This is a genomic window from Aestuariivivens sediminis (assembly GCF_022662105.1).
Lineage (GTDB): Bacteria > Bacteroidota > Bacteroidia > Flavobacteriales > Flavobacteriaceae > Aestuariivivens > Aestuariivivens sediminis.
Genome location: NZ_JAKMCP010000003.1, coordinates 634,388 through 692,058 on the forward strand (window position 1 = coordinate 634,388; position 57,671 = coordinate 692,058).

Annotated in this window: 57 protein-coding genes and 5 tRNA genes (2 of these 62 running past the window's edge); 13 read left to right on the forward strand and 49 right to left on the reverse strand. The window is 36.0% G+C overall.

The window, feature by feature from the left end; translation table 11 throughout:
- From yidC to bshC, 7 genes are all read right to left on the reverse strand, one after another.
- Positions 1-945: the beginning of a membrane protein insertase YidC gene (gene yidC, locus MR054_RS10825; RefSeq protein ID WP_242157873.1), read on the reverse strand. 945 nt of this gene lie to the left of the window's left edge; the window shows 945 of its 1,890 coding nt (coding positions 1-945); the start codon lies at positions 943-945; the stop codon falls past the left edge of the window.
- 112 nt (positions 946-1,057) lie between these two features.
- The gene (locus MR054_RS10830; RefSeq protein ID WP_242085348.1) at positions 1,058-2,698 is read right to left on the reverse strand and encodes a CTP synthase; all 1,641 of its coding nucleotides are present in this window, start codon (positions 2,696-2,698) and stop codon (positions 1,058-1,060) included.
- Positions 2,699-2,808: 110 nt separating this feature from the next.
- Positions 2,809-3,036 (reverse strand): DUF3820 family protein, encoded by a 228-nt coding sequence (locus MR054_RS10835; RefSeq protein WP_242157874.1) that lies wholly within the window; start codon positions 3,034-3,036, stop codon positions 2,809-2,811.
- Between the two features lie 589 nt (positions 3,037-3,625).
- Complete coding sequence (locus tag MR054_RS10840) at positions 3,626-5,548, reverse strand: LysM peptidoglycan-binding domain-containing protein (protein ID WP_242157875.1); 1,923 nt, start codon at positions 5,546-5,548, stop codon at positions 3,626-3,628.
- A gap of 236 nt (positions 5,549-5,784) precedes the next feature.
- Positions 5,785-7,320 (reverse strand): glutamine-hydrolyzing GMP synthase, encoded by a 1,536-nt coding sequence (gene guaA / locus MR054_RS10845; RefSeq protein ID WP_242085351.1) that lies wholly within the window; start codon positions 7,318-7,320, stop codon positions 5,785-5,787.
- 60 nt (positions 7,321-7,380) lie between these two features.
- On the reverse strand, positions 7,381-8,751 hold the full coding sequence (locus tag MR054_RS10850) for a pyridoxal phosphate-dependent decarboxylase family protein (protein WP_242157876.1): 1,371 nt from the start codon (positions 8,749-8,751) through the stop codon (positions 7,381-7,383).
- A gap of 2 nt (positions 8,752-8,753) precedes the next feature.
- Positions 8,754-10,361: a bacillithiol biosynthesis cysteine-adding enzyme BshC gene (gene bshC, locus MR054_RS10855; RefSeq protein WP_242157877.1), complete on the reverse strand. Its 1,608-nt coding sequence runs from the start codon at positions 10,359-10,361 to the stop codon at positions 8,754-8,756.
- Positions 10,362-10,514: 153 nt separating this feature from the next.
- Here bshC and MR054_RS10860 point away from each other — a divergent pair, with 153 nt between their 5' ends.
- The gene (locus MR054_RS10860) at positions 10,515-11,774 is read left to right on the forward strand and encodes a carboxypeptidase-like regulatory domain-containing protein (protein WP_242157879.1); all 1,260 of its coding nucleotides are present in this window, start codon (positions 10,515-10,517) and stop codon (positions 11,772-11,774) included.
- Here the strand turns inward: MR054_RS10860 and rimO are convergent.
- From rimO to recR, 16 genes are all read right to left on the reverse strand, one after another.
- On the reverse strand, positions 11,771-13,078 hold the full coding sequence (gene rimO / locus MR054_RS10865) for a 30S ribosomal protein S12 methylthiotransferase RimO (RefSeq protein WP_242157881.1): 1,308 nt from the start codon (positions 13,076-13,078) through the stop codon (positions 11,771-11,773). The genes MR054_RS10860 and rimO overlap by 4 nt on opposite strands.
- Positions 13,079-13,476: 398 nt before the next feature.
- Entirely contained in the window at positions 13,477-13,641 is a 165-nt protein-coding gene (locus MR054_RS10870) for a hypothetical protein (RefSeq protein ID WP_242157883.1), read from the reverse strand.
- Positions 13,642-13,776: 135 nt separating this feature from the next.
- Complete coding sequence (locus tag MR054_RS10875; protein WP_242085357.1) at positions 13,777-14,205, reverse strand: SRPBCC family protein; 429 nt, start codon at positions 14,203-14,205, stop codon at positions 13,777-13,779.
- Between the two features lie 65 nt (positions 14,206-14,270).
- Positions 14,271-15,224 (reverse strand): signal recognition particle-docking protein FtsY, encoded by a 954-nt coding sequence (ftsY, locus tag MR054_RS10880; protein WP_242085358.1) that lies wholly within the window; start codon positions 15,222-15,224, stop codon positions 14,271-14,273.
- 109 nt (positions 15,225-15,333) lie between these two features.
- Positions 15,334-15,486, reverse strand: coding sequence for a DUF4295 domain-containing protein (locus MR054_RS10885; RefSeq protein ID WP_242085359.1), 153 nt, complete (start codon positions 15,484-15,486; stop codon positions 15,334-15,336).
- A gap of 6 nt (positions 15,487-15,492) precedes the next feature.
- The gene (rpmG, locus tag MR054_RS10890; RefSeq protein ID WP_007648529.1) at positions 15,493-15,675 is read right to left on the reverse strand and encodes a 50S ribosomal protein L33; all 183 of its coding nucleotides are present in this window, start codon (positions 15,673-15,675) and stop codon (positions 15,493-15,495) included.
- A gap of 27 nt (positions 15,676-15,702) precedes the next feature.
- Complete coding sequence (gene rpmB / locus MR054_RS10895) at positions 15,703-15,939, reverse strand: 50S ribosomal protein L28 (RefSeq protein ID WP_242085360.1); 237 nt, start codon at positions 15,937-15,939, stop codon at positions 15,703-15,705.
- An 83-nt stretch (positions 15,940-16,022) separates the two neighbouring features.
- The gene (locus MR054_RS10900) at positions 16,023-17,273 is read right to left on the reverse strand and encodes a competence/damage-inducible protein A (protein ID WP_242157885.1); all 1,251 of its coding nucleotides are present in this window, start codon (positions 17,271-17,273) and stop codon (positions 16,023-16,025) included.
- Entirely contained in the window at positions 17,273-17,614 is a 342-nt protein-coding gene (locus MR054_RS10905) for an Hpt domain-containing protein (protein ID WP_242157887.1), read from the reverse strand. Before MR054_RS10905 ends, MR054_RS10900 begins: the two co-directional genes overlap by 1 nt.
- Position 17,615: 1 nt before the next feature.
- Positions 17,616-18,227 (reverse strand): fumarylacetoacetate hydrolase family protein, encoded by a 612-nt coding sequence (locus tag MR054_RS10910; protein WP_242085363.1) that lies wholly within the window; start codon positions 18,225-18,227, stop codon positions 17,616-17,618.
- 9 nt (positions 18,228-18,236) lie between these two features.
- Positions 18,237-19,004, reverse strand: coding sequence for a 3'-5' exonuclease (locus MR054_RS10915; RefSeq protein WP_242157888.1), 768 nt, complete (start codon positions 19,002-19,004; stop codon positions 18,237-18,239).
- 93 nt (positions 19,005-19,097) lie between these two features.
- Positions 19,098-20,417 (reverse strand): dihydrolipoamide acetyltransferase family protein, encoded by a 1,320-nt coding sequence (locus MR054_RS10920; protein WP_242157889.1) that lies wholly within the window; start codon positions 20,415-20,417, stop codon positions 19,098-19,100.
- A gap of 108 nt (positions 20,418-20,525) precedes the next feature.
- Positions 20,526-21,149, reverse strand: a complete 624-nt coding sequence (locus tag MR054_RS10925; protein ID WP_242157890.1) for a haloacid dehalogenase-like hydrolase — start codon at positions 21,147-21,149, stop codon at positions 20,526-20,528.
- A complete protein-coding gene (locus MR054_RS10930) occupies positions 21,142-21,729 on the reverse strand; it encodes a phosphoribosyltransferase (protein ID WP_242085367.1) in 588 nt (195 codons plus the stop codon). The genes MR054_RS10925 and MR054_RS10930 overlap by 8 nt, the downstream gene beginning before the upstream one ends.
- On the reverse strand, positions 21,726-22,532 hold the full coding sequence (locus MR054_RS10935; RefSeq protein WP_242157891.1) for a glycosyltransferase: 807 nt from the start codon (positions 22,530-22,532) through the stop codon (positions 21,726-21,728). Before MR054_RS10935 ends, MR054_RS10930 begins: the two co-directional genes overlap by 4 nt.
- 14 nt (positions 22,533-22,546) lie before the next feature.
- Positions 22,547-23,167: a recombination mediator RecR gene (gene recR / locus MR054_RS10940; RefSeq protein ID WP_242085369.1), complete on the reverse strand. Its 621-nt coding sequence runs from the start codon at positions 23,165-23,167 to the stop codon at positions 22,547-22,549.
- Between the two features lie 120 nt (positions 23,168-23,287).
- On the opposite strand from recR, the gene MR054_RS10945 reads away from it, so the two are divergent.
- Positions 23,288-24,736, forward strand: coding sequence for a sodium:solute symporter (locus MR054_RS10945; protein ID WP_242085522.1), 1,449 nt, complete (start codon positions 23,288-23,290; stop codon positions 24,734-24,736).
- Here the strand turns inward: MR054_RS10945 and MR054_RS10950 are convergent.
- A complete protein-coding gene (locus MR054_RS10950) occupies positions 24,707-25,069 on the reverse strand; it encodes a CoA-binding protein (RefSeq protein ID WP_242157892.1) in 363 nt (120 codons plus the stop codon). The two genes, MR054_RS10945 and MR054_RS10950, sit on opposite strands and share 30 nt — an antisense overlap.
- Positions 25,070-25,165: 96 nt before the next feature.
- On the opposite strand from MR054_RS10950, the gene MR054_RS10955 reads away from it, so the two are divergent.
- Positions 25,166-27,658: a TonB-dependent receptor gene (locus tag MR054_RS10955; protein ID WP_242157893.1), complete on the forward strand. Its 2,493-nt coding sequence runs from the start codon at positions 25,166-25,168 to the stop codon at positions 27,656-27,658.
- A 395-nt stretch (positions 27,659-28,053) separates the two neighbouring features.
- Here the strand turns inward: MR054_RS10955 and MR054_RS10960 are convergent, their stop codons facing one another.
- Positions 28,054-29,061, reverse strand: a complete 1,008-nt coding sequence (locus tag MR054_RS10960) for a 3-oxoacyl-ACP synthase III family protein (protein WP_242157894.1) — start codon at positions 29,059-29,061, stop codon at positions 28,054-28,056.
- Between the two features lie 226 nt (positions 29,062-29,287).
- On the opposite strand from MR054_RS10960, the gene htpG reads away from it, so the two are divergent.
- The 3 genes from htpG to MR054_RS10975 all read left to right on the forward strand — a co-directional run bounded on the left by htpG (position 29,288) and on the right by MR054_RS10975 (position 32,474).
- On the forward strand, positions 29,288-31,198 hold the full coding sequence (gene htpG / locus MR054_RS10965) for a molecular chaperone HtpG (RefSeq protein ID WP_242157896.1): 1,911 nt from the start codon (positions 29,288-29,290) through the stop codon (positions 31,196-31,198).
- A 140-nt stretch (positions 31,199-31,338) separates the two neighbouring features.
- Entirely contained in the window at positions 31,339-31,974 is a 636-nt protein-coding gene (locus tag MR054_RS10970) for an MOSC domain-containing protein (protein WP_242157897.1), read from the forward strand.
- On the forward strand, positions 31,971-32,474 hold the full coding sequence (locus tag MR054_RS10975; RefSeq protein ID WP_242157898.1) for a cupin domain-containing protein: 504 nt from the start codon (positions 31,971-31,973) through the stop codon (positions 32,472-32,474). The genes MR054_RS10970 and MR054_RS10975 overlap by 4 nt, the downstream gene beginning before the upstream one ends.
- Before the next feature lies 1 nt (position 32,475).
- On the opposite strand, the gene MR054_RS10980 is transcribed toward MR054_RS10975, so the two are convergent.
- Together MR054_RS10980 and MR054_RS10985 are read right to left on the reverse strand one after the other, a co-directional pair.
- Positions 32,476-32,874 (reverse strand): hypothetical protein, encoded by a 399-nt coding sequence (locus MR054_RS10980; RefSeq protein WP_242085376.1) that lies wholly within the window; start codon positions 32,872-32,874, stop codon positions 32,476-32,478.
- Positions 32,864-33,445, reverse strand: coding sequence for an RNA polymerase sigma factor (locus tag MR054_RS10985; protein ID WP_242157899.1), 582 nt, complete (start codon positions 33,443-33,445; stop codon positions 32,864-32,866). The genes MR054_RS10980 and MR054_RS10985 overlap by 11 nt, the downstream gene beginning before the upstream one ends.
- 137 nt (positions 33,446-33,582) lie before the next feature.
- On the opposite strand from MR054_RS10985, the gene MR054_RS10990 reads away from it, so the two are divergent.
- Positions 33,583-33,927, forward strand: a complete 345-nt coding sequence (locus MR054_RS10990; protein ID WP_242085523.1) for a DUF6249 domain-containing protein — start codon at positions 33,583-33,585, stop codon at positions 33,925-33,927.
- Between the two features lie 58 nt (positions 33,928-33,985).
- Here the strand turns inward: MR054_RS10990 and MR054_RS10995 are convergent, their stop codons facing one another.
- Positions 33,986-34,651 (reverse strand): M15 family metallopeptidase, encoded by a 666-nt coding sequence (locus MR054_RS10995; RefSeq protein ID WP_242157900.1) that lies wholly within the window; start codon positions 34,649-34,651, stop codon positions 33,986-33,988.
- Positions 34,652-35,075: 424 nt separating this feature from the next.
- On the opposite strand from MR054_RS10995, the gene MR054_RS11000 reads away from it, so the two are divergent.
- The 4 genes from MR054_RS11000 (at position 35,076) to MR054_RS11015 (ending at position 37,957) form a co-directional block, all read left to right on the forward strand.
- A complete protein-coding gene (locus MR054_RS11000) occupies positions 35,076-36,008 on the forward strand; it encodes an alpha/beta hydrolase family protein (RefSeq protein WP_242157901.1) in 933 nt (310 codons plus the stop codon).
- A gap of 117 nt (positions 36,009-36,125) precedes the next feature.
- Positions 36,126-36,428: a hypothetical protein gene (locus tag MR054_RS11005; RefSeq protein ID WP_242157902.1), complete on the forward strand. Its 303-nt coding sequence runs from the start codon at positions 36,126-36,128 to the stop codon at positions 36,426-36,428.
- A gap of 12 nt (positions 36,429-36,440) precedes the next feature.
- Entirely contained in the window at positions 36,441-36,845 is a 405-nt protein-coding gene (locus MR054_RS11010; RefSeq protein ID WP_242157904.1) for a hypothetical protein, read from the forward strand.
- Between the two features lie 410 nt (positions 36,846-37,255).
- On the forward strand, positions 37,256-37,957 hold the full coding sequence (locus tag MR054_RS11015; protein WP_242157905.1) for a DUF4369 domain-containing protein: 702 nt from the start codon (positions 37,256-37,258) through the stop codon (positions 37,955-37,957).
- Positions 37,958-38,085: 128 nt separating this feature from the next.
- Here MR054_RS11015 and MR054_RS11020 read toward each other — a convergent pair whose 3' ends face one another.
- Genes MR054_RS11020 through idi form a run of 4 tightly spaced genes read right to left on the reverse strand, consistent with a single transcriptional unit; the run spans position 38,086 to position 40,295 of the window.
- A complete protein-coding gene (locus MR054_RS11020) occupies positions 38,086-38,355 on the reverse strand; it encodes a hypothetical protein (RefSeq protein WP_242085382.1) in 270 nt (89 codons plus the stop codon).
- Between the two features lie 28 nt (positions 38,356-38,383).
- Positions 38,384-39,355, reverse strand: a complete 972-nt coding sequence (locus tag MR054_RS11025) for a type I phosphomannose isomerase catalytic subunit (protein ID WP_242157906.1) — start codon at positions 39,353-39,355, stop codon at positions 38,384-38,386.
- An 8-nt stretch (positions 39,356-39,363) separates the two neighbouring features.
- Positions 39,364-39,774 (reverse strand): 6-pyruvoyl trahydropterin synthase family protein, encoded by a 411-nt coding sequence (locus MR054_RS11030; protein ID WP_242085384.1) that lies wholly within the window; start codon positions 39,772-39,774, stop codon positions 39,364-39,366.
- Entirely contained in the window at positions 39,771-40,295 is a 525-nt protein-coding gene (gene idi / locus MR054_RS11035) for an isopentenyl-diphosphate Delta-isomerase (RefSeq protein WP_242085385.1), read from the reverse strand. The genes MR054_RS11030 and idi overlap by 4 nt, the downstream gene beginning before the upstream one ends.
- 116 nt (positions 40,296-40,411) lie before the next feature.
- On the opposite strand from idi, the gene MR054_RS11040 reads away from it, so the two are divergent.
- Both MR054_RS11040 and MR054_RS11045 read left to right on the forward strand, forming a co-directional pair.
- Positions 40,412-42,001, forward strand: coding sequence for a peptide chain release factor 3 (locus tag MR054_RS11040; RefSeq protein ID WP_242158002.1), 1,590 nt, complete (start codon positions 40,412-40,414; stop codon positions 41,999-42,001).
- Positions 42,002-42,120: 119 nt separating this feature from the next.
- Entirely contained in the window at positions 42,121-42,354 is a 234-nt protein-coding gene (locus tag MR054_RS11045; protein WP_242157907.1) for a (4Fe-4S)-binding protein, read from the forward strand.
- A 284-nt stretch (positions 42,355-42,638) separates the two neighbouring features.
- Here MR054_RS11045 and MR054_RS11050 read toward each other — a convergent pair whose 3' ends face one another.
- The 17 genes from MR054_RS11050 to MR054_RS11130 all read right to left on the reverse strand — a co-directional run.
- The gene (locus MR054_RS11050) at positions 42,639-42,956 is read right to left on the reverse strand and encodes a DUF3467 domain-containing protein (protein WP_242085387.1); all 318 of its coding nucleotides are present in this window, start codon (positions 42,954-42,956) and stop codon (positions 42,639-42,641) included.
- Between the two features lie 134 nt (positions 42,957-43,090).
- Positions 43,091-47,392 (reverse strand): DNA-directed RNA polymerase subunit beta', encoded by a 4,302-nt coding sequence (rpoC, locus tag MR054_RS11055; protein WP_242157908.1) that lies wholly within the window; start codon positions 47,390-47,392, stop codon positions 43,091-43,093.
- Positions 47,393-47,466: 74 nt separating this feature from the next.
- Entirely contained in the window at positions 47,467-51,279 is a 3,813-nt protein-coding gene (gene rpoB, locus MR054_RS11060) for a DNA-directed RNA polymerase subunit beta (RefSeq protein WP_242085389.1), read from the reverse strand.
- A 192-nt stretch (positions 51,280-51,471) separates the two neighbouring features.
- Complete coding sequence (gene rplL / locus MR054_RS11065) at positions 51,472-51,849, reverse strand: 50S ribosomal protein L7/L12 (RefSeq protein WP_242085390.1); 378 nt, start codon at positions 51,847-51,849, stop codon at positions 51,472-51,474.
- Positions 51,850-51,914: 65 nt separating this feature from the next.
- Positions 51,915-52,436, reverse strand: coding sequence for a 50S ribosomal protein L10 (gene rplJ, locus MR054_RS11070; protein WP_242085391.1), 522 nt, complete (start codon positions 52,434-52,436; stop codon positions 51,915-51,917).
- A 12-nt stretch (positions 52,437-52,448) separates the two neighbouring features.
- Positions 52,449-53,138 carry a 50S ribosomal protein L1 gene (gene rplA, locus MR054_RS11075; protein ID WP_242085392.1) on the reverse strand — a complete coding sequence of 230 codons (690 nt, stop codon included), beginning with the start codon at positions 53,136-53,138 and terminating at the stop codon, positions 52,449-52,451.
- A 19-nt stretch (positions 53,139-53,157) separates the two neighbouring features.
- A complete protein-coding gene (gene rplK, locus MR054_RS11080; RefSeq protein ID WP_242085393.1) occupies positions 53,158-53,595 on the reverse strand; it encodes a 50S ribosomal protein L11 in 438 nt (145 codons plus the stop codon).
- 75 nt (positions 53,596-53,670) lie between these two features.
- The gene (gene nusG, locus MR054_RS11085) at positions 53,671-54,225 is read right to left on the reverse strand and encodes a transcription termination/antitermination protein NusG (protein WP_242085394.1); all 555 of its coding nucleotides are present in this window, start codon (positions 54,223-54,225) and stop codon (positions 53,671-53,673) included.
- Positions 54,226-54,234: 9 nt separating this feature from the next.
- On the reverse strand, positions 54,235-54,432 hold the full coding sequence (secE, locus tag MR054_RS11090; protein WP_242085395.1) for a preprotein translocase subunit SecE: 198 nt from the start codon (positions 54,430-54,432) through the stop codon (positions 54,235-54,237).
- 157 nt (positions 54,433-54,589) lie between these two features.
- Positions 54,590-54,662: transfer RNA gene (locus MR054_RS11095), tRNA-Trp, on the reverse strand.
- A 66-nt stretch (positions 54,663-54,728) separates the two neighbouring features.
- The gene (gene tuf, locus MR054_RS11100) at positions 54,729-55,916 is read right to left on the reverse strand and encodes an elongation factor Tu (RefSeq protein WP_242085396.1); all 1,188 of its coding nucleotides are present in this window, start codon (positions 55,914-55,916) and stop codon (positions 54,729-54,731) included.
- A 65-nt stretch (positions 55,917-55,981) separates the two neighbouring features.
- Positions 55,982-56,053 (reverse strand) — tRNA-Thr (locus MR054_RS11105).
- A 71-nt stretch (positions 56,054-56,124) separates the two neighbouring features.
- A tRNA-Gly gene (locus tag MR054_RS11110) sits at positions 56,125-56,197 on the reverse strand.
- A 78-nt stretch (positions 56,198-56,275) separates the two neighbouring features.
- Positions 56,276-56,360: transfer RNA gene (locus MR054_RS11115), tRNA-Tyr, on the reverse strand.
- A gap of 81 nt (positions 56,361-56,441) precedes the next feature.
- A tRNA-Thr gene (locus tag MR054_RS11120) sits at positions 56,442-56,515 on the reverse strand.
- Positions 56,516-56,615: 100 nt separating this feature from the next.
- The gene (hpf, locus tag MR054_RS11125) at positions 56,616-56,918 is read right to left on the reverse strand and encodes a ribosome hibernation-promoting factor, HPF/YfiA family (RefSeq protein ID WP_242085397.1); all 303 of its coding nucleotides are present in this window, start codon (positions 56,916-56,918) and stop codon (positions 56,616-56,618) included.
- Between the two features lie 31 nt (positions 56,919-56,949).
- A protein-coding gene (locus tag MR054_RS11130; protein WP_242157909.1) for a tyrosine-type recombinase/integrase crosses the window boundary here: on the reverse strand, positions 56,950-57,671 show its 3' portion. 178 nt of this gene lie beyond the right edge of the window; 722 of the gene's 900 nt are visible here — the last part of the coding sequence; the start codon falls outside the window, past its right edge; the stop codon is at positions 56,950-56,952.

The following is a 57,671-nucleotide window of genomic DNA, read 5'->3' on the forward strand; positions in this document are numbered from 1 at the left end:
GATACGTGCTGCAAAATTTTTAGTATAAAGGGTATCAACATCTTCATCCTGCACTAAATTTTCAGCTTTAATGCGTACGGTTTTGAATGGGCGATTGGTAAGCAATACCGACGAAAAGAAGTGCTGTTTATAACCAATCCAACTTACATCTTGGATATTCTCATCGGTATCACTCGCTCCGGTATAGTCATCTTTTCCCCCTTCATATTCGTAATGGATATCTGTATACCTATTTTCATAGGATATGCTCTTAGCATGACGATAGCCTTTGAGGTCCCAATCCAGTACAATATCCTGCGAACCGTTGACAACATCGTTCAATCCCTGAGAGCGTACCGTAAAACCAATCATATAACTATTTGGTTGGATGTTATAACGGTATTCCAAGAATTTAGTTTCGGAAACCTTAAGCTTCATGGAAACAATCGTATGATCCTCATTTTTTGATATTGTAGGTTCAAAATATAAATCCTTGGTGTTTAAAATTCTACTATCCGTAGTCCCAAAATTTATATTGAAATTGGCATTATTTTCTTTAATTAAATAAATGGACTTATCGTTATAATCGACAAACTCCTTTAATTTCACTTCAGAAAGATACCCCCCTTTATTACTAAATTTTAAGGCCAAAAGCTCATTTTCTATACTGGTCTCAGCATCCGATGAATTCATAGCTGAGTAAGCAAACGCACCCCATTTATTTTGCATGTTTACCAATTGCAATGAATCTGTAGTCTCCCCTAAGGGTAATTCCGTGCTGGTTATATGTACTTGCTGATCCGGTTCTTCAGTTTGTTGCGTTGCTTTAACCTGTTCTTGCTTCGCTTCTTCTTGAGCTTCAAGTTCTTCTGGCCTTGGTTGATTTTGCCAAAGCATATACATTAAAATTCCAAAAATAAGGACAAACCCTATTATAGAATTAATGTCTAATTTCTTTTCTTCCATATGTTTCTGAATCAATAAAAATGATCCCCGGTATCGATACCTCCCAGCCACCAAGACGTTGCTCAACTACCTTTTAGGGAATGCAATTAGCTTAGCAATAAGCTAACCAAACTTAATTTTGTGCCATACTGACACCTTTACGTTTTATCTTGTGTTTTAATGCCGCCTTTATAAATGCTACAAATAAAGGGTGAGGCTTCGCTACCGTACTTTTATATTCCGGATGGTACTGTACTCCAATAAACCAAGGGTGTTCAGGTATTTCTATAATTTCAACTAAGCCCGTTTCCGGATTCAATCCAGTAGCAATCATACCTGCCGCTTCAATTTGCGCCCTATACTGACTATTAAATTCGTATCGGTGTCTATGACGTTCCTTTATGGTGTCTTCCTTATAGATATTGTAAACCTTACTTCCCTTTTTTAAATTACAAGACCATGCTCCCAGCCTCATAGTTCCACCTTTATCTGTAATAGATTTTTGTTCTTCCATTAAATCGATAACCGGATTTGGAGAATTGGGGTTCATTTCAGTTGAATCGGCATCCGAAATTCCTAAAACATTACGGGAAAATTCGATAACAGCCATTTGCATGCCCAAACATATTCCAAAGAATGGAATTTGGTGTTCTCTAACATATTTTACAGCATCTATTTTACCTTCAATACCGCGCTCTCCAAACCCCGGTGCCACTAATATACCATCCAGATGTGATAATTTTAATTTTATATTATCTGTGTTTAAATACTCGGAATGTATGGCCTCCACATTTACTTTCACCTCATTTTCTGCACCTGCATGAATAAAAGATTCCAAAATAGATTTATAAGAGTCCTGCAATTCAACATATTTTCCAATCAAACCAATATTAACTTCGGTCTTGGGATTTTTATGTCGTGTTAAAAATTCGTTCCAACGCTTAAAATCAGGTTTTTTACTTTCCAAACCTAACTTTCTGAGCACCACCTTATCCAGGCCTTCCTCCAGCATTAAATTAGGGACATCATATATTGTCGAGGCATCAATAGATTGAATCACGGCATCTTCCTTAACATTACAAAATAATGCCAGTTTCCTGCGCAATTCTACAGGTAAATCATGTTCTGTTCTACAAACCAGAACATCTGCCTGGATTCCACTTTCCATGAGGGTTTTTACACTGTGTTGTGTCGGCTTGGTCTTTAACTCTCCGGCAGCCGATAAATAAGGCACCAGCGTTAAATGGATAACGATACCATTTTTATGACCTAAATCCCATCGCAATTGACGAACGGCCTCGATGTATGGTAAAGATTCAATATCGCCTACAGTTCCACCAATTTCCGTAATAACAATATCATAATCGCCCGAATTACCTAATATTTGTATGCGTTCTTTAATCTCATCCGTGATATGGGGAACCACCTGAACTGTCTTTCCTAAAAATTCACCTTGACGCTCTTTTTGTATGACACTTTGGTATATGCGCCCCGTAGTGACATTATTGGCCTGACTTGTTGAAGTATTTAAAAAACGCTCGTAATGTCCCAAATCCAAATCGGTTTCTGCACCATCTTCCGTTACATAACATTCTCCATGTTCATAAGGATTCAATGTTCCTGGATCAACATTGATATAGGGATCAAATTTTTGAATGGTAACACGATACCCTTGGGCTTGTAATAATTTCGCTAAAGATGCTGCTATTATTCCTTTTCCTAAAGACGAGGATACCCCTCCTGTTACGAAAATGTATTTTGTAGTACTTGTCATGATGCGCTTATAAACGCAAGCAAATTTACAAAATTAAAACAGTTATAACAGAATAAGTTTTTAGTAATTTATCGCACTTTATCAACAACAATAAACAAAACTATCTGATACTATTTCCGGTATTGACTTTGAATAGTTCTCACCAAATTGTCCAGTCCGTTTAACTTTAGTTCATAGACCTCTTTTAACATATCACCCAGTTTTCCTTTTGGAAACCCTGTATTGTGAAACCAAATCACATAATATTCCGGTAAATCTATTAAGTAACGGCCTTTGTATTTATCAAAGGGCATTTTTGTATGTGCCAATTCTATAAGAAATGCTTTGTTTGGAGTCATTATTTTGAATTTTGATGCGTAAACGCCTTAAACTGATCGCGTACGCTTTTAAAAGTTTTTTGTCCAATTAATAGGTTTTCACAATCTCTTGAAAAGTGGGTTTCATCATCTTACATATCCCGGGATACAGCCCAGATATTTAAACTACTTTTGTGCGTTTTTTTTATTGTTGATTGATATGGTTTTCTCATGATAATTCGTTAATCTTTTTTCTAAATTTCCCAGCATTTAATTCAGTTATATTATAGTGTAATTGTTCATTTCCTAAAATATGGTTATTAACCTGTTCCCATTTATACCAAGATGGACGAGGACAGAAATGGGCTTCTACATTAGGTTGTATAGCTATCACTTGAGTTCCTTGTTGTCTTATAAAAATTTAAAGGTTATACCAGAAGTGGTAAAGGCGAATGCATCTCCTAATTTTATAGCTATTCCCTTAAAATCAAACCCCATTAAACTTTGACTTTCATGCCATACCATACCATGCTCTTCCTGAATACAAAAGAATCAAAAAAGTAAAAGAATTAATTTAGACATTATTAAAGGAAAGTTGAGAAGTATACCAAAACCGTATAAAATATACTTATTATTTCACTTCAACAACCGTAAGGTCTTCATGTTTAAGTAAATACGAAGCTTCGTTATAATACCCTCCAATCAGTTTCTTTTTGTATGCAAATTTATTTTCGAGGTACTCTGTTAATGGTGATTGGTTAACCGAAGCATATAAGTCTTCAGAAGACACTAATCGTAACACAAGATCCATGGTTAAATCGAAGCCTTTAACAGCCCGATTACTCGGCATTACAAAATATTTTTTTTCATACGCTTTTACAAAAAGACTTTGGTCATTTTCGTTATATACTCTTGCACCACTGGCATAATGGAATTGAAGTTTGGAAAGGTGTTGATTAGATATCTCATCTCCTTCAAAAGCATTATTATAATTTGTTGTTATCAACCTGATTTTTGTTTCTTCAATACCTTCTTCTAAATCCTCCTTCTTAATTAAAGAAGCCAAAATACTTATGGCATTGGAGGCAAATCCTTCATTTTGAGTTTCTAAAAACACCAAGTTATCACCGGCTTTCAAAACCTGTTCAATATCCTCTTTAATAACATAAAAACTATCCTTTCCTTCTTTATCCTTACGTGAATATACTATTCTGGCCCGATTGAACTCCTGCTTTAATTCATTGGCTATGTTTTGGTTCTTGGAATCTGCAATAACAATGATATTTTTTGCTAAGGTATCGGATCTTACAAATCGTATAATCTTATCTTTAAGCAACTCATCTGGAACTCTGGTTTGAAATACATTATCCAATAATCTTAAATTGGAACTGGTAGGTGACACTATGGGTATGTTGTACCTTTGCAATTCGGTGGCCGCTCTATCAAAATTATTGGAAACCAATGGACCTATAACAACATCGACATCTTCAAAATCATGTTGATTTATAATTCTCGATATTTCTCCGATTTCATTTTTAGTATCATAAACATCAACCTTAAGTGAAATCCCTAATTTTTTTAAAGAATCGATAGCCATTAACACTCCCGAATGAAAATCTAAAGACACGTTTAAATAAGGATCCTTTTTTATACTTCTTTTTGTTCCGGCGATAGAATCATAGTCTACCCTATTCAATCGAAAGGGTAACATGACTGCAATATGTTTTTGTGAAAAATCGCTAATACTGTCCAATAGATTAATACGGTCTCTTTCCTCCCCTAATGAATAGGTTTTAGAATATGGGATTTTTAAAATCATTCCAACTTTTAAACCACTTTCTTTTAATCCGGGATTTAGGGCTTCCAACTCATCCTCGGTAACTCCTAATTTTACCTTTAACCGATAAAAACCTTCTTTTGGCAATACCTTATAATAACTAAATCGGTCATCAATTTCTTTTTCTTTATTCGTCTCGAGATTTGGAACATTAATTTCTTGGCCTTCTTGTAAAACTTCACCCATATCTGGATTTAAGGCCTCCAATTCCTTGATGGTTATGCCATATTTGTAGGCTATACGCCATTTACCTTCCCTTGGCAATACCTTATAGGTTTTTGTTGGTTTTAATTCTTCAACGACCTCGGTAATTTTAAATATTGGTATTTGAAGTTTATCTCCTTTCCGCAATGGATTGGCATATAAAAAAGTATTATATTTTTTTATATCGGCCTCTGTAACCTCATACTGTTTAGCCAAACTATACAAGGTTTCCTTTTTCTTAACCCTGTGATTCTTAAATCCATCCAATTCCTTAACCCTAGTGATCTTAGGCTTCTTAGATTTTGAAATTGGGATAATTAAAATGGTATTGGGTTTAAGTTTTGTTTTGGCATCCGGGTTTAAACTATAAATATCAAAGGGGGTTACAAAATATAAATCGGCTATGTCCTCAACGGTTTCTCCCTTTTTAACCTTATGGGTACTAAAGTTCTGTGCCGTTACAGTTATTGAAAATAAGACTATTAAAATCGAAGAAATGATTAACCTATTCATTAGCTTTTGCTTTGTTAAACCATTTGTAAATAGTTTATATACGTATGTGTTTTGCATTTGGGATGTTATTCGGTATGGGTAATTACCACGCACATAATGTGCCAAAACATCCATCATACCAATTTTTAATACCTTTTTACTCACGGTGTCCTTGATACGATCAAATCCTTGAAGCCATAAAAATAGTTAATAAAAGTAAATTCTATAGACAAAAAGGTTTGAAAAAACAATCCAAACTACTCCCATTCTATGGTAGCTGGTGGTTTGGAACTTATGTCGTATACTACTCTATTAACGCCTTTTACTTTATTTATTATATCATTTGAGGTCTTTTGTAGAAACTCATAGGGCAAATTGACCCAATCGGCAGTCATGCCGTCGGTACTTTCAACGGCCCTTAGTGCCACGCACTTTTCGTAAGTACGTTCGTCACCCATAACACCAACACTATCTACGGGCAATAGCATTGCTCCTGCCTGCCAAACCTTATCATAGAGTCCCCAGGACTTTAAACCATTTATAAAAATCGCGTCAACTTCTTGAAGGATACGTACTTTTTCGGCGGTGATATCGCCCAATATACGGATGCCTAAACCGGGACCAGGAAAGGGATGTCGTCCCAAAAGTTCCGGATCAATGCCCAAAGTAGCACCGACCCTTCTTACTTCGTCCTTAAATAGTGCTTTAAGAGGCTCAACAATTTTGAGTTTCATAAAATCAGGTAACCCCCCTACATTGTGATGGCTTTTAATGGTAGCCGACGGGCCTCCGGTAGCCGATACACTTTCTATTACATCAGGATAAATGGTCCCCTGGGCCAACCAAAGTACGTCTTCCAGTTTATGGGCCTCATCATCAAAAACTTCAATAAATGCATTCCCTATAGCTTTTCGTTTTCGCTCAGGGTCATGAATCCCCTTCAAAGCTTCCAAAAATCTATCGCAAGCATCCACTCCCTTGACATTAAGCCCCATGCCTTCATATTGATTCAATACATTTTGAAATTCGTTTTTCCGAAGTAATCCGTTATTCACGAAAATACAATAAAGATTCTTACCGATAGCTTTATTCAGTAGAACCGCCGCTACAGTAGAGTCAACACCACCTGATAGTCCGAGGACGACTTTATCATTTCCTAATTTCTCTTGAAGTGCCTCAACGGTCTCTTCTACAAAAGATTGCGGAGTCCAATCCTGGTTTAATCCGGCGATATCAACTAGAAAATTTTTGAGTAAATGTTTGCCATCCGTCGTATGATAGACTTCAGGATGAAATTGAATGGCATAAGTGGGTTCGTTTTCAATGCGGAATGCCGCATTTTTAACATCATTAGTACTGGCCATCAAGATACTGTTTGCAGGTAAATCTTTAATAGTATCACTATGGCTCATCCAAACCTGACTCCCCTCATGTATTCCCTTAAAGAAGATTTCATTTTGTTTTATAAAAGACAAATTGGCCCGACCATATTCTCGGGTATTGGATGGTGCCACCTCGCCTCCCGAAAAATGCGCCAAATATTGTGCTCCATAACAAACTGCTAAAAGGGGTGTTTTACCACGAATATCGGATAAGTCGGGATGCAAAGCCTCATTACCCCTTACAGAATAAGGGCTTCCAGAAAGTATAACGGCTTTATACTCTTCGATTTTAGTTGGAATTTTGTTAAATGGATGTATTTCGGAGTAAATGTTGAGTTCTCTAACTCGACGCCCAATAAGCTGGGTATATTGCGATCCGAAGTCTAAAATTAATACCTTATCGTGTTGCATGCGCAAAAGTAATAATTGATTTTAGATTGACGAGATGCGATTCACTATTTTTTTATTTTTTTAGATCATGGAATTTAAAATATCCTCAATATCTTCTTTGGTGGTATGCGGATTTATAAAGCAAAAGCGAGATACGGTTTCAAAATCTTCTCCCTTTTTCCACTTGGTAGGTGCAACTAAAGCAAAACCTTTTTTATGATTTTCATAGGTCCACTGTTTATAATCCTCTGGCAACCATCCTATTCTTCGATATAACACACAAGACAGACTCGGTTCCCTAACCAATTCGACATGTGACATTTTTTCTATCAATTTACCTGCAATTTGAGCCAATTCCAGTCCACGTTCCACCGCTACTTTATATTTATCTGTACCATGAGTGGCCAGTGAAAACCATAAGGGCAGGCCTCTTACCCTTCTTGTCAATTGTATTTGATAATCGGCAGGATTAAACCCTTGAGCACCTTCGTCTTTAAAGATTTCCAGATAGGAGCCTTCTTGTGAATGTGCCCGCTTAGCCAAATCCGGTTCTTTGTAAATAACGGCGCCACAGTCATATGGGGAGAACATCCATTTATGCGGATCAATGGTGATACTATCGGCTTGTTCTATGCCATTAAATAAAGGTCTCACCGAATCTGCTGCCAAAGCACCACCACCATAAGCGGCATCGACATGGAACCATAATTTTTCATTTTTACAAATGTGTCCTATACCTTCCAGGTCATCTATAATCCCCGCATTGGTTGTCCCTCCAGTCGCCACTACCGCAAACAAACGCTTGCGTTGATGAGGATTTAAGTTGTCTATGGTCTGCCGAAGATCACTTCCTGTAAGTTTTTCCTCCGAATCTACCAATAAAATGTCAACATCGGCTACCTGGGCCATGGCTTTAATAGAAGAGTGTGCGCCAATGGAAGTAATGATCAATCCCTTTTCTCCTTTATAGGTTCCATCCTCCCGCCAATGTTCCCTTGCCGTAACTATAGCGGATAGATTTGCAGCGGTACCACCACTGGTAAATACTCCAAAGGCCCCTTCCGGTAATCCCGTTAAGGACACAATCCATTTCATGGCTTCGTTCTCACAGAAAATGCCACCAGCCCCTTCCATCCAATAGGCCCCATGAATACTGGACGCTGAAGTAACCAAATCGAACATGATGGCTGCCCGCGTTGGAGAAGCAGGGACAAATGCCAAATGTCTTGGGTGGTCTATGGGAACAGTGGCCTTCATTAAGTAATTCTTCCAAAGATTAAAAGCATACTCGCCACCTATTCCTTCTTTGGTGATCGTTTCACCAACCAAAGCTTTAAGGGCTTCTTCTTTTTTGGGTTTCCCAATTTTGGGGTTGGTAGATGAAATTCGATCAATGGCATATTTCATAACATCTAGCGTCATTTCTACCAGTTCAATATCTATTTTATGCATTGTTAAAGGTTTAGAATCACAAATTCATCCGCCAGAGGGTCCAAATGTTGCATTAGTGTTGGTATTAAAGCTTCTCCATAGTCCAAATAAAATTCAGAGAAATTAGCATTACGCTCTTGTAATCCCTGATTGGGGAACAATTCATTTTGAAGGTCCGTCATGCGTGACACCTCTTCGGAAAGCTTTCTTTTTTGAGCTTTTAACAAGCGCTTTTCAAGATGATCCAATCCTTTTAACTGTTTTACTTCCTGAGCCTTGACGGCTCCCAAAAAGGATTTATCCGTTTGTTCAGCAAGCTTATATAGAGCTTCAAACTGTTGCTTTAAGTGCTCCTTTTGGGTAGAAAAATCAATATCTATATTTGAAATTTCTCTTACCTTTTTATTAATAAAGTCACTTCGTCTTAAAAAGATATCACGTGTTGAAAGTTTTAATTTTTGAAGTTTTTTAAACTGATTTTTAGATTGAATTAAGACCGAATTACGCAATAAAAGCAAGGGATAGACCACATCGGATTTATCAAAATAATCCTTCAACTGGAGCCAATAAGCCAATTCACCACCTCCTCCTATATAGCATAAGTTAGGTAAAATAACTTCCTGATACAACGGACGCATAATCACATTGGGAGAAAACCGCTCCGGATGTTCCGAAACTTCGTTTAACATTTCCAATTGACTGAACGTCATCTCCGTCTTTAACACTTTGAAGGTATGGTCTTCGACAACAATGCGCTCCCTTAAATTGTCCTTTAAATAAAATAAATTAATGTCTCTTGGGTTTACTTGAATGTCATAATCCTCTTGTAATTCACTAATGCGCTCATTTGTTTTGGACACCACCTTAAATGAAGACTGTTTAACCAGTTCCTGTTCAATGAAGGGCACAAAAAGCGCCTTTAGGTCTTTATGTGAAGCATCAATTATTACAAGGCCATAATCTTTAAACAATTCATTAGCTAAATATCGTGTGGCATCGGTTAAATTATCATTTTTCAGATAGGCTGATTCAAATAGGTTCCTTATGGCATCGGCATTTTTTCCGAGCCCTATTTCCTTGCTGTATAAATTAAACACCTCGTCCAATCCATTTGTTGATAAATTCCCAACCGCACCGGAGCTGTCTCGATTCCATTGAAATTTCTTTCCCCTAAAGTTAAAATAATTAATCTCCTCAAAATCATGGTCCTCGGTGGCCATCCAATAAACAGGCACAAAATTATAATTGGGGTAATGTTGTTTTAATACTTCTGAAAGATTAATGGTTGAAATGATTTTATATAAAAAATATAAAGGCCCGGTAAATAAATTTAATTGATGTCCCGTGGTAATGGTATAAGTGTTTAGGGCTCCCAAGCTAGTAATATTGGATAATGTCTTTTCTGAAGTGATATTATTTTGATATTGTTTGTTTAAAACAGACACCAATACCTTTCTTTGGGATTTTGAAACGAATGAAGACCGACTTTTCTCCCTTATTTGTTTTTTAAAGTTATCGACATTGGGAAAATGGTTGTAAAATGATGTCAGGTTACTTTTTTTATCCAGGTAGTCGCATATAATCGATGAGAAATAGCCGGTATCCTTGAACGGTATATAATCTTTTTGCATGCTTCAATTAAAAATTGTGTAAATATACAGTTATTCAATCTTGAAATTCTAAAAATTTAGTTAAGAGTACCAAATGAAAAGCCTTTTAAAATTTCAAAAATTCAGTAAAATTTCGTAAATTAATACCGCTATAAACCTATTTTTATGTTAGTTATGAAAACGAAAGCCTTTTTAAAATTAATGACACTTTGCCTCTTTTCGTTATTGCCAATAACGTTATGTGTTGCACAGGATATGGAATCCTTTACAGAAATTGAAGGTATTGTTATCGATGAAACCACAAAAACACCTCTAATATTTGCCGACTTAACAGTGGGTAACTCCAATGTTAGTACCGTAACCAATAGCGACGGTGAATTCGTCTTAAAAATACCCAATTCACACCTTAATGAATCGCTAATTATTTCTTATTTGGGTTATCAAGATAAAACAATTGCAATAAAGAATTTTAAAACAGATTCTAAAATTGAATTAACCCCTAGTTATACTGAACTTAATCCTATAAGTATAACCTCAATTAACAGGTCTGCTCGTGAACTTGTGATCGAAACCTTAAAGAAAAAAAATTCATATATAGACAAAAACACTTTGATGACGGCTTTCTACCGGGAAACGATTAAAAAAAGGAGAAGAAATGCATCATTGTCTGAAGCCGTGGTTAAAATACATAAGGAACCCTACAGCAGTTACAAGAATGACCATATAGAACTTGTTAAAGCTCGTAAAAATACGGATTATTCAAAACTTGATACTATTGCGCTGAAATTACAGGGTGGTCCTTTTTGTAATTTATATACCGATATCATAAAATACCCTGAATATATTTTTACAGAGGACGACATTAAGGATTATGATTTTAGTTACGGTGAATCCACCCAAATTAACAACAGTTTAATTTATGTTGTAAATTTTAAACCCAAGAAACATATTAGGACTCCCCTCTATTTTGGCAAACTTTATATAGATGCCAATACACTGGCCTTAACCAGTGCGGTATTTAGTCTAAATGTCGAAAATAAAGAGCTATCCAGTCAGATGTACATTCGTAAAAAACCCAGAAAGGTCGATGTTTACCCTACTGAAGCGTCATACAGAGTGAACTACAGAATCAGTAATGGAAAATGGCATTATGCTTATAGTAACATCTCACTTACTTTTAAGGTGAACTGGAAAGGAAAACTATTTAACAGTGTATACACTTTAAGCAGTGAAATGGCTGTTACCGATTGGGAATTAAAGGATACGAAATTGGCAAATATTCGTTCCCAGTTAATTCGTCCAAGTACCATTTTAACGGACAAAGCCTCAGGATTTTCAGATCCTGGCTTCTGGGGTGAATACAATATCATTGAACCTGAAAAATCTATTGAGTCGGCCATTAAAAAAATCCAGCGACAACTTAAAAGAACCTAAGTGGGCATCACTATGCCATAAAGATCGAAGTCTGCAGCTTCGGTGATTTTAACGTTAGCAAATTCTCCTGTTTTCAGGTAAGTCTTGGATGCATCTATGAGTACTTCATTATCGACATCGGGAGAATCGAACTCGGTACGCCCCACAAAATAGCCCCCTTCTTTTCTGTCGATGATAACTTTGTACGTTTTACCTATCTTTGCCTGGTTCAATTCCCAGGAAATCTGAGACTGGATTTCCATGATTTCGTTAGCGCGTTCTTGTTTAACATCCTCCGGAACATCATCTTTTAAATTAAAGGCATGTGTATTTTCTTCATGGGAATAGGTAAAACAACCCAAACGCTCAAAGCGCATGTCTTGTACCCATTGTTTCAATTCCCGAAAATGGGCTTCCGTTTCTCCAGGGTATCCCACGATAAGTGTGGTGCGAATTGCCATATTAGGAACTGCTAATCTAAAATCCTGTAATAGTTTAGTCGTCTTTTCCTTATTCGTTCCACGGCGCATACTTTTTAAAATGCTGTCCGATATGTGTTGCAGTGGAATGTCTAAATAATTACAGATTTTTGGTTCGCGCTTCATAACCTCCAACACGTCCAAAGGAAATCCTGTTGGAAAAGCATAGTGTAGACGGATCCAATCAATGCCCTCCACCTTAACCAAAGCTTCGAGGAGTTCCCCTAAATTTCGTTTTTTATATAGATCAAGTCCGTAGTAGGTTAAATCCTGAGCAATAAGAATCAATTCCCTAACACCCTTTGTGGCCAGTTTTTCAGCTTCAATCACCAGGTCTTCAATGGGTGTACTTTTATGCTTACCTCGCATCAGAGGAATAGCACAAAACGAGCAGGGTCTGTCACAACCCTCCGCTATCTTTAAATAGGCATAATTTTTTGGCGTTGTTGTAAGGCGTTCTCCAATAAGTTCATGCTTATAATCGGCACCGAGCACCTTTAATAATCCCGGTAATTCGGTAGTTCCAAAATACTGATCCACATGAGGTATTTCCTTTTGTAAATCCGGCTTATAGCGTTCGGAAAGACATCCTGTAACAAAAACTTTATCAACGTCTCCCTCTTCCTTCTTTTGAACATACTCCAATATGGTGTTCACACTTTCTTCCTTGGCATTATTAATGAAGCCGCAGGTATTAATTACTACGATATTACCTTCTTCTTCATGAACAACCTCCTTACCATTGGCTCTTAGCTGACCCATAAGGATTTCGCTATCGTAAACATTTTTACTACAGCCTAAAGTAACGACATTAATTTTATTTTTTTTTAGTGATTTTGTTCTCATCTCTTATTGTAAGGCCGCAAAGATACAGAAACCTTTGGAATATTATTTGGATTGAATGCGTTGCAATTAAGGATTAATAACTTACCCATTACACAAGCTTGGCATTTTGACTACCTTGTTTTAGAGTCATTTAATGGGTTCCAAAATCTCATGGTCCTAATTGACAATTAACTAAAACGAGTAAAACAAGTCCTTGACCACGGCCATTAGGATCCATCACACAGGGTATGCTTCTAAGATAGAACATCAGGGAGATCCAAGTAAAAGGATGCTTTACCATGAACGCTGAAACAAACCAATAAAAAGGCGATGTTACGGAACACAACGTCTTCATTATGAAAAGCAATAACTTAAGTTACAAAATTATTTTGGATCCCTATTCCAATTTAATTATCTGGCTAGAAAGCATCCAAATTCACAGGAGTTTTTTCAAAATTCACAGGAGTTTTTTCAAAATTCACAGGAGTTTTTTGAAAATTCACAGGAGTTTTTTCAAAATTCACAGGAGTTTTTTCATTGTCAATGCCTACGGCATGATGTATCAATAACCAGAAAATTTTCATTTTTTGCTTATCCTTGAAACATAGTGTGCTGATATTTTTTAGTGAGGTGTAAATAGATGCACGCAAAACCTCATCCAAAAACAGATCGATTCACCTGATTTGAATAGGCTATACTGATGCGCTTATCGAATACCTTTAGGATCGTTCTTCAAAAGGAACAACAAGGTCTTTTTCCAAATAGTTTTTAAGGCCGTTTAATAACATGGCCCAACAGAACGAAGCAACTTTAAAATGCTCATTGGTGTCTTCCCAATTAATATGGCTAAATCGCAGGTAAGTCCCTTCCTCCCTTTCTTCTAAATCAAAGCCAAAGGTTGTTGGGTTCCAATCGCTATCCGATTGGGTCATTTTAAAATGAATGGATGTATTTAATTCTAATTGGGACACTTTGCAATACCAATCATATTCATCTGTAAAATTTAAATTATAGGTTTCGTCTACTTGAGGCGTTCCTGAACTTTTGAGTGTCCACCAGTTATCTAAGTGTCGAGGTTGTGATACGGCATCAAAAACGACTTCCGGTGAAGTTTTGATGAGGAGGTTATGATAAATTGAATGACTCATGTTTTATTCCGATATCACTAATATACAAAAATACGATTTTAGTATTTAGGGTAAACGCAAAATGGTTACTTGAAAAACGAATCGACAAATTCATACTTGTTAAATATCTGTAAATCATCTATGCCTTCACCCACACCAATATATTTTACGGGTATCTGAAACTGGTCGCTTATGCCAATAACCACGCCACCCTTAGCCGTACCGTCCAGTTTGGTAACCGCTAAAGCAGTAACTTCGGTCGCTGCCGTAAATTGTTTGGCTTGTTCAAAAGCATTTTGGCCAGTGGACCCATCCAATATCAACAAAACTTCATGTGGTGCATCGATGACCACCTTTTGCATTACACGCTTTACTTTTGTCAATTCGTTCATTAGATTTACCTTGTTATGCAAACGTCCTGCAGTATCTATAATGACTACGTCGGCATTTTGGGTCATGGCACTTTTAAGGGTATCGAAAGCCACAGAAGCAGGATCACTACCCATAGATTGCTTTACAATTGGAACACCAACGCGATCTGCCCAAACCTGTAATTGATCGATTGCCGCCGCCCTAAACGTATCTGCCGCCCCCAAAACGACCTTTAAACCCTGCTTTTTAAATTGACTGGCTAACTTTCCGATAGTGGTAGTTTTGCCCACTCCATTAACCCCCACCACCATAATTACATAGGGTTTTTTATCTTGAGGTACCGTAAATTCCGTTTCCTCACCAACGTTAGTCTCACTTAACAATCCAGCAATTTCCTCTCTTAAAATTTGGTTTAATTCTTCCGTTCCCAGATATTTATTTCGAGATACACGGTCCTCAATACGATCAATTATTTTAAGCGTTGTATCTACGCCAACATCACTGGAAACCAAAACTTCCTCAAGATTGTCTAATACGTCATCATCCACTTTCGATTTCCCGGCAACAGCTTTGCTCAATTTATTGAAAAAACTGGATTTCGTCTTTTCCAGACCTTTGTCCAGGGTCTCTTTTTTTTCTGAAGAAAATATTTTTTTAAAAAAACTCATGCGTTATAAGGTTACTTGCGCTATCCGAAATATTCTAATAGTTTGTAAATATAAAAAAAGCCGCTCTCAAAAATGAAAGCAGCTTTGTATATATTAAGAAGTTTACGACTTATTTCTTGTTTAAATAGTCATTTACCAAATCCGGGCTCATAATGGACTCCACAAACATGTAAGCTCCGGTTTTTGGGGACTTAACCATTTTAATAGCCTTTGTTAATCTTTTAGATCCTGTCTGTAATGATGCTACTGATTTCTTTGCCATGACTTATTATTTTATCTCTTTATGAACGGTCATACGCTTAAGAATCGGATTGAATTTTTTAATTTCCATTCTATCCGGCGTATTCTTTTTATTTTTTGTTGTAATGTATCTAGAGGTTCCTGGTTGTCCGGACTCTTTATGTTCTGTACATTCTAAAATTACCTGTATTCTATTTCCTTTTTTTGCCATTTTAATCTTATTTATTAAATACAGCTATTATTTTAAAAAGCCTTTAGATTTAGCTTCCTTAATTGCCGCAGAAATCCCAATTTTATTGATCGTTTTTAGGGCAGAAGTCGAAACTTTTAAAGTCACCCATCGGTCTTCTTCCGGAATGTAAAAACGTTTCTTAACTAAATTTGCATCAAATTTACGTTTTGTTCTATTTAATGCATGAGACACATTGTTTCCAACCATGGCCTTCTTTCCTGTAAGTTCACAAACTCTTGACATTATTTCTACCTTTAAATTTGTTGTTGCTTAAAAACGAGGTGCAAATATACTAAATCTTTATATTTTAGCAATCTAATTTTTTGTCAATTTTTAAAAATTTCTTTCTGGAGCATTTCCAAGGCTTTGCTCACCGCTTTTCCTATCACTTTGGCACGATGGTTTCCAAAATTAAATGACTTGGAATACACCTTATTTTGGGTGGCGATTGCTATAAAAACAGTACCAATATCCACTTCCGAATCCCCTTTAGTTGGTCCCGCATTACCCGTAGTTGCAATGGCGTAATCGGATTTGTACAACTGCAGGACATTGCTTGCCATGGCTTCTGCCACCGGTGCACTTACAACAGAATGTTCATGAATTAACTGCTCTGAAACGCCCAATACATCTATTTTAGATTGGGTTGAATAGGTTATGACACCACCTTTTAGATACTGTGAAGCCCCTGCTATTGAGGTAAATAATTGTGCCAATCGTCCGCCGGTACAGCTTTCTGCTATAGCCAGTGACTTCCCTAAGTTGGTAAGCTGTTTAGCGATAACCGCTTCTTCATTCCCTTCCTCATCTTCAAAACCAAAAAATTCTTTTTTTATTAAAGGTAGAAGTTTTTTAATTTGTATATCGACGTCCTCTTTAACTTTATCTACCTCATAACCCTTAGCCGATAAACGCAATCTCATTTTTCCCAAATTGGGCAAATAGGCAAGTTTAATATGGCTTGGTAATGCATCTTCCCAGGATTCAATACGATTGGCCAGAGTACTTTCGCCCAATCCATATACCAATAACGTTTTGTGAAGAATGAAGGGACGATGATATTTATCTTTTAATTTTGGAATGACTTGTTGGGATACCAGTGCCTGCATTTCGTAAGGCACTCCGGGAAGCGAAATAAATGTTTTGTTTTCTTTTTCCAACCACATACCGGGAGCAGTACCCAAAGCATTCATTAAAACTTTAGCCTTTGAAGGCACTAATGCCTGATCTTTATTTACCTGTAATAGTTTTTGCCTATTATACTGTTTCCATAAGGCCTTTATATTTTTTAGAACAGTATCGTCCGGAACCAAATTGTCGTTAAAGTACTCTGCTATTGTTTTTTTTGTTATGTCGTCTTTGGTAGGGCCAAGACCTCCGGTAATGATTACAATATCGACATGACTTTCAGCATCCTTTAATGTTTTTAAAATATGGGATTTGTCATCCTGAACCGATGTAATTTGATAAACCGATATCCCTATTTTGTTAAGTTGTTTAGCTATGTACGCAGAATTTGAATCAATTACCTGACCTATTAGAAGTTCGTCGCCAATGGTAATTATTTCTGCTTGCATTACAAATTAAAATCAGATTTAATCTCTGCCAGGGCATTGTCTACGGCAGTGGTAACTATTTGCAATTTGGAGGTGATATCCATGTCTGTCTTTTGATATTTTCCCCAATCTTGAACTTCAATTAAATCGTCCAAAATACCCAATTCAAACAAGTCAATGGTTGGTTTCATTTTATGGGCCGCCTGATACGTATTATGGTAATCCTTTTCCGCTACTGCCACCTTTAATCGTTCTACATCTTCCGATACCTCTTCCACAAAGGTTTCGGCTAAAGTGAGTATAAAATCCTCATCGTTGTCGGCTAATTCCCGTACTCTAAATAACTTATAATGTTGCTCCATTTTATTTAACTGTTATTGAAAACATTTGTTTGTTTTCTATAAATCCTGTTAGTTGATCATTGGCTACAACTCTGCTAACGCCAGCCGGTGTGCCAGTAAATATAATATCTCCAATCTTTAATGTGAAATATTTTGATACATATTCTATGATTTCATCAATTTTCCAAAGCATGTGGCTTGTATTTCCATTTTGAATAATTGTATCGTTTTTTTTTAAGAAAAATGCAATGTTGTTGACATCGTTAAACTCCTTTTTCTCAATCCAATTACCAATTACAGCCGCTCCGTCAAATGCTTTGGCCTTCTCCCACGGCAGGCCCTTGGATTTTAATTTGGCCTGAAGATCGCGTGCCGTAAAATCAATACCCAGTCCGATCTCATTATAATATTTGTGTGCAAATTTTTTATCGATGTATTTCCCGATTCGATTAATTTTAACCAAAATTTCCACCTCATGATGTACCTCTTGTGAAAAATCGGGAATAAAGAAGGGTTGATGTTTCAAGAGAATAGCCGAATCCGGTTTTAAAAAAACAACTGGTTCTGCAGGTCTCTCATTCTCTAATTCTGTAATATGGTCGGTGTAATTTCTACCTATACAAATGAGTTTCATTCCTTCATTTTAGTTGTTGAAACTTCTTAACTTAATGGCTGTTAATACCTTTTTAGTGTATAAAGGAAAATCGGCATTGAGCAACCATCCAAAATAGCCGGGTTCTTTTTCTAAAATTTCGGTTACTAATTTTCCCTTATGCTTTCCAAAGGAAAAACATTCCTCCCCTTTTTTATTGAAGACTATGAAACCGGCAAAATCCGCAAATTTCTTTCTAGAACTAAAGTCTGCCAAAAACTTTGTATTATTCTCAATTTCTTCATATCTGGCTATTTGTGCCTTTAATACCTCATAAGTAGCAAGGGTATCGGCTTCAGCAGAATGAGCATCATCTAAATTCTTATCACAATAAAACTTATAGGCTGCACTTAAGGTACGTTGTTCCATTTTATGAAAAATGGTTTGAACATCAATAGTCAATCGGTTTTTAATATCGAAATCCACCTCAGCACGTAAGAGTTCTTCTGCCAGTAAGGGTATATCAAATCTATTGGAGTTAAAGCCACCTAAATCGGAATCTTTAATCAAATTATAAATGTCTTTGGCAATTTCCCTGAATATGGGTTTATCTGCTACATCGGCGTCACTTATTCCATGTATGGCAGTAACTTCTTTAGGAATGGGCATTTCGGGATTGACTAACCACCGTTTACTTTCCTCTTTACCATTAGGAAAAACCTTTAATATGGCAATTTCTACAATACGGTCGGAAGTGATGTTCACCCCAGTGGTTTCTAAGTCGAAAAAGCAGATGGGCCTTGAAAGATTTAATTGCATTTATTTTTTTTTAATTGCAAATATACAGAACTCAAAAGTTTACCCCACGAGTAACAACCCTTTCCGGTTGGTTCAAGGTATATCATACATGATTTATATTTCTCTATGGATATCCCAGGATTCAAGATAGTCTTTAACGGCCTTGACAAACTGCCCCCCGAGAGCCCCATTAACCACACGGTGATCATAGGAATGCGATAAAATCATTCTATAGCGTATACCAATAAAATCGCCTTCCGAGGTTTCAATGACCGCCGGTACTTTACGAATGGCTCCAAGGGCTAAAATTCCCACTTGTGGCTGGTTGATTATTGGAGTCCCCATGATGCTTCCAAAAGAACCGACATTGGTAACGGTATAGGTACCATCCTGGATCTCATCAGGCTTTAATTGATTTAATCGTGCTCGATTTGCCAGATCATTAACTTGTTTGGTCATACCGACTAAATTAAGTCGATCTGCATTTTTTATAACCGGTACTATTAAATTCCCATCAGGTAAGGCGGCAGCCATACCAAGGTTTATATTTTTCTTTCTTACAATCGTATCTCCTTTAACCGAGATATTCATCATTGGAAAATCTCGCAAAGCCTTTGCAATAGCCTCCATAAATATTGGCGTAAAGGTTAAGTTTTCCCCTTCACGCTTCATAAATGCCTCTTTCACCTTATTTCTCCAATTCCATATTTTGGTAACGTCGGCCTCGATAAAGCTTTGTACATGGGCCGAAGTTTGAATCGATTCTACCATGTGGTGGGCAATGAGTTTACCCATTCTGGTCATTTCAATAATTTCATCTTCCCCACCAGAGACAATTGCCGGAGCAGGAGGGGCCTTAGGTTCTGTTGCAGCGGGTATGGATGCTTTTGGGGTGTCTTCAACCTGTGTACCGGTACGCGTATCGCTTCTGCGTTCAAGATAACTTAAAATATCATTTTTAGTAACGCGTCCTTCTAATCCCGTACCCACTATGGCATCCAGCTCTTCTTGTGCTATGCCTTCCTCCTTCGCTATATTCCTGACTAAAGGTGAATAAAAGCGAGAATCACTTGAGGTTACCGGAGCACTTGTGGTATCCTGAGCAAAGGATAAGTTTTTCTCAATTTCTTCAACTGCCTGTTTTGACTGTAATTCTTCATCATCATTAACCGTGTCTTTCGGAATATCGTCTCCTTCAGTTTCAATGATAGCTAAAACCTCACCCACTGGCACAACGTCATTAATATTAAATCGTTTTTCAATCAAAATACCGTCTACCTCACATGGAACTTCACTATCTACCTTGTCGGTTGCAATTTCAACGACAGCCTCGTCCATCTCAATAGTATCGCCCACTTCTTTTAACCACGAAGTAATGGTCGCTTCCGCAACACTTTCTCCCATTTTTGGTAATCTAAGTTTAAACTTTGCCATATATTCAATGTAATGCTAGATTTCTGAATTCCGTTTGCAAAATTAACAAAAAAAGACCTATTTCTTTTGGTTATTCTTTACAAATACTTAAAATAAGAGTCTTATCACTTAAAGAATATTAACAACTTTATATTGAATATCAAGAGATTGTAATTCTTTTTTAAATTTCTCATCGGGATTAATAATAATGTTATTTTTTGAGATTTTAATCAATGCTAAGTCATCGCTATGATCCGTTATTAAAAGATCGATAGTCTTTAACCCTCTTGAATTTAAAAAATTTACCACGTTCTCCCTTTTATTCTCTTTAGCGTTCTCAAAGGCTGGCGAATACTCGGTATCTGACATTTCTGTTGCTATACAAACATCAAATTTATATTTAAAAGCTATTTCTTTTGAATAGGACGCCGGGGCAGCAGTGGCCAGGATTCTTAAATCGTATGTTTTATCATATAACCCAGAGAGATCCCTTGCATACACATTTATGCTTTGAATAAATTCTGTAGAATTGATATAGGACTTGTTTGTTGAAAAAAGTAATACATAGTATTTGAATTTAGAATGACTTATTATCCTTAAAATTCTAAAGAAAACACATATCAATATTTGAAAAGACAGTATTAAATCCATACTTTCTACACTCCTTAAGAACAGATATTTAATATATCGATGAAATGTATTGGTAGCATATAACGTTCCGTCTAAATCAACCACTAAAACTTCTTTATTCAAAATCTTCCCCTTTATAATCCTTTGACCAAGGAAATCTTACTAAAACATTCTTGAATATATAATAATCCGGTTTAACTATGGAATTTCCCAAGGTCCATGATAAAACAGCGGTTTTAATATTGGCTTCAGGAAATTGGAGTTTTAAATTGTCTTTTACCAAAAGCATGGTTTTACCGGTATCTATGGCATCGTCTATTATCAAAACATTTTTTATTTTTTGGGAGGAATTCACAGGGATTACCAGGCTCTTCACAGATGGCATGTCCTTTTCAATCCTTAGCAGTGATTTAACGGCTTTTTTAGATTCATATCTTCTTAGGTAATTTAAAATCCCATAGGGCAACCCCTTAAGAACCATTCTAAAAATTAAACTGCGTTTCATATATTCATTTGCTCTCTGAACCTTCACACTCGTATAATAAGCCTTTTCAAATTTTTGGTTTCCCTTTTTTAATTCGCGTCCCAGAAACACACCTGAATTAAGAACCTCTACAATCATGTCCGGATTAAAATCTATCTTATCGATCAACTTACGGGTGCTTTCCAAAAATGATTTTTTATTTAGGGTGATTACTTTCACTTATAAAAGACTTTTTTCTTAAACAGGGTTAATATGGAAATTGGTAACACATGTGTCATCAAAGATCTCAAAATCCCGTAGGTTGCAATAATCGTAAAATTATATTCCTGTAGGAACAATTTTACCCTGCTTGCTGTTTGTAATTTTCTTTGTTTTGCCGAAACGCCATAGGGATTTACTTCATATTCCAACAAAATTTTTGGTATAATAAAAACCTTAAAGGATTTTAGAACTTTAAAAAAAAATGCATGATCTTCTAATGCAGGATATTCCAAAGGATATAAACCTGTTTTCTCTATAACCTCTTTTTTATACATGACGGAAGGATGCACAAAGGGATTATATTTATGAATGAACTTTTTTAATGTATCATGATGACAGGGTGGTTTAAAATCAAACAGCTTATTCCTTTCCATGTCTACAAATCTGACCCAACTGCCTACCAATCCAATATCCTTATGGTTTACTAATAGCTCTTTTTGTTGCTTAAATCGGTTATCCAGACAAATATCACCTGCATCTAATCTCGCAATAAAGTCATATGATTTCAACCCAATGATATGCTCGAGCCCTCTATTGAGAGATTTAACAATGCCCAAATTCATTTTATTGATCAATAAAACGATGTCCAACTGATGGTTAAAACTCTTTATGATTCTTTCAACTCCCATCAGATCCTCACTACAGTCTTCAATAATAAACACTGTAAATCTTTCTGTTTCTTCAATTAAGGATTGTAAAGTCAATTGTAACCCAACGTGGTTGTTATAATGAGGTAATAATACAGCTATTCGGCTATCCATCTTATACGTTTAACCTACAACTTGAATGAAGACTCAAATGGTACCCTGTTCAATATACTTCTGCCCAGGGTAATTTCATCGGCATACTCTAATTCATCCCCAACAGAAATTCCCCTTGCTATAGTTGATATGGTGATCTCATTACAGTTCTGTAATTGTTTAAAGATATAGAAATTCGTAGTATCACCTTCCATAGTAGAACTCAATGCAAAAATCAATTCTTTTACCGCTCCTTTTTTAACCTTATTGACTAAGGATTCAATATGCAAATCGTTAGGTCCAATACCATCTATAGGAGAAATTTTACCTCCTAAGACATGATAAACGCCTTTAAACGACCCTGTATTTTCAATAGCCATGACATCCCGTACATCTTCAACCACACAAATTATTTGATTATTTCTGTTTTTATTCGTGCAAATTTCACAAAACTCACCATCGCTTATGTTGTTACACGATTTACAAAACTGAATATTGTTACGCATGGATTGCAATGCCGATGAAAGAGACATGGTTTGCTCCTTGGGTTGTCTAAGCATATGCAATACCAAACGTAAGGCCGTACGCTTTCCAATCCCGGGTAGCTGCGCCACTTCATTTACCGCGTTTTCAAGTAATTTAGATGAAAATTCCATTACTGCGAAAATACTATTTAGACCTCAATTTCACTAATTTAATTACTTTTTTAAATAAAACGTATTTCGGTTTGGATTTTGAAATTTAATATTTGTATTTTGATCACCATAACGATACCCATGACCGCATCTCAAATTATTTTATTAATTGCCGCTTACTTTGTCGGGTTAATCGTGATCTCCTATTTTACGGGTAAAGAAGATTCTAACGATGCCTTTTTCAAGGCTAACAAATCTGCCCCCTGGTATTTGGTAGCATTTGGGATGATAGGAGCCTCTCTTTCCGGTGTTACTTTTATTTCAATTCCCGGGGCTGTTGAAGCCAAACAATTTGGTTACATGCAAGTTGTATTGGGGTATTTCTTTGGGTATTTAATTATTGCATACGTATTACTGCCGATTTACTACAAATTAAATTTAACGTCAATCTATACCTATTTAAAAGATCGATTTGGAAATACAAGTTATAAAACGGGATCTGTTGCTTTTTTAATTTCCAGAACAATCGGTGCCGCTTTTAGGTTGTTTTTGGTTGCAAAAGTTCTTCAGCTTTTGGTATTCGAGCAATACCATGTTCCTTTTACCGTAACTGTGATAGTCACCATCGGACTCATTTGGCTGTACACCTTTAAGGGAGGCATTAAAACCATTATTTTTACCGATACCCTCCAAACCCTTTTCATGCTTATATCTGTTGTCGTTACCATTATCTTTTTAGCTTCGGCTTTAGATTTAAATAGCCTGCAGGACATATATTCAAATATCCAGGAAAGTCCTATGAGCAAAACTTTCTTTTTTGATGATATTAACGATTCACAATACTTCATTAAGAGTTTCCTTGCCGGCATGTTTATAACCATTACCATGACCGGGCTAGATCAAGATATGATGCAAAAGAACTTAACCTGTAAAAATTTAAAGGAAGCGCAGAAAAATATGATCTCCTTCAGTATTGTACTCATTTTTGTAAACATTTTGTTTTTGGCATTAGGATTGATGCTGACGCAATACGCTGAAATACATGATATAACTGCAAGTAAAGACGATTTGTTCCCAACGATTGCCATGTTACCCGAAATTGGGGCTATAACCTCTTCATTTTTTCTTTTGGGATTAATTGCTGCGGCCTATTCAAGTGCAGACTCCGCACTAACTTCTTTAACGACTTCTTTTTGTATCGACATTATTGAATTGGACAAAAAACCTAAAGAGGCACAAAAAAGAGTTAGAAAGCGCGCACATGTTTTTATTAGTTTTGTACTGGTTGCCGTTATCGTGTTATTTGATACGATCTTTAAAGATGTTTCGGTTATTTGGGAACTTTTTAAAGCGGCAGGATATACCTATGGCCCATTGTTAGGGTTATTTGCTTTTGGAATTTTTACCAAGGCCCAATTAAAAGATAAATGGGTTTGGATTATTGCCTGTATTGCTCCAATAGTATCCTATTTATTAAACGCCTATTCTGTTGAATTACTTAATGGATATCAAATAGGATTCGAAATTTTAATAATAAATGGGCTACTTACCTTTTTAGGGTTAATACTGATTCGTAGCAAGCAACACTAAGGTACAAGACGCTTCAAAAGAAATTTTATGTTCCCGCAGCAATTCATAGAATTCTGTATTTTCGGTTCCCGGATTAAATATAACACGTCCAGGTTTTAAAGATAGTATATAGTCATAATAGGGCTTTTGTTGTTTTGGGTTTAAGTATAGCGTTACCGTATGCAAATCAAGGTATGGTATGAGATCTGATACAACGCTCACACCATTAATTTCTCCCTTTTCATTCCCAAAAGCGACTACGGTAACATTATTAGCAATTAATTGTTGAACTGCATAGTTACTGTATCTGTTGGGCTTTAACGACGCACCAAAAACTAATGTCTTTTTATTCATATGTTAAAAAAAGGTTAATACCCGGTAAATATAGTAACAGAAATCTATTCCCGCCGTCTACATTAAAAACATCAATCAAAAAATCAATCCATCCAAATGAATAAACTATGCTTCATTTGTGCTATATGCTTTAGCGTATTTGCACAAGCCTACACCACGGATCCCGAAAATGACATCGATAAAACAGGTACTATATCCGGTGTGGTTTTAGACGCTGACTTGAAACAACCCTTACCCTATGTGAACATCATAGTTAAAGACGCAAAGGGTGAAACACTTACAGGTGGTATAACCCTGGAGGATGGCCATTTTGAAATTAAAAAAATTAATGAAGGGGAAATAATTGTTAGTATACAGTATATTGGATACCGAACGATCGAAAGAAATTTCACTGTTGGTAAAGGTAATTACAAAATAGATTTAGGGTCTATTTATTTAGTAGAAGAAGCTGAAGGTTTAGATGAGGTTATCGTTATCGCCGAAGTGTCTACCATTCAGCAGAAAGTTGATCGAAAGATAATTACCATTGGTAAAGATCTGGCTGCTAGCGGCACAGCATCAGAGCTTATGGTAGGCATCCCTTCGGTTAGTATTGATGCACAAACAGGAGATATTAGCTTAAGAGGTAACTCTAACGTACAGGTTATGGTAGATGGTAAACTATCCACCATTCCCACAGCCCAATTGTTAAAACAGATTCCATCGACGGCCATAAAATCTATTGAACTCATTACAAACCCTTCCGCAAAATATAATCCAGAAGGGATGAGTGGCATCATCAATATTGTGCTGCACAAAAATACGACCATTGGGTTCAATGGGAATGTAACTGTTGGTCTTAGTAAGGAAATAGAGGCCAAATTTAACAGTTCGTTAAACATGAACTACAGGAATGGAAAATTCAATTTTTACGGGAATTACAGTAATAATATATCCAAAAACAAAAATCACGGTAACGTATATAGACCGGAAAATAATTCTGAACAATTTTTTAAATTTTTGGACCAAAGAGAAAACCATCAGTATAAATTAGGTATCGATTTTTACCTAAACGAAAAACAAACCATTTCTCTTTTCACCAATCAAAATATTACGGATAATAGTACCACAGGTAGAACCACAGCACTATTTTATGATAATACCGTATTTAATCAAGATCAGATATTTATCAATTTTGGCGACAACACATCCTCTCAATATAACTTCGATTATAAAATAGATTTTGCCAAAGAAGGTTCGAATATTGAGTTAGAAATAGATCATAATGTATATGAAGGTGAAAATCCAGTGTTTTTCGATCAAATTGCCGGTCCTCTAAGTGATTATACCGATTTTAATGAAACGGATCGCTCAAATACGACGGTAAACCTGGATTATGTTAATCCGTTGTCTGAAAACACTAAGTTAGAATTAGGTCTTCAAGCGCGATTATTTAATACCGATATTGCTTATGCCTCCACCGGTGAGTCCTATAATGAGTCCGGTGTTTTAGTTCCTACACCTAGTACAAACTTTGATTATACAAGAGACATTTACTCGGCATACGCAACATTGAGCAAAAAGCTTGAAAAATGGACCTACCAGATTGGCACTAGAATAGAGAATGTTAATGTGGATGCCATTGCCCTTCAACAGGATGTGCTAACTAATGATATCACAGAAATACCTTTTAGAAATGATTATTTTCAAATATATCCCTCTGTATTTATTACCTATTCCCCTTCCGAAAAAAATTCATATCAAATGAGTTATAGCCGTCGCGTAGATCGGCCGGGGATTGGTCAATTAAACCCTATAAAAGAATGGAGCACCCCATTAGTATCCTCCTATGGTAAACAAGACTTAGAACCACAATTCACCAATTCCGTCGAATTAAACTATACGAGAAACTTAAACAATAGAAAAGGGAGTATTACATCAGGTATATTTTATCGGGCCATTTCGAATGAAATTAATAGAGCCCTGTTTATCGACAGAAGCGATGTGACCTCTGGTCGTGTAATATTAACCCATGATAATTTTGATAATACTTCAGCCTTTGGTTTAGAAGTATCAAGCAATTACAGACCCTTTAAATGGTGGAGTATCAATGGTAGCTTCGATTTATATTCGCAGACTCAAAAGGGAATTGCTGAAAACATTCGAGATGGTGTGCTTATTGAAAATGCAACCATTACAGACATTGAAACCGATGTAACCGAAGTGGACAATGTTGCATGGAATCTTAGAATGTTTAACAATTATAGTTTAAACAAAAATCTAACCTTAACCGCCTTCGGTTTTTATAGAGGCAAGAATAGAAATTTACAGTTCGATGTAAAACCCATGTATTTTGTAAACTTAGGGATGAGATACAGCTTTCTGGAAGACAATAAGGCCACTTTTGCATTCAACTACAACGATGTTTTTAATACCATGAGATTTGCATTTAACGGAATTAGACCATATGCTCAAATAGGGGCCTTCCATTGGGAAAGTAACACCTGGAATGTAAGTTTAAGCTATCGATTTGGAGGAGGTAAATATCGTGCCAAATCAAGAAAACAACGAGATAACAATGTGAAATCGAATAACGGCGGGTTCCTATAAAAGTTTCAGTAACCTAATACGTTGATGGTTAGTGTAATTTTAGGTTAATGAAAAAAGCTCCAATGCAATATTTTGGAGTTTTTTTATTTTTTTTTATTTGCAATACAATAAAAAAAAATATTATACGTTATGGGTATAATACAAACGAAATTAATTATTTAGAGTTAGTCACCTAGTAAAAAATTCGTATGATGAAGAGTACTTCAAATTAAAAACTCGGATGGTATTATTCCGAGTTTTTTATTTTTTATTGTTAAACTTTGTTAAAGATACAATATATTAAAGATTCTGACGTCTATATATATAGATTTACTTCACAAAAATTAGTGTTAGTTGGAGTTGATTAATAGCTGAAAAACCCGAAATACATATTTCGGGTTTTTTAATTATTGGTTTTACCACCTCATGATTACACTGCCCCATGTAAATCCACTGCCGAAGGCGGCCAAAACAACTGTATCACCGTCATGTATCTTTCCTTCTTCCCAAGCTTCGGTTAAGGCAATCACAACAGAGGCTGCTGTAGTATTCCCATATTTTTGAATATTATTGAACACCTGGTCATCCCGCAAACCAAATTTCCTTTGGATAAACTGGGAAATTCTGAGGTTAGCCTGATGAGGAATTAACATCGCTATATCTTCTTTTTTCAGGTTGTTGGCCTCCAGTCCTTCTATAATGGCCTCACTAAATCTAACCACGGCATGTTTAAATACGAAAGTCCCATTCATATAGGGATAATAGGACGTATCTTCAGCATCATTAGCTTCTATAATTTCCGGAACCCAATGTTTAATACTAGGCCCTATCACAGTGAGTTCTTCCGCATATTTACCCTCGGAGTGTAAATGCGAAGATAAAATACCCTTGGTATTATCTTCTGTTCTACTCAAAACCGCTGCTCCTGCACCATCTCCAAAAATAACGGTTACTCCCCTACCACGGGTCGTTTTATCCAAGCCTCCTGAATGATATTCCGAACCAACCACCAATACATTTCTGTACATTCCCGTTTTTATAAATTGATCGGCTACAGCAACGGCATAAATAAAACCGGAACACTGATTTCTAACATCCAATGCCCCTACTGTTGGCATATCTAATATGTCCTGGATTTGGACGCCGCAACCGGGAAAGTAATAGTCCGGACTTAAAGTGGCAAAAACAATAAAATCAATGTCATCCTTGGTTAAACCAGAACGTTCAATAGCAATTTTAGCAGCTTTTGCCCCCATTGTTGCAGAAGTGTCCTCACTTCCTTCTACAATCCAACGGCGTTCAATAATTCCTGTACGCTCCTGTATCCATTCATCAGTGGTATCCATCATTTTAGATAAGTCATCATTAGTTACCACATGGTCCGGCAGATACTTACCCAAGCCTATTATTTTGGAATTGTACATAGCTATTTGTTTTAAGTATTACAAAGTACAATAACTGTTCTTAAAATCCAATACAAATTGTTTAGCTGATCGTATAATGCCTCTTAATATTAAAAAAGATGTCAGTTTGTCACATTTAATGAATTGGTATTTTTTTTGACCTACGGGTTAATACTAATGAAAATTAATTCCGTCATTTCGATGAGATACTATTCGGTGTGACCTTTAAACCTATAAAATAAATATCATGACAAAAGGAAATATTAATGTATCGGTTGAAAATATTTTCCCGCTTATTAAAAAATTCTTGTATAGCGACCACGAAATCTTTTTACGTGAGCTAATTAGTAATGCTACAGATGCGACATTAAAGTTGAAACACTTGACAAATGTGGGTGATGCCAAAATTGAATATGGTGACCCAAAAATTGAAGTGAAAATCGATAAGAAAGGAAAAAAACTTCATATTATCGATAATGGTATTGGGATGACTGCTGAAGAAGTTGAAAAATATATCAACGAGGTGGCATTCTCTGGGGCAGAAGAGTTCTTGGATAAATATAAGGATTCTGCGAAGGACACCGGTATTATTGGACATTTCGGATTAGGATTTTACTCTGCCTTTATGGTATCCAATAAAGTAGAAATTATTACTAAATCCTACAAGGATGAACCAGCAGCCCATTGGGTTTGTGACGGCTCCCCGGAATTCACCTTAGAACCTCACAGTAAAACGGAAAGGGGCACGGAAATTATTCTTCATATCATGGACAACGACAAGGAGTTTTTAGAAGAATCCCGAATCCGTGAGTTACTGTTAAAGTACAATAAATTCATGCCCATTCCAATCAAGTTTGGAACCAAGGAAATTAATGATCCCGAATTTACACCAAAAACAACTACCGATAAAGACGGTAAGGAGACTACAGAACCCCACAAAAAAATAACGGTAGACAACATAATTAATAACCCCAATCCGGCTTGGACCAAACAACCCACGGATTTAAAGGATGAAGATTACAAAGCCTTTTATCGCGAGTTATACCCTATGCAGTTCGAAGAACCGTTATTCAATATTCACTTAAATGTTGATTATCCATTTAACTTGACAGGGATTTTGTATTTCCCAAAAATGACCAACGATTTAAACATCCAAAAGGATCGCATTCAACTATATCAAAATCAAGTTTTCATAACCGATAATGTAGAAGGTATCGTTCCAGAATTTTTAACCATGTTACGCGGTGTTATAGATTCGCCAGACATCCCATTAAATGTGTCGCGATCTTACTTGCAAGCTGATGGTGCAGTTAAAAAAATATCGTCCTACATTACCCGTAAGGTGGCTGATAAATTAAAATCGTTGTTCAATAGTAATCGTGAAGATTTTGAGAAGAAATGGGACGATATAAAAATCGTGATCGAATATGGAATGCTTTCCGAAGAAAAATTCTTTGAAAAAGCTGATGCTTTTGCCCTTTACCCTACCGTTGATGGCAAATACTATACCTATGAAGAACTCTACAATAAAATAAAGGCAAACCAAACCGATAAGGATGATAAATTGGTTATACTTTATGCAGCCGATAAGGACGCTCAACACAGTTATATTGACGCAGCAAAGGCCAAAGGTTATGAGGTACTGCTTTTAGATTCACCGATTGTGTCACACTTAATGCAAAAACTGGAAACTTCTAAAGAAAAGATCTCTTTTGCACGAGTTGATGCTGACCATATTGACAATTTAATTAAGAAGGACGATACCACCATTTCTAAATTGGATGATGACCAAAAGAAAGCTTTAGATGAATTATTAAAAGAGGTTATCCCTTCAGAAAAATTTATGGTACAATTAGAAGCTATGGACAGTAATGCCTCTCCGTTTATCATTACCCAACCTGAATTTATGCGTCGTATGAAAGAAATGCAACAAACCGGTGGTGGCGGTATGTTTGGTATGGGTGGCATGCCGGAAATGTATAACTTGATCGTTAATACCAATCACGAATTGGTGAGTGATATTTTAAACACTAAAACAAAAAAGAAACAGGAACGGTTAATAAATCAAAGTTTGGATTTGGCGCGATTGTCACAAGGTCTTCTTAAAGGAGAAGAACTCACAAACTTTATCAAGCGGAGTTACGATATGATAAAGTAAAGGAATTGTGATTCTGACTGCCTCTTTAGCATCCCACAATACAAAACCACTTTGCATAAAACAAAGTGGTTTTTTTATTGAAATTCTTCAAAATTCCAATTACCTTAGTTTGCACATTATCAGTCACAACTCCAGAATACATGAAAATCATTTCTACTAACATTGCAAATCCCAAAACCATTCGTTGGAATGGCAAACAGGTGATTACTGGAATTTATAAAACCCCTGTCCAGAACCCTGTTTTTTTAACTAAAAACGATGTAAGAGGAGATGAAGTCACGGATAGAAAATATCATGGTGGTGAATTTAAGGCTTGTTATTTGTTTTCATCAAACCAGTACCCTTATTGGAAAAAGTTATATCCGCATTTAGATTGGCATTGGGGGATGTTTGGAGAGAACCTAACCGTCGACGGATTAGATGAGACAAAGATACACATTGGTGATGTTTACAAAATAGGAGATGCCTTAGTCCAAATAACGCAACCCCGTGAACCCTGTTTTAAATTAGGAGTTCGGTTTGGCTCTCAGAAAATCCTTAAACAATTCATAGATCATGGTTATTCAGGCACTTATGTACGCACTTTAGAAGAAGGCCATGTTCGTACAGGCGATAAAGTGGAATTGGTAAACCAAGCAAATAACAGTCTAAGCATTTTTGAACTTAACCGCGAATTATTCGCTAAAAATAAAAACAAAAAACGGTTACAATTGGTGGTGAACAATGATGCTCTTCCTTTGAAAAAAAGGGAGCAACTTAATGCCTTTTTAAAATGACAGAAGCTGAAAAAATTGTAGCACAACTTCATTTACAGCCGCATCCGGAAGGTGGATTTTTCAAAGAAACCTACAGAAGTGATGGAATTATTAATGAGGTTAACCTAGACCACGATATTAAAGGACAAAGACATTTTTCTACCGCCATATACTTCCTTCTAACCTCGAAGAACTTTTCGGCATTTCATAGGATTAAGCAAGATGAAATTTGGCATTTTTATAAGGGATCTGCCTTAAACCTGCATATTATTTCCTCAGAAGGTATTTACTCAACAGTGCGTATTGGAAATCAATTTGAAAAAGGAGATGTCCCCCAATTTATAGTTAAAGCCAGAAGCTGGTTTGCTGCAGAGGTTATAAATGCCCACTCCTATTCGCTTGTTGGATGTACAGTATCTCCAGGTTTTGATTTCAGGGATTTTGAATTGGCCAATAGCGTAGCTTTATCGGCAAAATATCCGCAATATTCATCTATAATTACTAAGTTCACGAAACATTAATTTATTCTATACGTTTTTCAAAATGCTGTTTTAAAAAGGAAATTTGTACGCAGAACATAATACCAAAAAGTAAGACACTATACATCCCCACTTTGGATAACCTAAAGCCAGAAATTACATCTCCAATCACACTAAAATCCAATGTATTGAACCATACCATTGATTCGGATTGGTTTCCGAAAAACAAAACATAGAACAAAACAGTTACGCATAGACTAACAACAACAGTCCATCCCCACTTTGATATTAAAGGTTTATAGACAGTCACTTTATTTTCCTTTAAGATTTCTATCCTTGACATGACAGCTTCCGAAAAATTAAGGGAGGGCCTTTCAATTGTATCCTCTTTAATAAGGTTTTTAATTAAAACATCTAATGGATTGTTGGCATCATCTTTCATAATCTGTAATTAATTCTGGTTCCAGGTTTTGTTTTAAAATAGTTGCTAATTTTTTTCTACTTCTAAACAACTTAACTTTCATATGATTTGGTTTCAACCCCATAGTTTTTGAAATCTCTTCCAAAGATAATCCTTCATAATAGTATAGGGTCAATAAATAGGCATCGTCTCCGGGCAATAATGCCATACAGTCCTGAATAGCTTGTTTCCTTTCATCTTCTTCCATGGTTTTCAAAGCATTGTCCATGGTTTTCACTTCATGGGCCGTAAATTCATTAATAGCCACATGATGTTGAAACTTCTTATTTTTCTTTAAACGATCCAAACTTGAATTATAGGCTATTTTATAAATCCATGTTGAAAATTTGGAATCCCCTTTAAACTTCTTCAACGACTTATAGACTTTAACAAAAGTATCCTGAGATACTTCTTCAGCCTCTTCCCTGTTTTTAAGAATTCTATGAGTAAGTGTAAAAACCATGTCTTTATAACGATCCACCAATACTTTAAATGCATTAGTATGACCTTCAATAATGAGATTGATATAATATTGGTCCTCGTTGGTGGTCATTCTCTAAGTGAGACGCCTGGTTGGCAATTTAGGTTACAGCTTGATTTAAAAAAAATAATTAAAAAAGTGTAACCGAAAAGAAGTACCAGTCGTCATAAACAATAAACATATTAAAAATAATCAATTAAAAACAAACAATTATGTCAGAAGTATTAATACCAATTAGCTTTTTTTTAGCAATTTTTGGGGTAGTTTATCTCTACTTATCTACAAGAAACAAAGAACGATTGGCTCTAATTGAAAAAGGGGCAGATGCCAGTATCTTTATGAGTGGCAAAAATAATACATCCCCCATTTGGAAAGTTCTAATTCTAAATATTGCATTATTACTTATGGGTATTGGTGTTGGGGTATTTTTATCGGGTCTATTAGTTATGATGGGAATGGATGATGATATTGCCCAACCCGGTACTATATTTTTAATGGCTGGTATTGCTTTATTCGTAGGTTTTTTTATGACTAAAAATTTAGACAAAGCCTAACTTTTCCAACATTTAAAATATGAAACCCGTTTTTCAAGATTTTGAAGAACGGGTTTTTCTATTCAATAGGAAAATCAAAATACCTATCAGGATAAGGTTCATTTTTTAAGGTAAAATGCCACCATTCCTTGGGATAATTCCTAAAACCATGCTTTAGCATCACGTTTTGCAATAACATTCTATTAGACTTTTGGGCTTCTGTTATTGATTTAAACGCTACCCAAGAATCGATTCCGAAATAATCATAAGGACTTCCCATATCTAAAGGCTCTCCCGTATTAAGATTTACGATAGTTAAATCTACTGTACTGCCTCGACTATGACCCGATTTCGATGCAATATAGCCCTCTTTAAACAAATCCTTTTTATGGACTTTGGGGTAAAAGATATTTTTATTTATGGTATCGTTTAATTGATGTGCCCAATATATAAAATCATTTACGGCACGTTGTGGTCTATAACCATCATAAACTTTTAAGGATAAATTCTTTTGTAGGAGTTCTTTTTGGACACTCCTAAGCGCTTGAACAGTTGGTTGGGTAAGTATAAGCTTATTCGCATGATACCCATTAATAGGCCTGCCTACAAAATTATTAGAGCCGTAATATCTTAATTCAACATTTATATTTGGGATGGCCCGAGAGGCATCAACAAAGCCTACGGGCATTTGACTAAAACAAGTGCCATTTAGTAAAATCAACAAATAAAAAACATAAAGTTTCATGGGAACCAGTAAATTGCTAAGGTATAAAAAAGTGAGTTGAAGTAAGATTTAAGGCATAAAAAAACCGAGTTCCCTCAAACTCGGTCTCTTTTTAATTTGCTTTTTGTATGCAGTAGATTTAGGGTCTCTATATCAACAACATAATGCAAATATTAATTAATTAATCCATTGAACTAAAAAGTATATTATTTAGTACATGTCAAATGTAAAAATACAAATTAAATCTAACGATTAAAAACACATATAATCGTTTAAATACATGTTTTTTTAACATTTGAAGGTGTAATAATCGATATAATCGATGAAATGCATAGTGTTTGTGTTGTGCGAGCCTAAAAATATGTTAAGATTAAATACTAATATACTCTTTTAAACAGTTACCAATAAGTAGAATTATTAATTTATATTTACTCAAAAATCAATCATGGAATTAAGATTATTTATTTTATATCTCTGTTTCCAAAGCATTCTCTATTCACAAAATGGACTATTTAATGAAAAAGAAATTAGTATTAATCGATATATTGACGGGACTCTCACCCTTCCCAATGATGATAATGACCTAGATTTAGTCATTATTATTGGTGGTTCGGGACCAACCGACAGAAATGGTAATCAGAATTTTTTAAAAAATAATGCTCTTAAAAAGCTATCTCGGGGGTTAGTGGCAAATGGTATAGCAACCTTTAGATATGATAAACGAATTGTTAAACAAATAAGAGAACGTCATGTAGATCCCAATATTACCTTTGACGATTTCATCACAGATGCCATTGCCGTTATTGAATATTTTAAAAAAACAGATGTTTATAATAAAATATATATATTGGGTCATAGTCAAGGCAGTTTAGTTGGTATGGTCGCCTCAAAAGATCGAGTTGATGGATTTATTTCAGTGGCCGGAGCTGGACAAAATATTGGCGATGTCTTGGATGAACAAATAAGTAAAACCGCACCACAGTTTGCTGAAGAAAGCAAAACAATTATAGAACACCTTAAAAAAGGGGAATTAGTGCATAATTATCCTCAGGCTTTAGCCTCTGTTTTTAGTATGGAGCTGCAACCTTTTATGATCAATTGGATGCAATATGAACCAAGCCAAGTCATAACACATTTAAAAATACCCATTTTAATTGCCAATGGCACAAAAGATTTACAAACAAGTGTAGAAGAGGCTCATAAACTGAAAGCTGCCGCTCCAGAGTCAACACTAATAATAATAGAATATATGAATCATGTCCTTGTTCCTATTATGGGAGATGACTTGGAAAATTCGAAATCCTATAACGAACCTTACAGGGAAATTTCTACAGAGCTTATAAATTCGATTACAACATTCATAAAATCAAACCATTAGCCAAAAATTGAATGCCATTTCACATTTTAAAGTAAATATGTACCGCCTATCGTAAATTCATGAAGATTCTGGTATTAAAATTATATATTTCATCCTGTAATACCAAATCTATCCTATATGAAAGCTATTTCCCTACTATTAGCCTCTTGTGTTTATTTATATTCATCAGGGTTATTTTCCCAAGAATATGTTTTTGGAGTTAAGGCTGGCTTAAACACCAATACCATTGGAGACATAAACTCACGTGATGTATCGATTGCTGCAGGAAAACCAGATAAAACATTTTCTCCTAAACACAACATTGGATATCAATTCGGCGCTTATTTCATGGTCCAATTTAAACATGTTTTCCTAAGACCCGAATTAAACTATGTCACTTTAGAGAATCATTACGATTTTCCTAATAGAACATCGAAATGATCTGCTTCAAAATTGGAAATTCCATTATTAATAGGAATCGACATTATTAAACCTTTATCCCTTTATGCGGGCCCAAGTTTAAATTTCTTTAATGACATTGCATTAGACGATTTACAGGTGACCTCATTTAGAGATGGGGGACCCGATATTGAAAGAAACACCACGAGTATAAATTTTGGAGAGATGGTACATTACAATCAATTTCATTTAGACTTAAGGTATGAATTGGGTACCAAGGCAACCCAGGAAGAACTCTTAGACATAAACAACAGTGCCTTCGGGGTTAATTTAGCAGGTTTAAGGTCATATACCCCAAAAACATTAAGTTTAAGTCTTTCTGTAGATATTTTTAGAACAGACGGTACAAAAATTTCAGACTTGTTTAAAAATGACGGAAACTGTGGATGTCCCTATTAAAACGAATTAAAAAAAAGTATAAAAAAAGCATCCAAGAATAAAAGGATGCTTTTTTACTAACTAACCAACCAAAAATATGAATGTTACAGTCTTGAAGTTTAAGGTAACCACTCCATAAACTTACATGGTAGATTGCAACACTTTGTAATATACAAGAATCGTGCCAAAACATTTAATATGGGTACTACAATACCCTAAATCAAATATATAATATTTAGGGACTTTGATAAGCAAAACAGCTTTACATGGATGACTCGACTTTCGGAATAATTTTTAATAAATAAAAGTGTAAATTCTATCCATTTCAAGTGCCCGTTCCAGGTATTTTCAAAGTATTACTGTATTTAATTTTAAAAAGGTAATTTTAACTATTTTTTTAAGATATTTGCGCCTATAATTGATGGTTTAAAATGAAAAAAATAACACTTATACTGATTACTTTCTTAGCCTTTTCCTGTAGCAACGAGCAACCTGATTTAATTGTAAGGGCTTCTATTAAAGGGCTAAAAAAAGGCACGGTGTTTTTAAAAAGAATACAGGATACTACTTTAGTTACAGTAGATTCTGTTGTTGTGAATGGCATTTCCCAAATTGAACTAGAGAGTGACCTTGAATCTCCCGAAGTTTTTTATTTAGCGTTGGACAAGAATAGCTCTGAGGAGGACAGAATTACATTTTTTGCAGACAAAGGTGTAACCATAATCAATACCACCCTTAAAAACTTTGTTTTTGACGCTAAAATAACTGGATCTGAACAACAAAAGACTCTCGAAGAATACCTTTTGCTAATGTCCAGAATAAATAGCAGGAGACTTGATTTGATAAAAGCCAGTTTTGAGGCGCAAAAAAATGGGGACTCTTCTGCTCTCAAAAATTATGAACAAAAACAAAATAACCTGATGAAAAGTAAATATTTGCAAACGGTTAATTTTGCCATTAACCATAGTGACAGTGAAGTGGCACCCTATTTGGCCCTAACAGAAATCTATAACGCTAGAATTAAATTTTTGGATACCATAAACAATTCCCTTAGCCCAAAAGTAAAGGCTTCCAAATATGGGAAGGAACTGGATGCTTTTATAAAACGTATTAAGGCTAATGAAGAGCATTAAATCATTCGGTATCAATATTTGGAATCCATAATCTCATCATGGCATCATCATATTCACGCGCCAGTAAAACAAAAACATGTAATACCATTTGTAGTAGAGTCGATAATGACGCTAAAAAGTCATAAATCTCAACTCAATTTACCAATCTTTGCAATCAAAGCATTTCCTCGAGCCTCGAGTTCCTGATTTATAGATTTGAAATGGGCCTTAGGGTTTTCTATCCCTTTAGCATTTACCTTTGCAATTAGTTCATCAAAGATTTCAATGGCTTCATCTATAATGGCCTCACTTTGTTTAGCATCCTTATCGGTATTTTCGTATTCCCAAATGTAAACCGCTTCAATAATATCTCCTAATACATAATTAATATCCTTTTTAAGATCTCTTACATTTCCCATTTTATATATTTTAAATTACGGATTAAAATTAAACATAAACTTCCAATAGTGTTGCATTTTCAGCGTCTATTTCAAAATGCTTTATACCGGCTGGCAGCAAAGCGGTTTCTCCTTGTTTTAAAAATTCGGTAACACCATTAACAATTATTTCAGCATGACCTTCAACACACATATAAATAAAAAAAGAATCTTTGTTATTTTCTTTCTTAAGCCGTTTGGTAACCTTCAAATAACTTGTTGTAAAATATGGACAACTCACCATTAGGTTAGATTTGTTTTTGGTCTTGGCATAATCAACCCGAAAATTATCTGGCATGTTAAAATCAAAAGCATCAATGGCCAGATCGTTATGTAATTCCCGTTCATTGCCTTTATCATCTACCCTATCCCAATCGTAAACCCGATATGTGATATCACTGGTTTGCTGTATCTCAGCGAGCATAACTCCAGCACCAATGGCATGTACACGTCCTACTTCAATAAAATAAGTGTCTCCGGTTTTAACTTTATCAAAATTTAAAATTTCGGTTAAGGTTTTATTCTCTAAATGGTGAAGGTATTTTTCTGCATCCATTTCTTGATTGAATCCCACTATTAAATTTGAGCCTTCATCAGCCTGCATGACATACCACATTTCCGTCTTCCCAAAGGAATTGTGACGTTTAGAAGCTAACTCATCGTTAGGGTGAAGTTGAATGGACAGATCTTCTCTTGCATCAATAAACTTAATTAACAATGGGAATTTGTTGCCGAATATTTTATAATTTTTATGTCCAACTAAATCAGCTTTATAAGTTTCCAGTAAGTCCCGCAATGAGTATCCTTTCAAACTTCCGTTTGAAACAATGGACGTATCCCCTTCTACATCACTTATTTCCCAACTTTCCCCGACATTTGGTAAGTCATTATCCTTATTTAAAAGGGTTTTTAATTTTTGTCCTCCCCATATTTTATCTTTTAAAATGGGTTTAAATTTGATAGGGTATAAGGTATGATTCATGTAATATTTTATTTTCCTGAATATGTTACAAAGTTTCTGGGCGTTTCATACAAGGTAATTTCTAAATCCAAATGAGATTTTAATTTTCCTTTTATCTTATTGTAGATTACAACTGCAATATTTTCGGCAGTAGGATTTAATTCTTTAAAAGCATCAACCTCAAGATTCAAATTTTTATGATCAAATTCATCTTCAACTTCTTGCTTTATAATTTCCTTTAGCACCTTAATATCTATTACATAACCGGTCTCTTTATCAATTTCTCCGGTTACACTGACTATCAATTCGTAATTATGTCCATGATAATTTGGATTACTGCATTTATCAAAAACTTGAAGGTTCTTATCTTCACTCCAGTCTTTTCGATACAGCCTATGTGCTGCATTAAAATGCGCTCTTCTACTAACGGTTACCTTCATTGGTTTACATTTATGTGTTCGTTAAACTTATTGAAAATAACTTTAAACCACTCGGTATATAACTCCGGATGACGTTTAATGTCTAACTTCACTTCTTCTAAAGGCATCCATTTCCAATTGGCCACTTCATCTGTATTGATCACCGGATCATTATTGTACTTACCTAAAAGCACATGATCATACTCATGTTCTGTTAATCCATTATCGAAAGGCGCTTTATAAATGAACGATATGGATTCCTTCAAATCGGTTACAAATCCCATTTCTTCTTGCAACCGTCTTTTTCCGGCACTAACATTACTTTCGCCATCCCGTTGATGACTGCAGCAGGTGTTGGTCCAAAGTCCTGGTGAATGGTATTTGCTTAAGGCTCTTTGTTGAAGCATCAATTCATGGTTATCATTAAAAATGAACACTGAAAAAGCACGGTGTAATACTGCTTTTTCATGAGCTTCCATTTTTGGCATCAAACCTATTTGCTCATCATTTTCATTTACTAAAATCACTTTTTCTTCTTCCATTCAACAAAAATACCAAGTATAAATTAATATTTGTAATGAATCCCATAAAAACTAAAAACGGGACTTATGATTTCTTAAATTATGGAGTATCTTTGCACCCATTCAAGAAGGACAACATGAGCTTTTTAAAAGAAATACAACGCAGACGTACTTTTGGTATCATATCCCACCCAGATGCTGGTAAAACCACTTTAACAGAAAAACTTCTGTTGTTTGGAGGTGCCATTCAGGAGGCCGGTGCTGTAAAAAGTAACAAGATCAAAAAAGGAGCTACCAGTGATTTTATGGAAATAGAGCGACAGCGTGGAATATCTGTTGCAACCTCAGTTTTGGCATTTGAATATAAAGGCATTAAAATTAATATATTAGATACTCCCGGTCACAAAGATTTTGCTGAAGATACCTATAGGACACTCACCGCGGTAGACAGTGTTATTGTGGTTATAGACGTGGCTAAAGGGGTCGAGGAACAAACCGAAAAATTGGTTGAAGTTTGTAGAATGCGTAATATCCCGATGATCGTTTTTATTAATAAATTAGACAGAGAAGGCAAAGATGCCTTTGACCTACTGGATGAAGTTGAGCAAAAATTAGGATTAACAGTCTGTCCGCTGAGTTTTCCAATTGGTATGGGTTATGACTTTAAAGGCATTTATAATATTTGGGAAAATAATATTAATTTGTTTAGTGGTGATGGCAGAAAGAATATTGAAGAAACTATAGAGATTTCAGATTTGCAATCTGAGGAATTGGTCAAGCTAATTGGAAATAATCCTGCAAATATCTTACGTGAAAACCTTGAGCTCGTCGAAGGTATTTATCCTCAATTTGATAAACAAGCCTATTTAAAGGGCAATTTACAGCCCATATTTTTTGGATCAGCCCTGAATAATTTTGGGGTAAGGGAGTTGTTGGATTGTTTTATCGAAATTGCTCCAAAACCCAGGCCAAAACAAAGTGAAGAACGCCTTATTAATCCCGATGAAAAATCATTTAGCGGATTTGTTTTTAAAATACATGCCAATATGGATCCTAACCATAGGGATCGCCTGGCATTTGTGAAAATAGTTTCAGGAAAGTTTGAACGCAACAAGCCTTATTTACATGTTAGAAATAATAAAAAAATGAAATTCTCCAGTCCAAATGCCTTTTTCGCTGAGAAAAAGGAGATTGTAGATGTATCGTACCCTGGCGATATTGTTGGTTTACATGACACCGGTAATTTTAAAATAGGTGATACCCTTACTGAGGGCGAAGCCATAAATTATAGAGGTATTCCAAGTTTCTCTCCTGAACACTTTAGGTATATTAATAATGCCGACCCTCTTAAATCCAAGCAACTGTATAAGGGTATTGATCAGTTAATGGATGAAGGTGTCGCGCAATTATTTACTTTGCAACTCAATGGACGTAAGGTTATTGGTACTGTCGGCGCACTACAATATGAGGTCATACAATACCGTCTGGAACACGAATATGGTGCGAAGTGTTCTTATGAAAATTTAAATGTACATAAGGCATGTTGGATTGAAGCCGAAGATGAAAAAAGCGAAGAGTATCAGGATTTTCTTAGGGTGAAGCAGCGTTTCCTGGCAAAGGACAAACAAAATCAATTGGTATTTTTAGCAGACTCACCATTTTCACTACAAATGACCCAACAAAAATACCCGAGTATTAAGTTCCACTTCACATCTGAATTTAAGTAGGTTGATATGTTGTTCATCTATTAATCGTGTTTTTAAGGCCTTTGACCTAATATTTTAATATTCGGAACGCCTTGCTTATTAAATTTAAAATAAAATCATAACCCCAAAATGATTGAATTATGGAAGTAAATGCCAAAGAATTTAGTAATGATGACATTACGGTGACCTACGACCCCTGTATTTGTAAGCTTTCCGGAAAATGTGCCAAAGAACTTTCAGATGTTTTTAGTAACACCATTATTCCCTGGATTAATTTGGACAATTCGGAGACTGACAAAGTTGTAAAACAGATAAAAAAATGTCCCTCTGGTGCGTTACAATATTTTCTGAAAAAAGAAAAACAAGCAGTTTGAATTCGATAATAAGTGTTAATTTAAAATCCCCTTTGAATTATAGTATTCCCGGGGGATTTTTTTATGCTACCGGTTTAAAATTCATTGATATTTGTACTTGTCTAATAAAACATTTTGCGTAGCACCTACCTTTATTAAAAGGACCTGTTAATAAAAAACTCCTTAGGTAGAATCAGGCTTGACCCGTTGGCCCAAAATTTAAAGGTATGGGAGGTTGCTCGATTAAGCATTTCGAGCAAATCCCTGTTAAAAGATTCAGTTAATAAAAAATTCCTTAGGTAGAATCAGGCTTGACCCGTTGGCCCGAAATTTAAAGGTATGGGAGGTTGCTCGTAATCCTTAATTTCACCATGGGCATTTTCAAATCGAGCTATATTATCCCCTAAGGCCTTTAGTAATCGCTTGGCATGCTGGGGGGTTAGAATGATTCTAGACTTTACTTTGTTCTTTGGAACACCCGGCATAATATTTACAAAGTCAATAACGAATTCGGAAACTGAATGATTTATTATCGCTAAATTGGAATAAGTACCTTCAGCAACTTTTTCATCCAGTTCTATATTGATCTGCCCTTGTTTTTTATTGTCGTTTTCGTTTGCCATAATCTTTACATTTTACATATAAAAGCCTTCAAGTAAATAACATGAAGGCTTTTATTTTTATATTCCTAAATCACACATTCATACTCACCTTCAATTGAGGTATTTGTGAATTTTTGATCTCACAGGAATGTCAATTAATTGTAATTTAACTCTTGCTTAACTTGCATCATCTCTTCAAACTCTTCCTTAGAGCCCACAATGATATTGGTATAGTTTCGCATACCTGTACCTGCTGGAATTCTATGTCCAACAATGACATTCTCCTTCAATCCATCCAAGGTGTCAATTTTACCGGCAACAGCCGCTTCATTAAGTACTTTAGTTGTTTCCTGGAACGAAGCCGCAGAGATAAAAGATTTGGTTTGAAGCGACGCTCTGGTTATTCCCTGTAAAATTGGGGTAGCCGTTGCTGGTTGGGCATCTCTTGCAACAACCAATTCTTTATCCTCACGTCGTAAAATAGAATTTTCATCTCTTAATTGACGCGGTGAAACAATTTGCCCTGCCTTTAGGTTCTCGGAATCTCCAGGATTTTCAATAACTTTCATTCCAAAAATATCATCATTTTCTTTAATAAAGTCTGATTTGTGTACTAATTGATCTTCTAAGAACAAGGTGTCCCCAGAATCGATAATCTGTACCTTACGCATCATTTGCCTAACAACAACCTCAAAGTGCTTATCATTAATCTTCACGCCTTGTAATCGGTATACTTCCTGTACTTCATTTACTAAATATTGCTGTACGGCAGAAGGCCCTTTTATATTTAAGATATCATCGGGAGTCACTGATCCGTCAGACAATGGCATACCTGCTTTCACATAATCATTTTCCTGTACTAGAATTTGATTAGACAATTTCACCAGGTATTTCTTAATTTCTCCCAATTTAGACTCTACAATAATTTCGCGGTTCCCTCTTTTAATCTTACCAAAGGATACCACACCATCAATTTCACTAACCACAGCAGGATTTGAAGGGTTACGAGCTTCAAACAACTCGGTTACACGTGGTAACCCACCTGTAATATCACCAGCTTTTGCCGATTTACGAGGAATTTTAACCAAAATTTTTCCCACATTAATCTTCTCACCATCATCAATCATCAAGTGGGCGCCTACCGGTAGGTTGTAGGAACGGATTACTTCGCCTTTGCCATCTTCAATATGAAGCGTTGGAATTAATTTTTTGTTTCTTGATTCTGAGATTACTTTTTCTTGAAATCCCGTTTGTTCATCAATTTCAACTTGGTAGGTAACTCCTTGTTCAATATTTTCATACTGAACTTTACCCGCAAATTCTGAAATAATTACCCCGTTGTATGGATCCCAAGTACAAACAACATCACCCTTATTGAGTTCATCTCCATTATTCACGTATAATGTTGATCCATAAGGAATGTTGTTGGTGCTTAAAGTAATACCTGTTTTCTTGTCAATTAACTTAATTTCTGTTGTTCGAGAAATAACAATATCAATATCGTTTCCTTCTCCATCTTTTCCTTTTACCGTTTTAAGGTCATCAATTTCGGCAATACCATCGAACTTAACCGCTAGTTTATTTTCTTCTGAAATGTTACCGGCTATACCACCAACGTGGAACGTACGAAGTGTTAACTGTGTTCCGGGTTCTCCAATGGACTGAGCTGCCACAACACCTACGGCTTCACCTCGCTGAACCATTTTACCGGTTGCCAGATTACGACCATAACATTTTGCACAAATACCTTGTAGCGCTTCACAAGTTAACGCAGAGCGTACTTCAATGGATTCAATTGGAGATTCTCCTATAGATTTCGCAATATCATCTTCAATTAATTGACCAGCAGAAACCAATAATTCATCCGTAAGAGGATTATATACATCATTTAAAGAAACACGACCTACTATTCTTTCTTCCAGAGTTTCTACAACTTCATCGTTTTTCTTTAAGGGCTCTACTTCCACACCTCTTAGGGTACCGCAATCTTCGGAATTAATGATTACATCCTGCGAAACATCTACTAAACGACGGGTCAAATAACCTGCATCCGCAGTTTTTAGTGCAGTATCCGCGAGACCTTTACGCGCACCGTGAGTTGAGATAAAGTATTCCAAAATGGAAAGTCCCTCCTTAAAGTTGGAAAGAATTGGGTTTTCGATAATCTCTCCACCCCCAGCATTAGATTTTTTAGGCTTTGCCATTAACCCACGCATACCGGTAAGCTGACGGATTTGCTCTTTCGATCCACGAGCTCCAGAATCAAGCATCATAAATACCGAGTTAAACCCTTGCTGATCTTCACGAATACGTTTCATGGAAAGCTCGGTCAATTCAGCATTTGTGGAAGTCCAAATATCAATAACCTGGTTATAACGCTCATTATTAGTTATTAGTCCCATGTTATAGTTGGCCATAATACCATCAACTTGCTTATTGGCGCTTTCTATCATGCTTTGCTTTTCCGGAGGAATAATAATATCACCTAAACTAAATGATAACCCGCCTTGGAAAGCGAATTGGAAACCTAAAGTTCTAATAGCATCCAAGAATTCAGCGGTTTCCGGAACTGAAGTTACTTTAAGGATAGCTCCAATAATGTCCCTTAACGACTTTTTAGTTAATACCTGATTGATATATCCTGCTGCTTGTGGTACATGTTGGTTAAACAACACACGCCCAACAGTAGTTTCAATAATCATTGGTTGTAACTTTCCGTCTTGGTTAATGTCAAGAGTTCTAACTTTAATACCGGCATTTAATTCTACTTTTTTCTCATTGAAAGCTATTTCCACTTCCTCTGGAGAGTAGAAAGTCAGTCCTTCTCCCTTAATGGGCATTTCCGGAGTACCTTTACGCTCCTTGGTCATATAGTATAAGCCCAGAACCATATCTTGTGATGGTACTGTAACCGGGGAACCATTTGCAGGATTTAGGATATTATGAGATGCCAACATTAATAATTGACATTCAAGTATAGCCTCCGGTCCTAATGGTAAGTGAACCGCCATTTGATCCCCATCGAAATCCGCATTAAATGCAGTACATACCAAAGGGTGTAATTGAATCGCCTTACCTTCAATTAATTTTGGTTGAAAGGCTTGAATACCCAGACGGTGTAAGGTGGGAGCGCGGTTTAACAATACGGGATGTCCCTTCAGTACATTTTCAAGAATATCCCAAACCACAGGCTCTCTTTTATCTATAATTTTCTTTGCAGATTTAACCGTTTTAACAATTCCTCTTTCGATTAATTTCCTTATTACAAAAGGTTTATATAGTTCTGCTGCCATATTTTTTGGCAAACCACATTCATATAATTTCAATTCCGGACCAACAACAATTACCGAACGAGCTGAATAATCTACACGTTTTCCTAAGAGGTTTTGACGAAAACGTCCTTGTTTACCTTTAAGTGAATCAGACAATGACTTTAAGGGTCTGTTAGAATCTGTTTTTACCGCTGAAGATTTACGTGTATTATCAAATAAAGAGTCTACAGATTCCTGTAGCATACGCTTTTCATTACGCAAAATGACTTCAGGTGCTTTAATTTCAACCAGACGCTTTAAACGGTTGTTTCGAATAATAACACGACGATAAAGATCGTTCAAATCTGACGTTGCAAATCGACCGCCATCTAACGGCACCAATGGACGTAATTCAGGCGGAATAACCGGTATAACCTTCATAATCATCCATTCGGGGCGATTTTCACGGTTATTGTTAGCTTCACGTAATGCTTCTACAACTTGTAAACGTTTTAAAGCCTCTGTTTTACGTTGTTTGGAAGTTTCTGTGTTTGCTTTATGTCTTAATTCATAAGATAATGATTCCAGGTCTATTCTTGCCAATAACTCTATCAAACACTCAGCTCCCATTTTAGCCAGGAATTTGTTTGGATCAGTATCGTCTAAGTATTGATTATCTTGTGGTAACGATTCCAGAATATTAAGGTATTCTTCTTCTGTTAAGAAATCCATCTTTTGCAATGGTTCACCCTCTTCATTCTTAGCTAAACCGGGTTGAATTACTACGTAACGTTCGTAGTAAATAATCATATCTAATTTCTTAGATGGTAATCCTAATAAATAGCCAATTTTATTTGGTAACGAACGAAAATACCAAATATGGGCAACAGGTACCACGAGATTGATATGTCCAACTCTATCACGACGTACCTTTTTTTCAGTAACCTCTACACCACATCGGTCGCAAACAATTCCTTTATAACGTATACGCTTATACTTACCGCATGCACATTCATAATCCTTTACTGGGCCAAAAATACGTTCACAAAACAAACCATCACGTTCGGGTTTGTGTGTACGATAATTTATAGTTTCTGGTTTTAGTACCTCTCCATTAGACTCTGCTAAAATAGATTCTGGTGACGCTAAACCAATTGAGATTTGATTAAACCTCTTTACTGCATTCTTATCTTGTTTTCTTGCCATTTCTTTATTGTATTCAGTATTCAATAATCAGCTATCAGTGCTTACTTCGGGCTAATTACCACCAACTGTTTTAATTATTCCTCTAATCTGATATCTAATCCTAAACCTTTCAATTCGTGCATCAATACGTTGAAAGACTCAGGTAGTCCAGGATCTGGCATTGGTTCGCCTTTAACAATACTTTCGTAAGTTTTGGCTCTACCAATAACATCGTCAGACTTCACGGTTAAAATCTCACGTAATGTACTTGAAGCTCCATAGGCCTCAAGTGCCCATACCTCCATCTCACCAAAACGCTGTCCACCAAACTGTGCTTTACCACCAAGTGGTTGCTGAGTAATTAATGAGTATGGTCCTATAGAACGGGCGTGCATTTTATCGTCAACCATGTGTCCTAACTTAAGCATATAGATCACACCCACTGTTGCTGCTTGATCAAAACGTTCACCTGTACCCCCATCGTATAAATGGGTATGGCCATAGCGTGGAATGGCAGCTTCATCAGTCAATTCATTAATTTGGTCGATCGTTGCCCCATCAAAAATAGGAGTAGCAAATTTACGATCTAATTTTTGACCTGCCCACCCAAGAACAGTTTCATAAATCTGACCAATGTTCATACGTGAAGGTACTCCCAATGGATTCAAAACGATATCTACAGGAGTTCCATCTTCAAGAAAAGGCATATCCTCTTCACGAACAATTCGGGCAACAATACCCTTGTTACCATGACGTCCAGCCATCTTATCACCTACTTTAAGTTTACGTTTTTTGGCAATATAAACTTTGGCAAGTTTTATAATTCCCGCAGGTAATTCATCTCCTACTGAAATCGTAAATTTCTCACGACGCAATGACCCTTGTAAGTCATTTTCCTTAATCTTATAGTTATGAATTAAATCGGCAACAAGTTGATTGGTATGATCGTCTGTGGTCCATTTACCAGATACTAAATGTGCATAATCATCTACCGCATTTAACATTTTAAGCGTAAATTTCTTACCCTTTTGAAGCACTTCCTCACCTAAATCGTTATATACACCTTGAGCTGTTTTACCATTAACAATTGCAAAAAGCTTTTCAATTAAAACATTTTTTAAATCTTCAAATTTAGCATCATAAATGCCTTCTAACTGTAAAATATCGTCTTTGTCCTGAGCGCGTTTTCTTTTGTCTTTTACGGCTCTGGCAAATAACTTTTTATCAATTACTACACCATTTAATGAAGGGGAGGCTTTTAAAGATGCATCTTTAACATCCCCGGCTTTGTCTCCGAAAATGGCACGTAACAATTTTTCTTCAGGTGTAGGATCACTTTCACCTTTTGGTGTTATCTTACCAATAAGTATATCTCCGGGTTTTACCTCGGCACCTATGCGAATCATTCCGTTTTCATCCAAATCTTTGGTAGCTTCTTCTGAAACGTTTGGAATATCATTCGTTAACTCCTCATTTCCAAGCTTGGTATCCCTAACTTCTAAAGAATATTCATCGATATGAATGGATGTAAAGATATCTTCACGAACCACTTTTTCAGAAATAACAATAGCATCCTCAAAGTTATATCCTTTCCACGGCATAAAAGCCACTTTCATATTTCTACCAAGGGCCAATTCACCATTTTGAGTAGCATATCCTTCACACAACACCTGACCTTTGGTTACTTTGTCTCCCTTAATTACAATTGGTTTTAAATTAATGGAAGTGCCTTGGTTTGTTTTTCTGAATTTCACCAATTCATAAGTTTTAATATCACTATCAAAACTTACTTTGGCTTCATCTTCGGTACGCTCATACTTAATTTTAATCTCGTTTGCATCAACGTAAAGTACTTCGCCATTACCTTCAGCATTAATTAATACCCTTGAATCGGACGCAACTTGACGCTCCAGTCCGGTACCTACAATGGGTGATTGAGGTAATAACAAAGGTACTGCTTGACGCATCATGTTTGATCCCATTAATGCACGGTTCGCATCATCGTGCTCTAAGAATGGAATTAATGACGCTGATATAGACGATATCTGATTGGGAGCGACATCTGTATAATGAACATTTATAGGTTCAACCACAGGGAAATCACCTTCCATTCTGGAAATGACCTTATCATGTAAAATCTTGCCTTTGTCATCAACCTTTACTGTAGCTTGTGCGATGAGTTTTTCCTCTTCTTCCTCAGCACTTAAATAAACAGGGGCTCCCTTAATGTCTACCACACCATTTTCAACCGGACGATAAGGGGTCTCAATGAATCCCATGGAGTTTACCTTGGCATATACCGAAAGTGATGATATTAAACCAATGTTAGGTCCTTCTGGTGTTTCAATAGGACATAATCGCCCATAATGCGTGTAATGAACGTCACGTACTTCAAACCCGGCTCTTTCTCGAGATAAACCACCTGGACCTAATGCGGATAAACGACGCTTATGCGTAATTTCCGCTAGAGGATTGGTTTGGTCCATAAATTGAGACAACTGATTAGTCCCGAAAAACGAATTTATAACTGACGATAACGTCTTCGCATTAATCAGGTCTATTGGGGTAAACACTTCATTATCCCTTACATTCATACGCTCACGGATGGTACGTGCCATACGTGCTAAACCAACTCCGAATTGTTGTGATAATTGCTCACCTACAGTACGCACACGTCGGTTTGACAAGTGGTCAATATCATCAATCTCTGCTTTAGAGTTAATCAACTCGATTAAGTATTTGATAATAGTTATGATATCTTCCTTGGTAAGCACCTGCTTATCCATTCCGATATCAAGACCTAACTTTTTGTTCATTCTATAACGTCCAACTTCTCCTAATGAATAACGTTGATCACTAAAAAATAATTTATCAATAATACCACGAGCGGTCTCCTCATCTGGTGGTTCAGCATTGCGCAATTGGCGATAAATATGTTCTACAGCCTCCTTTTCTGAATTCGTAGGGTCCTTTTGTAAGGTGTTGTGAATAATGGCATAATCACCTTGCTCCGAAGTTTCCTTATGTAAAAGAATAGTTTTTACTTCCGCTTCTAGAATTTCTTCTATATTGTCCTTATCAAGAACGGTATCACGGTCCAAAACAATTTCGTTTCGTTCAATAGAAACAACTTCACCAGTATCTTCATCGACAAAATCTTCATGCCAAGTATTGAGGACACGAGCGGCTAACTTTCTGCCTAAATATTTTTTTAAGCCGGATTTAGAAACTTTAACCTCTTCTGCCAAGTCAAATATTTCCAATATATCCTTATCACGCTCAAATCCAATGGCACGGAAAAGTGTGGTAACAGGTAATTTCTTCTTTCTATCTATATAGGCATACATCACCTGATTAATATCTGTAGCAAATTCAATCCAAGATCCTTTAAATGGGATAACTCTCGCCGAATATAATTTAGTTCCATTAGCATGAAACGACTGACCAAAGAATACGCCGGGTGATCGGTGTAATTGTGATACAACAACACGTTCTGCACCATTTATAACGAAAGTACCGCTTGGAGTCATGTATGGTATGGTCCCTAAATACACATCTTGAACGATCGTTTCAAAATCCTCATGTTCAGGATCTGTACAATACAGTTTTAACCTTGCTTTAAGAGGTACACTGTAGGTAAGCCCTCTTTCAATACACTCTTCAATAGCATATCTGGGTGGATCTACAAAATAATCTAGAAATTCTAATACGAATTGATTACGTGAATCTGTTATTGGAAAATTTTCCATGAAGGTATTATATAACCCTTCGTCTCCTCGTTCTTCAGATTTAGTCTCCAATTGGAAAAAATCCTGGAATGACTTAATTTGTATATCCAAGAAATCTGGATATTCGGTTCTGTTTACAATGGAGGAGAAATTTAATCTTTCAGCTTGTGTTGACAACATCAATGGACGAAATTTTGATTAAAAAATAGTGATAGTGTTTGTAAACACTACTTAAATGGGCCAAATAACATGATTAAAATAACAATGCCATCTAGTCATTTTTACGGTATATATTATATACGCAAAATGGTTTAGGTCTTATCCCGAGTTATCGAGACAAACCTAAACCTTTGTATTGATTGAGCGTTAAGCTTATTTAAGCTCAACTTCAGCTCCTGCTTCTTCTAACTGTGATTTTAAAGCCTCTGCTTCATCTTTGGAAACCCCTTCTTTAATTGCGTTAGGTGCACCATCAACTAATTCTTTAGCTTCTTTTAATCCTAAACCAGTCAATTCTTTAACTAATTTTACAACTGCTAACTTAGAAGCTCCAGCTGCTTTTAATACTACATCAAACTCAGTTTGAGCCTCACCAGCATCGTCTCCACCTCCAGCGGCAGGACCAGCCACTGCAACTGCAGCAGCTGCAGGCTCGATACCATACTCTTCCTTTAATATAGTAGCTAACTCATTTACTTCTTTAACTGTCAAGTTAACTAATTGTTCTGCGAAATCTTTTAAATCTGCCATTTTTCTATCGTTTTAATAAATTTTTAATTTTAATATGTGTAATAAAGTGCGAACTTATTTTAGTACTATCCTTCTTTTTCTGATAGTGTTTTAATAATACCTGCTAATTTTCCTCCACCCGATTGAAGCGCGGAAATCACATTCTTAGCTGGAGACTGTAATAACATGACAATATCTCCTATCAATTCTTCTCTAGATTTGATATCCACTAAGGTGTCTAATTGATTGTCCCCTATATAAATAGCTTCTTCAATAAAAGCTCCTTTCAATAAAGGTTTTTCAGATTTCTTTCTGAAGTTTTTTATTACCTTAGCCGGTGCATTTCCGGTTTCAGAATACATTACTGAGGTATTACCTTTTAAAACTGTAGGAAGTTCCCCAAACTGCTTGTCTGACGCTTCCATTGCCTTTGCAAGTAAAGTGTTCTTAACTACCGCTAATTTTACGTTTGCTTTAAAACAGGCACGTCGTAAATCAGAAGTTGCTCCTGCATTTAACCCTGATATATCCGCTAAATAAATATTTGCGCTACTGGCTAATTGTGCAGTTAAGTCTTCAATTACTTGTGATTTTTCTTCTCTTGTCATAATAAAAGTTTATTAACCAACTTTTGGGTCAACTGAAACACTGGGGCTCATAGTACTCGATAAGTAAATACTTTTTACGTATGTCCCTTTTGCAGCAGTTGGTTTTAATTTTATTAATGTTTGTATTAATTCGTTTGCATTACCCGCAATTTTATCTGCACTAAATGATGCTTTACCAATTGCAGCATGAACAATACCAGTTTTATCAACTTTGAAATCAATTTTCCCGGCTTTTACTTCACTAACAGCTTTAGCGATGTCCATGGTAACCGTACCTGTTTTGGGATTTGGCATCAAACCACGAGGACCTAATATACGTCCCAGGGGACCTAATTTTCCCATTACACTTGGCATGGTAATTATCACGTCAACATCGGTCCAGCCATTTTTAATTTTATCAAGGTATTCATCCAATCCGACATAATCAGCTCCAGCTTCCTGAGCTTCTGCTTCTTTATCCGGAGTAACCAAAGCTAAAACTTTCATGTCTTTACCAGTACCATGAGGAAGTGAAACCACACCTCTTACCATCTGATTAGCTTTTCTGGGATCAACCCCTAAACGAACCGCGATATCAACTGATGCGTCAAACTTTGTATTGGTGATTTCTTTTACCAAGGCAGATGCTTCAACTAATGAATATAATCTCCCCTTTTCTATCTTAGCCAAAGCTTCCTTTTGCTTTTTTGTTAATCTTGCCATTTTTAATGTCTTTAATAGATTAAGAAGGGAATTTTCCCGTTACAGTTATTCCCATGGATCTTGCGGTACCAGCAACCATCTTCATAGCAGATTCCACTGTAAATGCATTTAAATCTTGCATTTTGTCCTCTGCTATGGATTTGATTTGATCCCACGAAACTTTAGCTACTTTCCTTCGGTTTGGTTCTCCTGAACCCTTCTTTAATTTGGCCGCTTCTAATAATTGTACTGCAGCTGGAGGCGTTTTAATAACAAAATCAAACGACTTGTCTTTATAAACTGAGATAACAACAGGTAATATTTTACCTGCCTTGTCTTGGGTTCTCGCATTAAATTGCTTACAGAACTCCATAATGTTAACTCCAGCAGCACCTAAAGCGGGTCCAACCGGTGGCGATGGATTCGCAGCACCTCCCCGAACTTGTAACTTAACTACTTTACCTAATTCTTTTGCCATTTTTAATAATTTAAGTTGGTACAATCTTTAATATTGGAAGCGAAAATTATACCTTTATATATAGTGTAACAATTATTATACTTTTTCAACCTGCATATAACTGAGCTCCAATGGTGTTTTTCTTCCAAAAATCTTCACCATGACTTCTAGTTTACGCTTTTCTTCATTTATCTTTTCGATAGTACCATCAAAACCATTAAATGGCCCATCTATTACTTTTACAGTTTCACCCTTTGTGAAAGGTATGGCGACATTCGTTGATTCTTCAACAGAAAGTTCATCGACCTTACCTAGCATACGGTTAACTTCGGATGGTCTTAATGGTACCGGATCTCCTCCTTTGGTTTCTCCTAAAAATCCAATAACATTAGTGACCGACCTAATGATGTGTGGTACTTCACCAGAAAGGTTAGCTTGAATCATAATGTAACCTGGGAAGAAAACTTTTTCTTTACTTATTTTTTTCCCATTTCTAATTTGAATTACTTTTTCCGTAGGGACCAATACTTGATCTACATAATCCTGAAGGCCTAAACGAGCTATTTCGTTCTCGATGTAGGTCTTGATTTTATTTTCCTGACCACTTACAGCCCTAACGACATACCATTTTTTTTCACTTACTTCTGACATAATTTCTTTTTAACCATTAATCCAATCAAAGTAAAGTGTAATAACTTTGCTGAAAACTGTATCTACACCCCAAATTGCTAAGGAGAAGATAATTGAAAAAACAGCCACCAGAACAGTTAATTTTTGAGCTTCTGCCCAAGGTGTCCAAGTAACATTATTCTTTAATTCTTCGAATGATTCCTTAATATAATTTACAATTCCAGACATTTAATTATTTTTTTTACACATATAAAGCGTAATTATTGAGAATTATTTTCTCTTTCCAGGGTTCTATAATTTTTTTGTTAGCTATTTTAAATACGTCATCCCAAATCATAATCCCTAATCCAGATAATCGTATTCGTTGCTCTCAACTTTTCGTTTGCACGGGTTGAGAGACTCGAACTCCCGACACCTGGTTTTGGAGACCAGTGCTCTACCAACTGAGCTAAACCCGTAAATATAAGTCAAAAGGCATCACGCTTTTAGCGTGATACCTTAAAGAATTTATATTAATCTATCGTTTAATCTAAAATTTCAGTTACCTGACCAGCACCTACAGTTCTACCTCCTTCACGTATCGCAAAACGCAAACCAACGTTCATAGCAATGGATTGAATTAGATCTACTGTAATTGTCAAGTTGTCACCAGGCATAACCATTTCAACACCACTTGGTAGAGTAATATTACCGGTTACATCAGTTGTACGAACATAAAACTGTGGACGGTAATTATTGTGGAATGGTGTGTGACGACCACCTTCTTCTTTTTTCAAGATGTAAACCTCAGCTTTAAATTGTTTGTGAGGGGTTACAGAACCAGGCTTAGTAATTACCATACCTCTAGAGATTTGTGTTTTCTCAATACCTCTTAACAAGATACCAGCGTTATCACCTGCTTCACCTCTATCCAAAATTTGGCGGAACATTTCGATACCTGTTATTGTAGAAGTCAATTTTTCTGCTCCCATACCAATAATCTCAACAGGATCACCAGTTTTAGCAATACCAGTTTCTATTCTACCGGTGGCAACCGTTCCTCGCCCAGTGATAGAGAATACATCTTCGATCGGCATTAAGAAAGGTTTATCCATATCACGAACAGGTTCTTCAATCCATGTATCACAAGCTTCCATTAATTCCATAACAGAATCCACCCATTTTTGCTCACCGTTAAGTGCACCTAAGGCAGAACCAGAGATAACAGGACCATTATCGCCATCATATTCGTAGAAATTTAATAAATCCCTAACTTCCATGTCAACCAGCTCTAAAAGCTCTTCATCATCCACCATATCAACTTTATTTAGGAATACAACGATACGTGGAATACCTACTTGACGTCCTAATAAGATGTGCTCACGAGTTTGTGGCATTGGGCCATCAGTAGCAGCAACTACTAAAATAGCACCATCCATTTGAGCCGCACCGGTAACCATGTTTTTTACATAATCCGCGTGACCTGGACAGTCAACGTGCGCATAGTGACGATTAGCTGTTTGATACTCAACGTGAGAAGTATTAATTGTAATACCTCTTTCCTTTTCTTCCGGAGCATTGTCAATCTGATCAAAAGATTTTGCTTCTGATAGACCTGCATCAGCCAATACTTTAGTAATAGCAGCAGTTAAAGTTGTTTTTCCGTGATCTACGTGTCCAATTGTACCTATATTTAAATGTGGTTTTGAACGATCGAAAGTTCCTTTTGCCATGTTAAAAAATTTTAATCTTAGTTATATAATAATATTAGTGTCTTTAATTTATGTACTTTTAATTGAGCCAATGACGGGATTTGAACCCGTGACCTCTTCCTTACCAAGGAAACGCTCTACCCCTGAGCTACACCGGCAGTTCATTTACGATTACCGATTTTTAGATTTACGATTTTTAATCTCGCACTTCGTAGCTCGTAAATTTTAGAGCGGGAGACCGGGTTCGAACCGGCGACATTCAGCTTGGAAGGCTGACGCTCTACCAACTGAGCTACTCCCGCATTTGTGATTTCAGATTGATTACTTATAATTTTGATTTGATCAAATCAAACATTATTGATATACAACCTTAAATCAACTGGTGGGGAGAGCAGGATTCGAACCTGCGAAGACATAGTCAACAGATTTACAGTCTGTCCTCGTTGGCCGCTTGAGTATCTCCCCGGTAATTTTATTTCAGCTTTTTATAAGAACTTATATTAAAAAATTATATTCGTTTTTACAAAAAAAAATCTAAGTTTTACGAGCCTCCAGAGGGACTCGAACCCACGACCTGCTGATTACAAATCAGCTGCTCTAGCCAGCTGAGCTATGGAGGCATTTCACTACTTTTTTTTCATAAAAAAAGTCCGCTATTTCTAACGGACTGCAAATGTATATATTTATTTTCTTATTCAAAACATTTTTTGAAAAATTTTGTTATGAATGTGCTCGTAGTTTTTCTTTTCTCTTTATGAGTTGTCTTTCTAAGGATGATACGGCTATATCTGCTCCTTCTTCAAAAGATTTACATTGCTTCTTTACTACTAAACTATCTCCTGGAACACTTACTCTGGCTTCAAAAATCTTATTCTCCTTGTCACTGGTATTTTCTACCTTCAAATAAACATCCGATTTAATGACTTTGTCATAAAATAATTCCAATTTATCCATTCGCTTTTGGATAAAATCCAACAATTTTTTGTCTGCACTAAAATTTACCGATTGCGTGTTTACTTTCATACTTCTCATGTTTTGGTTAGACAATAATAATTTAATGTTGTTCTTTACTTCTTGGGTGTGCCTTTAAATGTACTTTCTTTAACTCTGCAATGCTATTATGGGTATACACCTGAGTTGCGGCCAAACTGGAATGTCCAAGAAGTTCTTTAACAGCATTTAAATCGGCACCTTGGTTTAATAAATGAGTTGCAAAAGAGTGCCTTAAAATATGCGGACTCTTTTTTACTTTTGAAGATGCTTTACTAAAATAATTATTTATTATTCTGTAAACAAGTGTTTCATAAATTTTTGCACCTTTTTTTGTCAAAAACAAACTATCCGAATCCTGGATATTTTCCAAACGACTTCTCTTTACTAAATACATCTCTAAAGTCTTTAATATAGAATCTAATAACGGAACAATACGCTCTTTATTCCTCTTGCCTAATACCTTTAATGTTTTACTTTGAAAATTTAAACTGTTGAGCTTTAAATTGACCAATTCAATTCTTCGGATGCCTGTTGAATAAAAGAGCTCTACAATCACTCTATCCCTGATACCTTCAAAACTATCGTCAAAAATTATATCGTCAAGGACCTTATCTATTTCTGCCTTCGAAAATGGTAATTGTACCTTTTTTATTGTCTTTAAGGCTTTGTGTATGGTTAAAGGATTGGTTTTTATTTCTCCAATTTTAAGTTGAAACCTATAGAACGTATTCAATGCAGATATTTTTCTATTGATACTGCGATTGGAAATATTTTGTTCTACTA

Excerpts from the sequence above, each read along its gene's own strand:
- MR054_RS10830 (WP_242085348.1), bottom strand. The coding sequence starts at position 2,698 with ATGACAAGTACTACAAAATACATTTTCGTAACAGGAGGGGTATCCTCG.
- MR054_RS10835 (WP_242157874.1), bottom strand. The coding sequence starts at position 3,036 with ATGACTCCAAACAAAGCATTTCTTATAGAATTGGCACATACAAAAATG.
- MR054_RS10840 (WP_242157875.1), bottom strand. The coding sequence starts at position 5,548 with ATGAATAGGTTAATCATTTCTTCGATTTTAATAGTCTTATTTTCAATA.
- guaA (WP_242085351.1), bottom strand. The coding sequence starts at position 7,320 with ATGCAACACGATAAGGTATTAATTTTAGACTTCGGATCGCAATATACC.
- MR054_RS10850 (WP_242157876.1), bottom strand. The coding sequence starts at position 8,751 with ATGCATAAAATAGATATTGAACTGGTAGAAATGACGCTAGATGTTATG.
- bshC (WP_242157877.1), bottom strand. The coding sequence starts at position 10,361 with ATGCAAAAAGATTATATACCGTTCAAGGATACCGGCTATTTCTCATCG.
- MR054_RS10860 (WP_242157879.1), top strand. The coding sequence starts at position 10,515 with ATGAAAACGAAAGCCTTTTTAAAATTAATGACACTTTGCCTCTTTTCG.
- rimO (WP_242157881.1), bottom strand. The coding sequence starts at position 13,078 with ATGAGAACAAAATCACTAAAAAAAAATAAAATTAATGTCGTTACTTTA.
- MR054_RS10870 (WP_242157883.1), bottom strand. The coding sequence starts at position 13,641 with ATGAAAATTTTCTGGTTATTGATACATCATGCCGTAGGCATTGACAAT.
- MR054_RS10875 (WP_242085357.1), bottom strand. The coding sequence starts at position 14,205 with ATGAGTCATTCAATTTATCATAACCTCCTCATCAAAACTTCACCGGAA.
- ftsY (WP_242085358.1), bottom strand. The coding sequence starts at position 15,224 with ATGAGTTTTTTTAAAAAAATATTTTCTTCAGAAAAAAAAGAGACCCTG.
- MR054_RS10885 (WP_242085359.1), bottom strand. The coding sequence starts at position 15,486 with ATGGCAAAGAAATCAGTAGCATCATTACAGACAGGATCTAAAAGATTA.
- rpmG (WP_007648529.1), bottom strand. The coding sequence starts at position 15,675 with ATGGCAAAAAAAGGAAATAGAATACAGGTAATTTTAGAATGTACAGAA.
- rpmB (WP_242085360.1), bottom strand. The coding sequence starts at position 15,939 with ATGTCAAGAGTTTGTGAACTTACAGGAAAGAAGGCCATGGTTGGAAAC.
- MR054_RS10900 (WP_242157885.1), bottom strand. The coding sequence starts at position 17,273 with ATGCAAGCAGAAATAATTACCATTGGCGACGAACTTCTAATAGGTCAG.
- MR054_RS10905 (WP_242157887.1), bottom strand. The coding sequence starts at position 17,614 with ATGGAGCAACATTATAAGTTATTTAGAGTACGGGAATTAGCCGACAAC.
- MR054_RS10910 (WP_242085363.1), bottom strand. The coding sequence starts at position 18,227 with ATGAAACTCATTTGTATAGGTAGAAATTACACCGACCATATTACAGAA.
- MR054_RS10915 (WP_242157888.1), bottom strand. The coding sequence starts at position 19,004 with ATGCAATTAAATCTTTCAAGGCCCATCTGCTTTTTCGACTTAGAAACC.
- MR054_RS10920 (WP_242157889.1), bottom strand. The coding sequence starts at position 20,417 with ATGGCAAAGTTTAAACTTAGATTACCAAAAATGGGAGAAAGTGTTGCG.
- MR054_RS10935 (WP_242157891.1), bottom strand. The coding sequence starts at position 22,532 with ATGGATAGCCGAATAGCTGTATTATTACCTCATTATAACAACCACGTT.
- recR (WP_242085369.1), bottom strand. The coding sequence starts at position 23,167 with ATGGAATTTTCATCTAAATTACTTGAAAACGCGGTAAATGAAGTGGCG.
- MR054_RS10945 (WP_242085522.1), top strand. The coding sequence starts at position 23,288 with ATGACCGCATCTCAAATTATTTTATTAATTGCCGCTTACTTTGTCGGG.
- MR054_RS10950 (WP_242157892.1), bottom strand. The coding sequence starts at position 25,069 with ATGAATAAAAAGACATTAGTTTTTGGTGCGTCGTTAAAGCCCAACAGA.
- MR054_RS10955 (WP_242157893.1), top strand. The coding sequence starts at position 25,166 with ATGAATAAACTATGCTTCATTTGTGCTATATGCTTTAGCGTATTTGCA.
- MR054_RS10960 (WP_242157894.1), bottom strand. The coding sequence starts at position 29,061 with ATGTACAATTCCAAAATAATAGGCTTGGGTAAGTATCTGCCGGACCAT.
- htpG (WP_242157896.1), top strand. The coding sequence starts at position 29,288 with ATGACAAAAGGAAATATTAATGTATCGGTTGAAAATATTTTCCCGCTT.
- MR054_RS10970 (WP_242157897.1), top strand. The coding sequence starts at position 31,339 with ATGAAAATCATTTCTACTAACATTGCAAATCCCAAAACCATTCGTTGG.
- MR054_RS10975 (WP_242157898.1), top strand. The coding sequence starts at position 31,971 with ATGACAGAAGCTGAAAAAATTGTAGCACAACTTCATTTACAGCCGCAT.
- MR054_RS10980 (WP_242085376.1), bottom strand. The coding sequence starts at position 32,874 with ATGAAAGATGATGCCAACAATCCATTAGATGTTTTAATTAAAAACCTT.
- MR054_RS10985 (WP_242157899.1), bottom strand. The coding sequence starts at position 33,445 with ATGACCACCAACGAGGACCAATATTATATCAATCTCATTATTGAAGGT.
- MR054_RS10995 (WP_242157900.1), bottom strand. The coding sequence starts at position 34,651 with ATGAAACTTTATGTTTTTTATTTGTTGATTTTACTAAATGGCACTTGT.
- MR054_RS11000 (WP_242157901.1), top strand. The coding sequence starts at position 35,076 with ATGGAATTAAGATTATTTATTTTATATCTCTGTTTCCAAAGCATTCTC.
- MR054_RS11005 (WP_242157902.1), top strand. The coding sequence starts at position 36,126 with ATGAAAGCTATTTCCCTACTATTAGCCTCTTGTGTTTATTTATATTCA.
- MR054_RS11015 (WP_242157905.1), top strand. The coding sequence starts at position 37,256 with ATGAAAAAAATAACACTTATACTGATTACTTTCTTAGCCTTTTCCTGT.
- MR054_RS11020 (WP_242085382.1), bottom strand. The coding sequence starts at position 38,355 with ATGGGAAATGTAAGAGATCTTAAAAAGGATATTAATTATGTATTAGGA.
- MR054_RS11025 (WP_242157906.1), bottom strand. The coding sequence starts at position 39,355 with ATGAATCATACCTTATACCCTATCAAATTTAAACCCATTTTAAAAGAT.
- MR054_RS11030 (WP_242085384.1), bottom strand. The coding sequence starts at position 39,774 with ATGAAGGTAACCGTTAGTAGAAGAGCGCATTTTAATGCAGCACATAGG.
- idi (WP_242085385.1), bottom strand. The coding sequence starts at position 40,295 with ATGGAAGAAGAAAAAGTGATTTTAGTAAATGAAAATGATGAGCAAATA.
- MR054_RS11040 (WP_242158002.1), top strand. The coding sequence starts at position 40,412 with ATGAGCTTTTTAAAAGAAATACAACGCAGACGTACTTTTGGTATCATA.
- MR054_RS11045 (WP_242157907.1), top strand. The coding sequence starts at position 42,121 with ATGGAAGTAAATGCCAAAGAATTTAGTAATGATGACATTACGGTGACC.
- MR054_RS11050 (WP_242085387.1), bottom strand. The coding sequence starts at position 42,956 with ATGGCAAACGAAAACGACAATAAAAAACAAGGGCAGATCAATATAGAA.
- rpoC (WP_242157908.1), bottom strand. The coding sequence starts at position 47,392 with ATGGCAAGAAAACAAGATAAGAATGCAGTAAAGAGGTTTAATCAAATC.
- rpoB (WP_242085389.1), bottom strand. The coding sequence starts at position 51,279 with ATGTTGTCAACACAAGCTGAAAGATTAAATTTCTCCTCCATTGTAAAC.
- rplL (WP_242085390.1), bottom strand. The coding sequence starts at position 51,849 with ATGGCAGATTTAAAAGATTTCGCAGAACAATTAGTTAACTTGACAGTT.
- rplJ (WP_242085391.1), bottom strand. The coding sequence starts at position 52,436 with ATGACAAGAGAAGAAAAATCACAAGTAATTGAAGACTTAACTGCACAA.
- rplA (WP_242085392.1), bottom strand. The coding sequence starts at position 53,138 with ATGGCAAGATTAACAAAAAAGCAAAAGGAAGCTTTGGCTAAGATAGAA.
- rplK (WP_242085393.1), bottom strand. The coding sequence starts at position 53,595 with ATGGCAAAAGAATTAGGTAAAGTAGTTAAGTTACAAGTTCGGGGAGGT.
- nusG (WP_242085394.1), bottom strand. The coding sequence starts at position 54,225 with ATGTCAGAAGTAAGTGAAAAAAAATGGTATGTCGTTAGGGCTGTAAGT.
- secE (WP_242085395.1), bottom strand. The coding sequence starts at position 54,432 with ATGTCTGGAATTGTAAATTATATTAAGGAATCATTCGAAGAATTAAAG.
- tuf (WP_242085396.1), bottom strand. The coding sequence starts at position 55,916 with ATGGCAAAAGGAACTTTCGATCGTTCAAAACCACATTTAAATATAGGT.
- hpf (WP_242085397.1), bottom strand. The coding sequence starts at position 56,918 with ATGAAAGTAAACACGCAATCGGTAAATTTTAGTGCAGACAAAAAATTG.